At 39.2% G+C, this 57,671-nt stretch carries 53 protein-coding genes and 3 pseudogenes (2 of these 56 cut by a window edge); 21 read left to right on the forward strand and 35 right to left on the reverse strand.

Going from position 1 to position 57,671, the window contains the following annotated elements; all coding sequences use genetic code 11:
• The 7 genes in view from KZC02_RS27625 to KZC02_RS27655 are tightly spaced (at most 37 nt apart) and all read right to left on the reverse strand, a layout consistent with a single transcriptional unit that may run on beyond the window.
• On the reverse strand, positions 1–89 hold the start of the coding sequence (locus KZC02_RS27625; protein WP_221391621.1) for an ATP-binding protein. 1,312 nt of this gene lie to the left of the window's left edge; 89 of the gene's 1,401 nt are visible here — the first part of the coding sequence; it begins with the start codon at positions 87–89; the stop codon falls past the left edge of the window.
• 25 nt (positions 90–114) lie between these two features.
• Positions 115–1,086: an L-histidine N(alpha)-methyltransferase gene (locus KZC02_RS27630; RefSeq protein ID WP_221391622.1), complete on the reverse strand. Its 972-nt coding sequence runs from the start codon at positions 1,084–1,086 to the stop codon at positions 115–117.
• Between the two features lie 13 nt (positions 1,087–1,099).
• Positions 1,100–2,257, reverse strand: coding sequence for an ergothioneine biosynthesis protein EgtB (egtB, locus tag KZC02_RS27635; protein WP_221391623.1), 1,158 nt, complete (start codon positions 2,255–2,257; stop codon positions 1,100–1,102).
• Positions 2,238–3,815: an ABC transporter permease/substrate-binding protein gene (locus tag KZC02_RS27640; protein ID WP_221391624.1), complete on the reverse strand. Its 1,578-nt coding sequence runs from the start codon at positions 3,813–3,815 to the stop codon at positions 2,238–2,240. The genes egtB and KZC02_RS27640 overlap by 20 nt, the downstream gene beginning before the upstream one ends.
• Positions 3,815–4,771 (reverse strand): ABC transporter ATP-binding protein, encoded by a 957-nt coding sequence (locus KZC02_RS27645; RefSeq protein WP_221391625.1) that lies wholly within the window; start codon positions 4,769–4,771, stop codon positions 3,815–3,817. The genes KZC02_RS27640 and KZC02_RS27645 overlap by 1 nt, the downstream gene beginning before the upstream one ends.
• A gap of 10 nt (positions 4,772–4,781) precedes the next feature.
• Complete coding sequence (locus tag KZC02_RS27650; protein ID WP_221391626.1) at positions 4,782–6,164, reverse strand: mercuric reductase; 1,383 nt, start codon at positions 6,162–6,164, stop codon at positions 4,782–4,784.
• A 37-nt stretch (positions 6,165–6,201) separates the two neighbouring features.
• Positions 6,202–6,483 (reverse strand): DUF427 domain-containing protein, encoded by a 282-nt coding sequence (locus KZC02_RS27655; protein ID WP_221391627.1) that lies wholly within the window; start codon positions 6,481–6,483, stop codon positions 6,202–6,204.
• A gap of 170 nt (positions 6,484–6,653) precedes the next feature.
• Here KZC02_RS27655 and KZC02_RS27660 point away from each other — a divergent pair, with 170 nt between their 5' ends.
• Both KZC02_RS27660 and KZC02_RS27665 read left to right on the forward strand, forming a co-directional pair.
• Entirely contained in the window at positions 6,654–6,956 is a 303-nt protein-coding gene (locus KZC02_RS27660) for a helix-turn-helix transcriptional regulator (protein WP_221391628.1), read from the forward strand.
• A gap of 19 nt (positions 6,957–6,975) precedes the next feature.
• Positions 6,976–8,076 (forward strand): NADH:flavin oxidoreductase, encoded by a 1,101-nt coding sequence (locus KZC02_RS27665; protein WP_221391629.1) that lies wholly within the window; start codon positions 6,976–6,978, stop codon positions 8,074–8,076.
• A gap of 168 nt (positions 8,077–8,244) precedes the next feature.
• On the opposite strand, the pseudogene KZC02_RS27670 reads toward KZC02_RS27665, so the two are convergent.
• Positions 8,245–9,103 (reverse strand): annotated as a pseudogene (locus tag KZC02_RS27670) (SDR family oxidoreductase).
• A gap of 461 nt (positions 9,104–9,564) precedes the next feature.
• Positions 9,565–12,963: a DEAD/DEAH box helicase gene (locus KZC02_RS27675; RefSeq protein WP_221391630.1), complete on the reverse strand. Its 3,399-nt coding sequence runs from the start codon at positions 12,961–12,963 to the stop codon at positions 9,565–9,567.
• Positions 12,964–13,579: 616 nt separating this feature from the next.
• Here KZC02_RS27675 and KZC02_RS27680 point away from each other — a divergent pair.
• The 4 genes from KZC02_RS27680 (at position 13,580) to KZC02_RS27690 (ending at position 16,324) form a co-directional block, all read left to right on the forward strand.
• Positions 13,580–14,029: an RpiB/LacA/LacB family sugar-phosphate isomerase gene (locus KZC02_RS27680; protein ID WP_221391631.1), complete on the forward strand. Its 450-nt coding sequence runs from the start codon at positions 13,580–13,582 to the stop codon at positions 14,027–14,029.
• A 167-nt stretch (positions 14,030–14,196) separates the two neighbouring features.
• Positions 14,197–14,679: a hypothetical protein gene (locus KZC02_RS32205; protein WP_229253839.1), complete on the forward strand. Its 483-nt coding sequence runs from the start codon at positions 14,197–14,199 to the stop codon at positions 14,677–14,679.
• On the forward strand, positions 14,607–15,023 hold the full coding sequence (locus KZC02_RS32210; RefSeq protein ID WP_229253840.1) for a DUF481 domain-containing protein: 417 nt from the start codon (positions 14,607–14,609) through the stop codon (positions 15,021–15,023). Before KZC02_RS32205 ends, KZC02_RS32210 begins: the two co-directional genes overlap by 73 nt.
• 140 nt (positions 15,024–15,163) lie before the next feature.
• Positions 15,164–16,324 carry a Gfo/Idh/MocA family protein gene (locus tag KZC02_RS27690; protein WP_221391632.1) on the forward strand — a complete coding sequence of 387 codons (1,161 nt, stop codon included), beginning with the start codon at positions 15,164–15,166 and terminating at the stop codon, positions 16,322–16,324.
• Positions 16,325–16,380: 56 nt separating this feature from the next.
• On the opposite strand, the gene KZC02_RS27695 is transcribed toward KZC02_RS27690, so the two are convergent.
• The 4 genes from KZC02_RS27695 to KZC02_RS27710 all read right to left on the reverse strand — a co-directional run bounded on the left by KZC02_RS27695 (position 16,381) and on the right by KZC02_RS27710 (position 23,714).
• Positions 16,381–18,828 (reverse strand): outer membrane beta-barrel family protein, encoded by a 2,448-nt coding sequence (locus tag KZC02_RS27695; RefSeq protein ID WP_221391633.1) that lies wholly within the window; start codon positions 18,826–18,828, stop codon positions 16,381–16,383.
• Positions 18,829–18,908: 80 nt separating this feature from the next.
• Positions 18,909–20,072, reverse strand: coding sequence for a PepSY domain-containing protein (locus KZC02_RS27700; protein WP_221391634.1), 1,164 nt, complete (start codon positions 20,070–20,072; stop codon positions 18,909–18,911).
• 66 nt (positions 20,073–20,138) lie between these two features.
• A complete protein-coding gene (locus KZC02_RS27705) occupies positions 20,139–21,341 on the reverse strand; it encodes a DUF4374 domain-containing protein (protein WP_221391635.1) in 1,203 nt (400 codons plus the stop codon).
• A gap of 57 nt (positions 21,342–21,398) precedes the next feature.
• Complete coding sequence (locus KZC02_RS27710) at positions 21,399–23,714, reverse strand: TonB-dependent receptor (RefSeq protein WP_229253841.1); 2,316 nt, start codon at positions 23,712–23,714, stop codon at positions 21,399–21,401.
• Between the two features lie 276 nt (positions 23,715–23,990).
• On the opposite strand from KZC02_RS27710, the gene KZC02_RS27715 reads away from it, so the two are divergent.
• Positions 23,991–24,944: an Rpn family recombination-promoting nuclease/putative transposase gene (locus KZC02_RS27715; protein ID WP_221391637.1), complete on the forward strand. Its 954-nt coding sequence runs from the start codon at positions 23,991–23,993 to the stop codon at positions 24,942–24,944.
• Positions 24,945–24,954: 10 nt separating this feature from the next.
• On the opposite strand, the gene KZC02_RS27720 is transcribed toward KZC02_RS27715, so the two are convergent.
• The 4 genes from KZC02_RS27720 to KZC02_RS27735 form a co-directional block, all read right to left on the reverse strand.
• On the reverse strand, positions 24,955–26,178 hold the full coding sequence (locus KZC02_RS27720) for a DUF4374 domain-containing protein (RefSeq protein ID WP_221391638.1): 1,224 nt from the start codon (positions 26,176–26,178) through the stop codon (positions 24,955–24,957).
• A gap of 9 nt (positions 26,179–26,187) precedes the next feature.
• Entirely contained in the window at positions 26,188–26,868 is a 681-nt protein-coding gene (locus KZC02_RS27725; protein WP_221391639.1) for a hypothetical protein, read from the reverse strand.
• Between the two features lie 89 nt (positions 26,869–26,957).
• Positions 26,958–27,497, reverse strand: a complete 540-nt coding sequence (locus KZC02_RS27730; protein WP_221391640.1) for an RNA polymerase sigma-70 factor — start codon at positions 27,495–27,497, stop codon at positions 26,958–26,960.
• A gap of 114 nt (positions 27,498–27,611) precedes the next feature.
• The gene (locus tag KZC02_RS27735) at positions 27,612–28,361 is read right to left on the reverse strand and encodes an SDR family NAD(P)-dependent oxidoreductase (protein WP_221391641.1); all 750 of its coding nucleotides are present in this window, start codon (positions 28,359–28,361) and stop codon (positions 27,612–27,614) included.
• A gap of 297 nt (positions 28,362–28,658) precedes the next feature.
• Between KZC02_RS27735 and KZC02_RS27740 the strand changes: the two genes are divergently transcribed.
• On the forward strand, positions 28,659–28,904 hold the full coding sequence (locus KZC02_RS27740; RefSeq protein WP_221391642.1) for a helix-turn-helix transcriptional regulator: 246 nt from the start codon (positions 28,659–28,661) through the stop codon (positions 28,902–28,904).
• A 12-nt stretch (positions 28,905–28,916) separates the two neighbouring features.
• Here the strand turns inward: KZC02_RS27740 and KZC02_RS33465 are convergent, their stop codons facing one another.
• Complete coding sequence (locus KZC02_RS33465) at positions 28,917–29,342, reverse strand: topoisomerase C-terminal repeat-containing protein (RefSeq protein WP_409014273.1); 426 nt, start codon at positions 29,340–29,342, stop codon at positions 28,917–28,919.
• 48 nt (positions 29,343–29,390) lie between these two features.
• A pseudogene (locus KZC02_RS33470) lies at positions 29,391–31,030 on the reverse strand (DNA topoisomerase 3); the annotation flags it as partial.
• 593 nt (positions 31,031–31,623) lie between these two features.
• Here KZC02_RS33470 and KZC02_RS27750 point away from each other — a divergent pair.
• Positions 31,624–31,908 (forward strand): hypothetical protein, encoded by a 285-nt coding sequence (locus KZC02_RS27750; RefSeq protein ID WP_221391643.1) that lies wholly within the window; start codon positions 31,624–31,626, stop codon positions 31,906–31,908.
• 138 nt (positions 31,909–32,046) lie between these two features.
• Here the strand turns inward: KZC02_RS27750 and KZC02_RS27755 are convergent, their stop codons facing one another.
• The 3 genes from KZC02_RS27755 to KZC02_RS27765 form a co-directional block, all read right to left on the reverse strand.
• Positions 32,047–32,469 carry a hypothetical protein gene (locus KZC02_RS27755; RefSeq protein ID WP_221391644.1) on the reverse strand — a complete coding sequence of 141 codons (423 nt, stop codon included), beginning with the start codon at positions 32,467–32,469 and terminating at the stop codon, positions 32,047–32,049.
• A gap of 157 nt (positions 32,470–32,626) precedes the next feature.
• Positions 32,627–33,496 (reverse strand): hypothetical protein, encoded by an 870-nt coding sequence (locus tag KZC02_RS27760; RefSeq protein ID WP_221391645.1) that lies wholly within the window; start codon positions 33,494–33,496, stop codon positions 32,627–32,629.
• A 170-nt stretch (positions 33,497–33,666) separates the two neighbouring features.
• Entirely contained in the window at positions 33,667–34,263 is a 597-nt protein-coding gene (locus KZC02_RS27765; protein ID WP_221391646.1) for an OmpH family outer membrane protein, read from the reverse strand.
• A gap of 316 nt (positions 34,264–34,579) precedes the next feature.
• Between KZC02_RS27765 and KZC02_RS27770 the strand changes: the two genes are divergently transcribed.
• Positions 34,580–35,704, forward strand: coding sequence for a redoxin domain-containing protein (locus KZC02_RS27770; RefSeq protein WP_221391647.1), 1,125 nt, complete (start codon positions 34,580–34,582; stop codon positions 35,702–35,704).
• A gap of 96 nt (positions 35,705–35,800) precedes the next feature.
• Positions 35,801–36,808 carry a sugar phosphate isomerase/epimerase gene (locus KZC02_RS27775; RefSeq protein ID WP_221391648.1) on the forward strand — a complete coding sequence of 336 codons (1,008 nt, stop codon included), beginning with the start codon at positions 35,801–35,803 and terminating at the stop codon, positions 36,806–36,808.
• Positions 36,809–36,870: 62 nt separating this feature from the next.
• Here KZC02_RS27775 and KZC02_RS27780 read toward each other — a convergent pair whose 3' ends face one another.
• The 3 genes from KZC02_RS27780 to KZC02_RS27790 form a co-directional block, all read right to left on the reverse strand.
• A complete protein-coding gene (locus KZC02_RS27780) occupies positions 36,871–37,185 on the reverse strand; it encodes a protease inhibitor I42 family protein (RefSeq protein ID WP_221391649.1) in 315 nt (104 codons plus the stop codon).
• Positions 37,186–37,320: 135 nt separating this feature from the next.
• Positions 37,321–37,728, reverse strand: a complete 408-nt coding sequence (locus KZC02_RS27785) for a hypothetical protein (protein ID WP_221391650.1) — start codon at positions 37,726–37,728, stop codon at positions 37,321–37,323.
• Positions 37,729–37,747: 19 nt separating this feature from the next.
• The gene (locus KZC02_RS27790) at positions 37,748–38,857 is read right to left on the reverse strand and encodes a C1 family peptidase (RefSeq protein WP_221391651.1); all 1,110 of its coding nucleotides are present in this window, start codon (positions 38,855–38,857) and stop codon (positions 37,748–37,750) included.
• A 433-nt stretch (positions 38,858–39,290) separates the two neighbouring features.
• Here KZC02_RS27790 and KZC02_RS27795 point away from each other — a divergent pair, with 433 nt between their 5' ends.
• On the forward strand, positions 39,291–39,893 hold the full coding sequence (locus KZC02_RS27795; RefSeq protein ID WP_221391652.1) for an HD family hydrolase: 603 nt from the start codon (positions 39,291–39,293) through the stop codon (positions 39,891–39,893).
• Here KZC02_RS27795 and KZC02_RS32225 read toward each other — a convergent pair whose 3' ends face one another.
• The 3 genes from KZC02_RS32225 to KZC02_RS27810 form a co-directional block, all read right to left on the reverse strand.
• On the reverse strand, positions 39,894–40,256 hold the full coding sequence (locus tag KZC02_RS32225; RefSeq protein ID WP_221391653.1) for a TIGR03643 family protein: 363 nt from the start codon (positions 40,254–40,256) through the stop codon (positions 39,894–39,896).
• The gene (locus KZC02_RS27805) at positions 40,238–41,656 is read right to left on the reverse strand and encodes a DASH family cryptochrome (RefSeq protein ID WP_229253844.1); all 1,419 of its coding nucleotides are present in this window, start codon (positions 41,654–41,656) and stop codon (positions 40,238–40,240) included. Before KZC02_RS27805 ends, KZC02_RS32225 begins: the two co-directional genes overlap by 19 nt.
• Before the next feature lie 264 nt (positions 41,657–41,920).
• Positions 41,921–42,058: a DUF2256 domain-containing protein gene (locus tag KZC02_RS27810; protein ID WP_221391654.1), complete on the reverse strand. Its 138-nt coding sequence runs from the start codon at positions 42,056–42,058 to the stop codon at positions 41,921–41,923.
• 260 nt (positions 42,059–42,318) lie between these two features.
• Here KZC02_RS27810 and KZC02_RS27815 point away from each other — a divergent pair, with 260 nt between their 5' ends.
• Together KZC02_RS27815 and KZC02_RS27820 are read left to right on the forward strand one after the other, a co-directional pair.
• Positions 42,319–42,684, forward strand: a complete 366-nt coding sequence (locus tag KZC02_RS27815; RefSeq protein WP_221391655.1) for a BlaI/MecI/CopY family transcriptional regulator — start codon at positions 42,319–42,321, stop codon at positions 42,682–42,684.
• A 26-nt stretch (positions 42,685–42,710) separates the two neighbouring features.
• The gene (locus KZC02_RS27820) at positions 42,711–44,696 is read left to right on the forward strand and encodes a M56 family metallopeptidase (protein ID WP_221391656.1); all 1,986 of its coding nucleotides are present in this window, start codon (positions 42,711–42,713) and stop codon (positions 44,694–44,696) included.
• Between the two features lie 70 nt (positions 44,697–44,766).
• On the opposite strand, the gene KZC02_RS27825 is transcribed toward KZC02_RS27820, so the two are convergent.
• Complete coding sequence (locus KZC02_RS27825; protein ID WP_221391657.1) at positions 44,767–45,168, reverse strand: RidA family protein; 402 nt, start codon at positions 45,166–45,168, stop codon at positions 44,767–44,769.
• A 151-nt stretch (positions 45,169–45,319) separates the two neighbouring features.
• Here KZC02_RS27825 and KZC02_RS27830 point away from each other — a divergent pair, with 151 nt between their 5' ends.
• Together KZC02_RS27830 and KZC02_RS27835 are read left to right on the forward strand one after the other, a co-directional pair.
• On the forward strand, positions 45,320–45,892 hold the full coding sequence (locus tag KZC02_RS27830; protein WP_221391658.1) for a hypothetical protein: 573 nt from the start codon (positions 45,320–45,322) through the stop codon (positions 45,890–45,892).
• Between the two features lie 288 nt (positions 45,893–46,180).
• Positions 46,181–47,319: pseudogene (locus tag KZC02_RS27835) on the forward strand (glycoside hydrolase family 5 protein).
• A gap of 354 nt (positions 47,320–47,673) precedes the next feature.
• On the opposite strand, the gene KZC02_RS27840 reads toward KZC02_RS27835, so the two are convergent.
• The gene (locus KZC02_RS27840) at positions 47,674–47,835 is read right to left on the reverse strand and encodes a hypothetical protein (RefSeq protein WP_221391659.1); all 162 of its coding nucleotides are present in this window, start codon (positions 47,833–47,835) and stop codon (positions 47,674–47,676) included.
• Positions 47,836–48,225: 390 nt separating this feature from the next.
• On the opposite strand from KZC02_RS27840, the gene KZC02_RS27845 reads away from it, so the two are divergent.
• From KZC02_RS27845 to KZC02_RS27855, 3 genes are all read left to right on the forward strand, one after another.
• Complete coding sequence (locus KZC02_RS27845) at positions 48,226–50,181, forward strand: sialate O-acetylesterase (RefSeq protein WP_221391660.1); 1,956 nt, start codon at positions 48,226–48,228, stop codon at positions 50,179–50,181.
• Between the two features lie 75 nt (positions 50,182–50,256).
• Positions 50,257–52,374, forward strand: coding sequence for a PQQ-binding-like beta-propeller repeat protein (locus KZC02_RS27850; protein ID WP_221391661.1), 2,118 nt, complete (start codon positions 50,257–50,259; stop codon positions 52,372–52,374).
• Between the two features lie 145 nt (positions 52,375–52,519).
• Positions 52,520–53,644, forward strand: coding sequence for an AI-2E family transporter (locus KZC02_RS27855; RefSeq protein ID WP_221391662.1), 1,125 nt, complete (start codon positions 52,520–52,522; stop codon positions 53,642–53,644).
• Between the two features lie 60 nt (positions 53,645–53,704).
• Here KZC02_RS27855 and KZC02_RS32230 read toward each other — a convergent pair whose 3' ends face one another.
• On the reverse strand, positions 53,705–54,748 hold the full coding sequence (locus KZC02_RS32230; protein WP_229253845.1) for a murein L,D-transpeptidase: 1,044 nt from the start codon (positions 54,746–54,748) through the stop codon (positions 53,705–53,707).
• The gene (locus tag KZC02_RS32235) at positions 54,727–55,314 is read right to left on the reverse strand and encodes a hypothetical protein (RefSeq protein WP_229253846.1); all 588 of its coding nucleotides are present in this window, start codon (positions 55,312–55,314) and stop codon (positions 54,727–54,729) included. Before KZC02_RS32235 ends, KZC02_RS32230 begins: the two co-directional genes overlap by 22 nt.
• A 141-nt stretch (positions 55,315–55,455) precedes the next feature.
• Between KZC02_RS32235 and KZC02_RS27865 the strand changes: the two genes are divergently transcribed.
• Positions 55,456–55,761: a hypothetical protein gene (locus tag KZC02_RS27865; RefSeq protein ID WP_221391663.1), complete on the forward strand. Its 306-nt coding sequence runs from the start codon at positions 55,456–55,458 to the stop codon at positions 55,759–55,761.
• A 16-nt stretch (positions 55,762–55,777) separates the two neighbouring features.
• Here the strand turns inward: KZC02_RS27865 and KZC02_RS27870 are convergent, their stop codons facing one another.
• The 3 genes from KZC02_RS27870 to KZC02_RS27880 form a co-directional block, all read right to left on the reverse strand.
• The gene (locus KZC02_RS27870) at positions 55,778–56,110 is read right to left on the reverse strand and encodes a hypothetical protein (protein WP_221391664.1); all 333 of its coding nucleotides are present in this window, start codon (positions 56,108–56,110) and stop codon (positions 55,778–55,780) included.
• Positions 56,107–56,646, reverse strand: a complete 540-nt coding sequence (locus tag KZC02_RS27875) for a M48 family metallopeptidase (RefSeq protein ID WP_221391665.1) — start codon at positions 56,644–56,646, stop codon at positions 56,107–56,109. Before KZC02_RS27875 ends, KZC02_RS27870 begins: the two co-directional genes overlap by 4 nt.
• 130 nt (positions 56,647–56,776) lie before the next feature.
• Positions 56,777–57,412, reverse strand: a complete 636-nt coding sequence (locus KZC02_RS27880) for a pyridoxamine 5'-phosphate oxidase family protein (protein WP_221391666.1) — start codon at positions 57,410–57,412, stop codon at positions 56,777–56,779.
• Between the two features lie 80 nt (positions 57,413–57,492).
• Here KZC02_RS27880 and KZC02_RS27885 point away from each other — a divergent pair, with 80 nt between their 5' ends.
• Positions 57,493–57,671, forward strand: the start of a protein-coding gene (locus KZC02_RS27885; protein WP_229253847.1) for a PLP-dependent aminotransferase family protein. 1,285 nt of this gene lie beyond the right edge of the window; only the first 179 of its 1,464 coding nucleotides appear in the window; it begins with the start codon at positions 57,493–57,495; its stop codon lies off the right edge, out of view.

A 57,671-nucleotide genomic window follows, 5' to 3' on the forward strand; every position in this document is an offset into this window, starting at 1 on the left:
CTCTGATCTATAAGCCATTGCAGCTGGTCCTCCGGCACATTGCTTAATACCTCAATTGCATGTAAATCCTGAACAGTAACAGTTTTCATTGTGAAGGGAGCTGGTTATTTTACTTTATTTCATCCATAAACTGTCGGTAAAGTAGTGTTTGCAGTCCATAAAATGTTCAATCACTTCAAAATTATTTCTGATACCTAATTCTTCTATTCCACTAATAGTATATTTTTTAGAAAGCTCTGTCCATATCAGCTCATTTTTACGAAAAGAATAATAGCTATCCATTTTCTCAACAAACACATTCTGTTCAATTAAACTAACCAGATAACTTTTAACTTCACCATTGGCAGGATCATAATGAGAATAAAAATCAAACTGTCCTGGCTTAAAATTGCCTCCGAGTTCGGTATTAATTCTTTGCAATAAATTTAAGTTAAAAGCTTTTGTAATGCCCTGCTTATCGTCATAGGCATTTCTGATCGTTGCCGGATTTTTTTGTAAATCAAATCCGGTTAAAAGTTTATCTCCAATCTTCATATTTTCATGAAACTGTGATAACAGCTGATCAGCTTCTTCCGGCTGGTAATTGCCAATATTACCTCCCAGAAATAAAAATAAACATGGTATATCTAGCGATGATAATTCTTCTACCATTGTAAAGTAATTGCCAATCAATGGTTTAATTTTTATGTCCGGCAACGCGGTGAACATATTCGACTGTAACTCCTCTATCGCTTTTCCTGAAATGTCGATAGGAACATAGGTGAAATCAATACCTTTTTCCACCAGTTTTTTCAAAAGCTGACGTGTCTTAATCCCATCTCCTGCACCAAATTCTACAATATTGAATGGTTCATTAAAATGAAGTTTTTTAATAATATCTTCGCTTTGTAAAGACAAGATTTCGAACTCACAGTTTGTGGGATAATATTCGGGCATTTTCATGATTTCCTGGAAAATACCACTTCCTATATCATCATAGAAATATTTCGAAGAGATGCTTTTAAACGGAGCTGATAATCCCAGATCAACGTCTTTTGCAAATATTTCCAGTTCAGTATCTTGTTCAATGATGTTGAGTTCAGTCATGTTTTGGTTTCAGTTATTTTACCAGCCGTATTCCTGTATACTGCCAGCGTTCGTTTGTATGAAAAAAGTTACGGTATGTAGGCCGGCTGTGGTGCGGTGATGTAGCTACGGATGAGCCTCTTAGCACCATTTGGTTAATCATAAATTTTCCATTGTACTCACCAACGGCACCTTTGGCTTTTGCAAAACCAGGATAGGGCAGATAAGAGCTGTTGGTCCATTCCCATCTTTGTCCCCAGTATAAAAGGCCTGAAGCCACTTCCCATTCAAATTCGGTTGGAAGCCTCATTTCTTTCCATTGGGCAAAAGCAGAAGCTTCATAAAAATTGATATGGCTTAATATTGCTTTGGGATTAACTTTTTCCAGACCTGCTAAAGTATAGTAATGCCATTCGCCTTTTATTTTATGCCAATATAATGGGGATTGTACCGCTTCATTATTGACCCACGACCAGCCTTCATCCAGCCATAAATTAAAGTCCTGGTAACCGCCAGCTTCCATAAATTCCATAAAATCTCCGTTGGTAACCAGCGATTTGCTGATTTTAAAGTTTTGGACATACGTTTTATGGCGGCCAAGTTCATTGTCAAAACAAAAACCGTCCCCATCAAAACCAACTTCGTAAATTCCTTCGGGAATATCTATAAATCCCGTTTCCTGGTTCACCGCATTCACCAGATTATAACCGGACCTATAAACAGGGAATAATGGATTATGGCCAAGAATGTATTTGATATCAGTGATCATCAGTTCCTGGTGCTGCTGTTCGTGCTGTAACCCAAGCTGCACCATTTCAAGTGCTTTTTCATCACTCAGTTCGTTAAGTAATTCCTGCATGTGCCGGTCTACGTAATGACGGTACTCATACACACTTTTGATGGTAGGCCGCGTAACATTTCCCCTGTCGGTGCGTAGCGTACGCTCACCAACATTGTTGTAGTAACTGTTAAATAAATAATTAAAGCTCTCGTCAAAAACGATATAGTCCGGATAATAGGCTTTTAAGAGAAAAGTTTCAAAAAACCATGTAGAATGTGCCAGGTGCCACTTTGGCGGACTTACAAATGGTACAGGCTGGGGAACGTAGTCTTCTGTTTCAAGTGGCTCACATATCTGTTCAGAAAGCTGTCTGACAGTTGTGTAAGTTTCGCTAATGTAGGTGGTTGTCATCAGTTGTAGCGTTTTTTAAATCTGTTATTGATTTAATCTTCAAGGATTGTGCCTGACTTCTTCGCATCATCAGGGCATAGGCGTTGTTAAAACCAATCGGTTTCAGCCAGTGTAACTTATATTGTTCCTGAAATTGTTTCTGCACGAATTGAAACACTTTTTCACGGCTTCCTATAATTTCCTCAAGGTGGTTTTTATTTGGCTTTAAAATAACCAGCAAGCCGGTGCCTGTGTATTCCGGATACATATCAATTTCATTATTGGTCAGTGCATCAAAACAAATTTTTGTTCCGCCCAAACCCGTCCTTGTTGTAACTTTTAAATTCGTGTTTCCTTCAATCAGCATTTTATACATGTTGATAAGAATGTACTGTTCAGCAAAAATTTTTGACCCTAATCTGACGATTCCTGCATTCCCGTTTTTCGGTTGTTTGTAGAGTTTTTTATCCATCAAAAAATCCAGCGCAACTTTTTCGGGCAGTTGTTTGAGATAATCCACCCTATAATTTAGCTCGGTCATGATCGAATCGTTGATCTGTCCGGAAAGAAGGTCCAGTGCGGGTTCCAGTTCAGGATATTTTTCCAGTGTTTCCTGCCTAACTAACGGTGCAGCGTAATAGGGTGGAAAAATAGTCTTGTCATCAACCAATGTAATAAGGTCATAAGCTTTCAGGCGGCCGTCGGTACTATAACCGCTAATCACATCAATTTTCTTTTCGAATGCTGCTTTATACATCACTGCGTCGCTGATCACAACGGTAGGAATGTTGAGTTTGTATTTTGATTTAAGTCCCAGATAACCATCTTCACGCCCCATAAATTCAGGTGTAAATCCACCCAGCATTTTTTGCTGAGTATTCGGAAAAATATAAAATGAAGACATTAAAAGCAGCAGAACCGGCAATACAACTGCTACTTTCCGCATTTTTTTTAAATCGGTTTTTTGGATCAGCGATAGTAAAAAGTCAAGGATTATGGCCAGAAGAGCAGCCGGAATAGCGCCGGAAAGGATCATATTCGTATTATTGAGGGCAATACCTCCGAAAATAAATTCGCCCAATCCGCCAGCCGCTATATACGCGGCCAAAGTTGCAACACCAACGTTGATTACGGTTGCAGTTCGGATTCCTGCCAGAATAACGGGCATGGCCAATGGTAATTCCACGCTCGTCAGGACCTGCCAGGAATTCATTCCCATTCCTCTTGCAGATTCCGTAATAGCAGGATCGACACCTTTAATACCGGTATACGTGTTCCGGATAACAGGAAGCAATGCATATAAGAACAAAGCAGCTACGGCTGGCAATGAGCCGATTCCTAATAACGGGATCATAAATCCTAAAAGTGCGATGCTGGGTATGGTTTGTAAAATACCCGCAATGCCGAGTACAATCCATGCGGCTTTGTTTTTTTGCGCAATCCAGATTCCCAAAGGTAAACCAATCGCAACTGCAATGAATAACGAAACACAGGTAAGGCCAATATGAGTCAGGGTTTGGCCCCAGAGTTTATCTGACTGCTGGGCCATGAATTGCCATAAACTTTGCTCTTGCTCCATTAAATATTTTGTTTAATCCGCAGATAAGCAGTTTGCAGTACAGCCATGGAAACCGTTTTTAGCGTATTATTTTTTACATGAGTTACAGTCATATTTTCCATATTTTTTTCTGATAAAAGCTCCATTGCCTCCCAAAAGCTCGTGGTACTATTCAGTTCAGTGGCTGTTGAAAGGCTGGTATCAGGCAATTGTTCCCATATTTTTTCAAGCTTTAATGAGCTCAGTTCCAGCTGTAATCTCTGATGGCTGAAAAAGTTTCTTGCAAAGTCATTTACCGGCCTGAAAATCAACTCCTCAGAGGTTCCGGTTTGTACTATTTTTCCTTTATCCATTAAACAAATTTCATCACCCAGTTCAAAAGCTTCCTGAACATCATGCGTTACAAGAACAATCGTCTTTCTTTTTAATTCAGGAAGTTCAAGAAATTCTTTTCGTATTCCTGAACGAGTAATAGGATCCAGAGCGCCGAAAGGTTCATCCATTAGCAATACAGGCGCGTCGGAAACAAGGGCTCTTGCCAATGCGACCCGCTGCTTTTGCCCGCCGCTAAGCTCATCAGGATATTTGTTTAAATATGCATGTGCAGGTAATTTAAGCTGATCCATCAGGTCTTCAGTCCTTTTCCCGATTTTGTCCGGTTCCCATTTTAGCAGCTTAGGAACAATGGCTATATTTTCAGCCACAGTAAAATGTGGGAATAAGCCATTGTTTTGAGACACATACCCAATACCACGCCTTAGTATTTCAGGTTTGCCCGCAAAAATATCTTTTCCATTAATCTGGATTTTGCCGGATGAAGCATCGATCAGCCGGTTAAGCATTTTCAGCGTCGTCGTTTTACCGCATCCGCTCGTACCCAGAAAAACCATGGTTTGTCCTTCCTTAACCTTAAAAGAAATATTATCTACGGCATGAACGTCATGAAATGTTTTACTGATATTTTCGGCCAGGATCATGTATGGGTAATTAACTGTCAAGGGTCATAAACAAATTATTCAGTGATTCTGCATAGGTAGGATGGGCAAAAACTGCATCTTTAATCTCCTGATACGGAATTCCGCCCATCATGGCCATTTGCAGAATCGTAACGAATTCTCCGCCTTCTTCGGCCAATACAGCCGCACCAAGGATTTTGCCGGTTTTGGCATCCACAACAGCTTTCATCATACCACGTTCATCACCAGTTTCAATCGCTCTTGCTACACTGCTGTTTTGCATGGTGGCAACAATAATATCCAGTCCCTTTTCAAGTGCTTCCGTTTCTGTCATGCCAATTCGTCCCAGTTGCGGATCGGTAAATACGCAATACGGAACCAGTCGGCCGCTTGTAGTGAACTTCCCTTTTTCCAACAGGTTCTTACGAATGATCCGGTAATCATCAAAAGCGATATTTGTAAATGCAGGGCCGCCTTTTACATCGCCAAGTGCAAATATTCCCTCGGTAGAAGTTTCCAAACGCTCATTGACCTCAATATGGCCTTTTTTATCCGTTTTTATTCCGGCTGCTTCAAGATTGAGTACGTCCGTATTTGGAATTCTTCCGGCAGCAATCAGGATATGGGAGCATGAAATGGTGCTGATTTTTCCGTCTGTATCAATTTCAACCTTAATTCCTTTCGCTGTCTTTTTTATAGAAATTACTTTGCTTTTGATCAGGATGTCAATTTTCTCAAGCGAAAGGATTTTCTCCATTTCGATGGAAATGTCTTTATCCTCTTTTGAAAGTAATCGTTCGGAATGCACTACCATCGTGATATTACTGCCAAATCTGCGATACATTTGCCCGAATTCCAGGCCGATATATCCGCCACCAATAATGAGTAAGTGATCAGGAATTTCCATCAATTCCAGGATGGATGTAGAGGTCAGATATTCAATTTCGGATAACCCTTTTATATCAGGAATGGATGGCTTATCACCGGTATTAATAAAGATTTTATCAGCAGATAGTTCCTGATCAGTCCCGTCATTCAGTAAAACGGTAATTGTATTTTTATCTTTGAAAGAAGCGTTGCCGTAAATCAGATCAAGGTTTTTTGTTTTTAGTATTCCCTTTTCCGAATTGTCACGCATCAGGTGTACAACATCATTTTTACGTTTTAAAATAGCCTTGATATCTACCTTATAATCACCGGTTATTATCCCCAGTTCTCTACTGTTTTCAATAGTCCAGGCAACTTTTGCCGAAGCAATCATGGTTTTGGTTGGAGAACATCCGTCATTAACGCAAGTTCCGCCAACCCAGCGTTTTTCAATTAATGCCGTTTTTAAACCTGATTCGGCTAATTTCTTGGAGAGAGGAGTGCCTGCTTGCCCTGAGCCAATAACAATGGCATCGTATTTTTTCATAATTTCCAAATTAAATACACAAAAACAGAGGTTTTTTTCAGGCTTCTATTTTTACGCCTTTCCAGAAAGCAATATAACCTTTAATATTCGATGCGGCTGATTTTGGATCAGGATAATACCAGGCAGCATCCGTATTTTGTTGTTCGTCTACGAGAATGGAATAATACGACGCTTCACCTTTCCATGAACAGGTCGTGTGCGTATTTGATTCAATAAGTAAATCTGCGGATACTGAATCTGCGGGAAAGTAATGATTGTTTTCAATTATGATCGTATTGTCGCTTTCGGCTATTACCTGATTGTTCCAGATGGCTTTCATTATTTTTTTGTTAAATGTAGAATTGCAGGAAAATGGAATAAAAGTATGCCGGGGGATATATATCCGGTAAATGGTTGATTTTCATTATTTGAGTAATTAATTTCACAGCTCATAATTGTAAAAATATATCATTAATTGGAATATCGGGAAAAGTCGATTAACTTTGTAACATGGATCAGGTAGAGATTTTTAAAGCGCTTTCAAATAGTACCAGACTACAAATTTTATGTTGGCTGAAAAATCCATGCGTGCATTTTACAGAAGAACATGAGGTGGATATGGTGAAAACCGGAGTTTGTGTGGGCCTGATACAGAAAAAATCAGGTTTGTCTCAATCAACAGTTTCCGAGTATTTATCCATTCTGCAAAGAGCAGGTTTTATTCAGTCTACAAGAATTGGGCAATGGACCTATTACAGGCGCAATGAAGAGGCTATTACTCATCTGATCAGAACATTAGAATCAGACATTTAGATTATTTCAATTTACAATTATGAGTGCAAATCAATTATTTCAGCCATTTAAGCTGAAATCACTATCAACGAAAAATCGTATTGTAATGGCGCCTATGACGCGCTCATTCTCTCCTGATGGAATCCCGACAGCTGACGTAGCCGCCTATTACCAAAGAAGGGCCGAAGGAGATGTGGGGCTTATATTATCAGAAGGGACTGTTATTGAAAGAACGGCTTCATCCAATGACCCGAATATTCCTCATTTCTACGGAGATAAGGCGTTGGCAGGATGGAAAGACGTGATCAATGGTGTGCATACTGCTGGTGGCCAGATGGGCCCGCAGATATGGCACATGGGTGTTATGCAAAATCACCAGTCTGGCTGGACTCCTGCAACACCTTTTGAAGGCCCTTCGGAGTTCAATCATCCGGGTTTTGCCAACGGTAAGGCTATGACGGAATCGGACATTGCTGATACAATTGCTGCTTACGGGCGTGCCGCATTGAATGCAAAAAATCTGGGTTTTGATTGTGTTGAACTTCATGGCGCACACGGTTATCTGATCGACCAGTTTTTCTGGGAAGGCACAAATAACCGTTCTGATATTTATGGCGGAAAGACGATTGGCGAACGCAACCGCTTTGGGATAGAAGTTATTAAAGAAGTAAGAAGACAGGTAGGAGAGGATTTTGCGCTAATCATACGTTTGTCCCAATTTAAACCGGCTGATTATAAATTCCAGCTGGCAAAAACGCCGGAAGAAATGGAAGAATGGCTGAATCCCCTTTCAGAAGCTGGTATTGACATTTTTCACTGCTCTCAACGTCGTTTCTGGGAACCGGAATTTGAAGGATCGGACCTGAACTTTGCAGGCTGGGCGAAAAAAATAACGGGAAAAGCAACTATTACAGTTGGTTCTGTTGGCCTGAACGGAGACTTTTTTGCAGCATTTGGCGGTGAAAGTTCTCAGCCAAGTTCGCTGGACGAGCTGTATCGTCGTTACGACAGAGGCGATTTTGATCTGGTAGCAGTAGGACGCCCGATACTTGCAGATTCACATTGGGCACAAAAAATCCGTGACAACCGCCTTTCTGAATTGAAAGGTTTTTCTAAGGAAGCATTTGCAGTGTTGTCTTAATTTTAGTACTTAATTAGTTTCCCAGGGTAATCAATTTCCCCATAATTAGTCCCCGGGATGAATCCCGGCGCTACTAAACTGGTCATGCCTACGGCATTGTTTGCAAAAAATGCCGTAGGCATGACCAATCTTGTAATCATAGGTTTTAAGCTATGGACTCGGAAAAAATCACCCGTTCACAACCTGCCCGCCATTCGGATGCAGAACTTGTCCGCTAAAATAAGAAGAGTCTTCACATGCCAGAAACACATAACTGGGGGCAACTTCACTTGGCTGTCCTGGTCTTTTAAGCGGAGTGTCCTTACCAAATTTTTCCACTTTTTCTGGCGTAAATGTAGAAGGAATCAACGGAGTCCAGATTGGCCCGGGAGCTACAAGCATTTACACGGATTCCTTTTTCAACGAGATTGCCGGATAAAGATCGGGTATAAGCTGTAATTGCACCTTTTGTTGAAGAATAATCCAGTAAGGCCGGACTGCCATGATAAGAAGTCACAGAAGTTGTATTGATAATCACATCGCCTTCTTTTAAATGCTCCAGCGCAGCCTGTGTGAAATAAAAAAATGCAAAAATATTGGTGGAAAAGGTATCACTTAGCTGTTTAGAAGTAATTTCGCGAATATCCTCCTTAGGATGCTGTTCAGCTGCATTATTTACCAGAATATTTAATTTCCCGAATTTTTTTACTGTTTTCTCAACAGCATCCTTACAAAATGCTTCTTCTTTTACATCTCCCGGAATCAAAAAACAGGCTTTTCCTTCCGCTTCAACCAGTTCCTTTGTTTTCCTGGCATCTTGGTTTTCGCTAAGATATACAATTGCCACATCCGCACCTTCCCGTGCAAAATGAACCGCAACCGATCTGCCTATGCCACTATCGCCGCCGGTGATCAATGCCACCTTTCCTTCCAGTTTTGAACTTCCTTTATAATTATCCCGGATTACAATCGGCTCCGGACCCATATCTGCTTCAATTCCTGGCCGTTGACTTTGCGTCTGACCATTGGTTTCAATATCGTAATTCATAACCCTGTCAATTTAAATGTGTATCAAAGAATTTTTGCTGCACCTTTAAAAACAATATGCCACCTGACGATTTTAACCATATATCGCTTCATTAAAGCTTGGTTCTAATTACGTAATTGTAAAAATTGAGTAAAGAATTTCTCAAATTAATGAAGCTTAGAATCTGAAACAATTCATGCGTAACTTCCCCTGCTGAAATTTGTGGCAGAGTTACAGTGAGCCCGGAAACAGTATAATTTGGTTGGAGTCAAACAGTATAGTTTGTCAGGATTAAAAATCAGATAGAATATATGGAGGCAAAAAAGGGTGAAGGTCGGCTAAGATTCGCCTGGCGGGTATTGTAAAGGATTCATGGCCTATTTCCTGAGGTTGGCCCTTCATTTGTTTTCATTAATATGATATAGAAATCAAATCAAAAACGCTGTAATCCTTTAATGCAATCCTATGGGATTAAAACACTTCTAATCAATCAAACCTAACAAATCACTTTTAGACAACGATTTTAAAATCGACACATCTGTTTTCACCAATTCATCTGCCAGATCTTTTTTGGATTCCTGTAACCGAACGATTTTTTCTTCGATTGTATCGGGACAGATTAGCCGCACAGCTATTACATTTTTCTTTTGACCGATCCGGTAACTGCGGTCAATGGCCTGGTTTTCCACGGCCGGATTCCACCATGGGTCTACGATATAAACGTAATCCGCTTCAGTCAGATTCAGGCCAATTCCACCTGCCTTTAAACTGATCAGGAAAACACGTATCTCTGTATTATTCTGAAAATTATCAACTCTGGCCGCTCTGTCCTTTGTTTGTCCGGTCAGGTATTCAAACGGGATATTCTTTGATTTTAATTCCTCCCGGATCAGGTCAAGCATGGTCACGAACTGGGAAAAAACAAGGATTTTATGCATCGGTGCTTTTGTTTCAATCTGCTCCATCAATACTTCGATCTTGGCTGATGCATCGCCATAATAAAGGTTATCGTTCAGCAGGGCAGGAGAGTTGCAGATTTGCCTCAGTTTGGTCAATCCCTGCAGTACATGCAGGCTTTTTCGCGGAATGTCCACTTCCTTTGTCGAATTCAGGAACGTATAAAATTCCAGTTCATATGCATTGTAAACCTTCCGTTGCTCTTCGCCCATTTCACAATACATGATCATCTCCGTTTTGTCCGGAAGTTCAGTTGCGACCTGCTTTTTTGTACGGCGTAAAATAAAAGGATTGATCTTTTTCTGCAATTCCAGTGCTCGTTTGTTATCCTGAAACCGGTCAATCGGTGTGGAATAGTAATTTTTGAACTGGGTTTTATTTCCTAAAAGTCCGGGACAGGCGAAGGACAACTGACCATATAAATCGAATGTATTGTTTTCAACAGGAGTACCTGTAAGTACCATACGGTTACGTGCCTGCAAAAGCCGCGCTGCTTTATAACGCTGTGAATCCGGGTTTTTAATTGCCTGCGATTCGTCCAGAAAAATATAGTTGAACCGGTATCTTTTTAAGAAATTTACATCAGTCAGCAAAGTCCCGTATGATGTGAGTATAATCTCATACTGATCAAAATCTGTAACGTCTTTTACTCTTGTTGACCCATAAATTGTCAGGATTTTAACCGACGGCGCAAATTTTTCTACTTCCGCCTGCCAGTTGAAAATAAGTGAAGTTGGTACCACGATCAGGTTGGTATTAAACGCATACTTATTTCGCTGAGTAAGGATGAAAGCTATAACCTGCAATGTTTTTCCCAGTCCCATATCATCAGCCAGGCATCCGCCAAATCCAAAATCGTCCAGAAAATTGAGCCAGTTCAATCCTTCTTTCTGATATTCACGAAGCGATGCAAGCAGGGTTTCAGGAATTTCTACTTTTTGTATTGCGTCAAAGTCATAAAACCTGGATTTATAAAAAGCGACCTGTTCGCGTACTTCCTGCGACAAAACTTCATCCTCATACATCTCTGCAATACCCGAAAAATTGATTTTTGGCGTTCGGATGGTTTCTCCTGCAATTTCACCGGAATCAAAATACCGGGCAAACTTTTCCATCCATTCTTTTGGCAAAATTCCTGTGGTGCCGTCGTCAAGGGTTACATATTTACTTTTATTTTTAACCGCTTTATGGAGGTGTTTTAAGGTAACTTTCTGTTTTCCGAAAATTATGCTGGCTGTGGTATCAAACCAGTTAATGCCACTGATCACATGAATTGAAATTTTGGCTTTATGCGGATTGAGTTTGTTTTTAGTTAGACTGCTGAAACCCAAAACAATTATCTGCTGATTTGTCCATTCTTCAAATGCATTCAAAAACCAGTCTTCATTCAAAAACTGGTCTTTATGCAGATAAAAAAAATCCCTTTCCGGTTGCTCTTCAAAATCCTTATGCTGCCTGAGCAATGCAGCTGTAAACCGGATTTCTTCGTCATCATCACGTTGTACCGTGAATGGGTTTCCCTGATTATCTGTGGAATATATCTGTTTTTTGGAAAATACCGGAACTTCTACATTTCCATATTTCATCACCGGTGTAACCAGCACATAATTACCAAAATCTTCCAGATAGATCATCTTTTGAACCGTCTGGTCGAAGCTGTTTTCTTTAAGCTGCTCCTTAGTTGCAGATTTTAGATAGGAATAGGTTAGCCTGATTTTGTTTTCAAGACGGGAAAGAATCGTTTTCCTGAACTCTTCGAACTTCGACCGGTGTATAACAATTTTCTGATTATGCTGTCTGAAAAAAACAATGACACGCAGGAAATCAGCATTGGTTATCAGATTAAAAGTATCTTCATGAAACACGAAATGATCATAGCGAATGGTTAGCTTTTCAAGGTCGAGTGACTTTCCATCCAGAACGAGCTGACCCGAGATTTCATAAAACTGATCCTTTTCATCTACGTGCAGATGCAGATCGGTCTCGGGTAACTTTAATGTAACGGAAGTTAATGAACTGGCGTTAACATTCTCTGAAACAGATGTATTATGAAAATAAAATTCAAGGTTAAGCGGATTTTTTGCAATCAGTTTTAAACCGGTAATGTCAGTTTCCGGATTTTTCTCCCGATGGTTATTCTGAAATTTGGCAATAGCTGAATAAAATTTAAGCGTTTCTGTATCTTCAATTTTCCAAAGAATATCCAGTGAATTAATTGCAATCAGCGGATTTTTAATCTTTCCTTCAACAGTACTTTGCGCTTCAAAAAGTGAGATGAAAAAGTTGTCATAATATTTAGGCTGACCTATTACAATGATGATTTTCATTTTGTCACTGCGTTCTGTATTGTCAGGCAGCACAATTGAGCTTACAGGAATCAACTGATTTTCGAGCAGAGCCAAAGATGCAGGGTTTACTAAAAGAAGTTCCTTTTGTTTTGGACTGATAAGCAATGACTTATTTTCGTAACTGAGTTCAAAAAACAAGTCGGAATTACTTTCATTTTCTAATCCATATTCTTTTGCAATAGGTTTTATTCTTTCGTATCGCAGCTTTTCATCAAAAAATGCACGAAGATCTTTGCGGTCCATCAGATTGTACAAGACCCGGATCTCATGTTCACATAACTTCTTTTTAGGTGAATTGCACGAACAATTTAGTCGGAGATCATTCTCGATTTGGTTAACAGTAATATAAACCGGATCATTAAAACCTGCCTGTATGACAAACCGGGCGTAATTAACAGTGATAGATTCAGGTTGCAGATCAAAGAAAAACCGGATTCCCGTTTCCGGTAATGATGTACTATTTTTTAAAATATGATTATTTGATAATGCCGAGACATTAAAATTTTCAAAGACAAATTGATGTAAATCTGAACTGGTCTCATCATTTTGGTTCTCATTGGTCTGTCTGTCCAGCATGCGATTAGTTTCTGTACGATAACTTAATTCTAATAATCCTTTCTGGTATCAATAACTTTTCAGTGCACTTTTAATCACTGAATCCTTCTTTGTCAGAGTCAATCCATAATTGTATTTATATAAGGATACCTCCCAGTCTCCATAAACAGGATTTGGCAAAATAATGGACTCTCTTCTCAAATTTAAATGAATTATTAACAGTGTTAGAGTTTCTTTCCTCAGTAGATTTCTTGTCAAATAATAAGCTGAAATCTGCTGAATTATCGCCTATTGGCAAGGTGATCTGATACTTATCTGCAATAATTAGCCTTCTTTATTCTTTGGATAAAACAGAGTTCTTCAAAATCAGCTGCTCGGTTACAGCATCAGGAAAATCAAACCTAACCAGATTAGCTTGTGTTCCATTTCTTTCTGTTTCCGCGCAATTAGTCAGATAAAATATCCTTACTCCATTTGAAGCTGCATATTTTCATAAAACAAAGTAAGCAATATCTGTTGAAAATCGTCAGAATACGTATTCGCGACAAACCAAAAACTAATTAAAATTACGAAATTGCGATCAATAATGTGAACGCAGAATGTGGCACTGGCCTTTTCTGCATTAAACCGGATCAAGATGAAAATAGGTATTGCTGCTGATCATGGCGGATATGAATTGAAGGAATCCCTTCATACTTTTTTAACTTCTAAAGGCTACGAGGTTCAGGATTTTGGTGCCTTTGAACTAGATTCTGCGGACGATTATCCGGATTTTGTAATTCCTTTATCAAAAGCAATTGTGAGTGGTGAAGTTGAAAGAGGAATAGCAGTTTGTGGAAGCGGTGTCGGTGCGTCGGTAGCCGCCAACAAGATTAAAGGAGTAAGAGCAGCATTAATCAATGACCACTTTTCTGCACATCAGGGTGTGGAAGATGATAACCTGAATATGCTTTGTCTGGGTGGAAGGGTTACGGGTGCGATGGCAGCTCAGGAATTGGTTACTGCTTTTTTAGGTGCAGAATTTACGGGCGAGGAAAGACATATGCGCCGCCTGGGAAAAGTAAAAGACGTGGAAGACCAAAATTAATTATTTAACAGGCCTTTGTTATTACTACCGGAAATGTAGAAAATGGCAAAGGCTTTTTGTATAAATGAATAAATAATTTCTTGTCAACAAACGCTAAATCCTATAATAATTGATCCGATAACAACAGGATTTAGATTTATGGCATTATTATTTTGCGTGAAATTTTAATGAAAAACTCAACTTACTACCGATTTTTTAAGCTTCCGGCTTTTCTTCTTTTTGTAATTGTTCAAACTGTATTCGGCCAGCAAACTAACGTTGATTCTGCTTTCGTCGCTCCAACAGATTCACTAGCATTGCAAAGTCCGGATAGCATTTCAAAGCCAACATTCGTTCTCGTCGACACCGTTCGTTATCGTTTCATCGGAGATGGGAATTTTACAAGAGGTAATGTAAACCGTAGTTTAATTGTACTACGCGCAGAAGCGCTATTTAGCGGGCCATTAATTTCCATCGCCACTAATCCAAGGTTTACTTACGGAAAACAAAATAGCGTATTGGCTGAAAGAGACAGTTATGTTGATCTGTTTATTGACGTATTCAAAAAAAGAAAACCTATGTTTTTGGGCTGGGAATTTTGGAAACCAGTAATTTACGTCGAATTACTCTTCGTCAGATGGCTGGTGCAGGCGTTGGATTCAGATTATTAAAAAGTAAAAAAAACGACCTGACCCTGACCAATGCGATCTTATATGAATCCACAAATTTCAGAGAAATCCCAACTGTTACTACGGCCAGAAATTCTTTCCGTGTTAAAGGAAAACATGCATTGTTACAGGACAAAATCAGATTTAACCATATCACTTTTATACAGCCGGCTTTAAATGATTTTTCAAATCTGCGCTGGAATACTATACTCTCGGTTGAACTACCGATAAGTAAATGGGTCACAATCAGGACCAGCTTTGAGAATTCTTATGAAAGTGTAGTGGAGGCCACCCGCAAGCATAATGATTCACGCGTAACCTTTGGAATTTCGGTAGGTAATAAATAATGGTTTTCTATTCATTTTTTAAGAATTATTTATCCATATGGATGTAAGGGAAAGATCAGGTATATTATGTCTTACTTTTTAAATACATGGTTTCATCTCAATTGCTACATTATTCATAACCCGTTTACCTGATTAAAAACATGGAAGATTCACGCGACAATCGCCGGCAGTTTATAAAAAACACTGTTAACACTGCAGCAGGTTTGCTGGTTTTGCCCGCTATTTCATCGGAGGTTCTGGCAAAAGTATTACCTGAAACGTCCCCCAAACCTGAAATTAAAGTGGCTGCAAGAATTAAATTTGCTGTAATTAATATCAACCATAATCACATTTACGGGCAGGTTGAAGCCGTAACCAGGGGTGGCGGTGAGCTGGTATCTTTTTATGCAAAAGAGGCGGATCTGGTTGCTGCTTTTAAGAAACGTTATCCGGATGTTAAACTTGCCGGCAGTGAAAAGGAAATCCTGGATGATAAGTCAATTCAGCTTGTACTGAGTTCCGGAATTCCTGACGAACGTGCGCCGTTGGGAATTCGTGTGATGAAAAGTGGCAAGGATTATATGTCGGATAAGCCGGGAGCAACCACGCTGGAGCAACTGGCTGAGGTGAGAAAAGTTCAGAAAGAAACGAAGCGGATTTATTCTATCATGTATAGTGAACGCCTTGAAAACCGAGCAACGGTTAAAGCGGGTGAGCTGGTAAAAGCAGGCGCAATCGGAAAAGTTGTACAAACGATCGGATTAGGGCCACATAAAATATCCACGAGTTCACGTCCTGAGTGGTTTTTTGACAAGAAGAAATTTGGTGGAATTATCTGTGACATTGCATCGCATCAGTTTGATCAGTTTTTGTTCTTTACCGGTTCAACCAAGGCGGAAATTGTTTCTTCACAGATTGGCAATGTCGGGCATCCGCAATATCCGAAATTTGAAGATTTTGGTGATGCTTTATTGAGAGGAAATGGTGGTGCCGGTTATATCCGTGTAGACTGGTTTACTCCCGATGGACTGAAATCGTGGGGAGATGGAAGGTTAACTATTTTAGGGACAGAAGGTTATATAGAAATTCGTAAAAATATTGATATTGCCGGACGTGAAGGTGGAAACCATTTGTTCCTGGTAAATAATAAAGAAACGCAATACATTGATTGCAACAAGGTAGAACTTACCTACGGAACGCAATTGGTCGATGATGTGATTAACAGAACCGAAACAGCTATGCCGCAGGAACATTGTTTCCTGGCTACCGAACTCGCTTTGATCGCTCAGAAAAATGCTCAGACTTTGACGATTACAACATAACGGATTGTGTTTAGACTTTCCAAGTTTTTGAAACTTGGAAAGTCTGGTCTATCAAATCAACCGCCTGTTTTCGCGTTCTTCAAATCATCATTTGTAATTTTTCTTCCGCTGTTACCTTTTATCAGACTGCCAAATTCCCAATTTAATGAAAGACGAATGGAGCGGTTTAAATATTGGTTGCGCAAGGTAGAAGTAAAACCGGCCGACCTAACCACTTCATTTTGAGAAATGTAACTGTTAAACGGGCTCACAGTAGTAAGGCTTATAGTAAGTTTTTTTAGAGGCAGCTCTTTTTTTGCAGAAAAGCTGTAATAAAATCGTTCGGTTGTGTAACCTTGTAATGTAATGCTTTTTGCCTCATAATCTCCATATACCTGAACACTGAAATTGTCAGGCAATTTCCAGCTGCTGTTCACATTAAATCCCCATGCTATTCCGTCGTTCAGGATATTTAACGCACCACTTTTAAATTTTGCATAACGCACATTCGCATTACTATTAATTTTCCAGCCAGGTAGTACAGTGAAAGATGCAGACAGATTAATTCCATATTGGCTGTTGGAAGCCAGATTTTGTTTGGTTGTAGTAGCGATTCCAGATGTATCTACGGTTACAATGCTCTCAATAGAATTATTGGTTTTCCTGGCAAACAATGACATATTGATAAACAGATCATTGTTCGTCTGAAGTGCGTAGGTAAATTCGGTCTGGTTGACTTCCTCTGGCCTTAAATCCGGATTTCCAATCACAATATTCTTCGGATCCTGACTGTCTTTATTTGGGTTCAGATCCCAAATAGAAGGCCGGGAAATACGTTTGGTATAACTTAAAGTCAGGTTGTTATTGGCATTCAGTTTCTTGAACAATGTAGCACTCGGAACGAAATTCCAAAAGTTGTTTTTGAAATTGACAGAAATATTACGTTGATTTCCTTCCAGAAAAGTACCTTCCATCCTGCCACCGGCGTGTAAAGCCCAGCCACTGTTCCATTTGAATTTCAACTGACTGTAAACAGCCATTACGTTCTGCTGGTAATCAAATTGATCCGATCTTGCAGCAATTGGCAGCAACAAATCAGACTGGTTGTCCTGGCTTGCCGAAACATCATAAACACTGCTGACGTTTCGTAAAATTGTCTTCACACCGCTTTCCAATGCATGCCTGCCGGTAGGGGATAAAGGCAGAATATAGTCACTCTGGAAAGTCCATTCACGGTTTGTTGTCCTGTTATTATTTATTTCCTGATACATCAGGATCTCCTCATTGTCACGTTGCAAAGCGTTGTAATTATAAACATCCGCTGACAGGTTATGCTGAGCCATGAAATACAGTTCCTCACCTGGTTTTTTAAATTTTCGCGTATAGCCCAGATTGAAATCGACGCCTTTATTTGGTGCTTTGGTTTTGACAGATTGCCGGTATTCTTCAACCAACGTACCATCAGGTAAAAATCTGCGGTTATGCTGTTCGCTGTTTTGAGGCCAGTTTCCAAGCCAGCCATTTAACGAGAAATTGAAAAGATTGGCCGAATCCGGTGCAAATTCTACCTGTAAATCGCCCGAACTATGCGGTTTGGCATTATCCCTTATAATATCCTGATATATCCTTCCGGTCTCTACACCGTTTTCTTTTGTAATCCTTTCCAGACTGGTAAGTTCCTTGTTCCGGAACCTGTGAAGGTGAAGGTTAGAACTGATATTCCATTTGTCACGATTTAAAGATATACGGGGATTAATAGCCTGTTCCAAATTCCCGGTTACCAGTTCAATGGTTCCGCTAACGCTTTCATTTCCTTTTTTAGTAATTATATTTATTACGCCCGCAGCTCCTTCGGCATCGTAACGTGCAGATGGACTGGTTATTACTTCAATTGATTTGATAGAATTGGCTGGCATCATATTCAAGGCATCGCCCGGGCTTCTCGCCATTTGTCCGGAATATTTTCCATTAATAAGAATTCTCAGATTTGCATTTCCGCGCATGGTTACATTTCCGGCAGCATCAACGTTCAGAATTGGGGCTTTTCGCAAAACATCCGCAGCGGTTCCGCCCTGATTACTGATATCATTTTCTGCGTTATAGATCAGCATTCCCGGCTGTTGTTCGATCAGCTGTTTGGTTCCGGTAATGGTAACGGCTTTTAATTGGGTAACGTCCGCAATGAGGTAAATTCTGCCAAATTCAAAAACAGGATTTTGTGATTGAATACGAAATGGAATTGTTTTTTGCCGATAACCTACGAATGACAAGTTCAGGGAAAATAATCCGTTTGAAATATCAGCGGATTTAAATAAACCATTTTCATCTGAATAGGTGAGGGCCACTACATTTTTGGCACTATCAAGAATACTGATGGTAGCAAACTCAACCGGCTTCTTTGAAACAGAATCTATGATATAACCCCTGATCCGATAACCAGTTAGGTTTTGAGCATTTAAATCTTTATGTAAGCCACTGATAAAGAATAATATAAGGAAGATAATAAATTTAAAGTCACTTTTCATAGGCAATAGTCTTTTGGCTGAATGCAATACTTTGCATCAGAATGTTAATAAAAAAGTAGAATAATCAAATTTGAATTTTATTAGACAGAGGCAATATTTGAAGTGGCTTTAATCCTTTTTTGAGGTTTTTTGGCTTTACCATAACCCCGATGCCACCAAACATAAAAACCGGTTACGGGTAATGTGGCGCAAATCAAACTGGCAAGAAAAAACAGGATTTTGGTAGTCAGGCCACCAACTCCCCCCACGTGAAGTGCATAATTGGTACGCCTCAGCCAATCTGCAAGTTTCAAATCGTCAATATGAACTTGTGTTGAAGGTAGCTCTTTAAGCGAATATTGATCCAGGTAAACATATCGCCAGGAAGCGTTATACATATCTGTACACAGTTCAATCGGTTCAGATGGTTCGTCGGGAAAAGAAACAATAATGGCGTCTTTATTGTAAGTACCTATTTCTGTGATTCCTTTGATGAATGCCAGATCGACGTTTTTCATCACCACATCCGGTATTATTCTGGTTGTGTCAGATGATGAATCAACGTACGGTGCAGGAGAATTCCCTCCTGAACTTAACCAGTACACACTCTTTGAAAACCAGGCAAAACCCATGCTCAGGCCTGTCATTGTAATCACAAGTGCTACAAGTAAAGAGTAAAAACCAAGCACATTGTGCAGGTCATAATTTATCCGTTTAAACTTTGCTCCCCATTTAATTTTAAAACTTTTATCACGATTAGTTCTATTCCATTTTTTTGGCCACCATAAAATCAGGCCTGAAATAAGTAATACAAAGAATATGAGTGTGGCATAAGCCACAATAATTTGTCCAACGTGGATTTTGCCGATTTTGGCTTCAATCCAGAGCTCAGTATGGCCTTCAAGAATGAAATGAAAGAAATCTTCCTCGTTGATTATAGCTACTACCTTGGCAGTATATGGATTTACATAAATAGCTGAATCCGATCTTATATTCAGTTTAGCAGTTTTCCCGTGTCCGTAGTACCAGATACCACTGATCTCTTTATTTGGAAACAGCGGGGCAACTTTTTCTTTGATGGCTGATGGAAGCAGATATTCAGCGTTTTGGGGTCTTTCTGCATGCAGCCAGGGCTGCGTCATAGATTTAAATTCCTGCTCGAAAACCAGTATACAACCGGTTAGCGCAACGATAAAAACAATAATTCCGGAAGCCAGACCCAACCACAAATGGAGCCAGGCATTTATTTTTTTGAAAATTGTCATTGGAGCAGGATATGGTTAACCTGTCCGAAATTTCGGACAGGTTAAATATGTATTTTTATTTGAGGCTTATCTCATTTTGTCAAGACGAAGAACCCAATCGTAACCGCCAATCAGTTCCATACCGGTTTTTACAGTTTGTGCGGCTATGTCGTAGATGTACACATAGTCTTTACCTGTTTCAGCATTGGTGATCATAAAAACTTTTCCATCTTCAACAATGATATTCTGGATATAAGCATCTCCGTCATAAGGGATTTCCGGGAGTTTTCGCGTAATTTTTCCGGTTTCAAGATCCATTACCGCAAAAGCATAAAGGTGAGTCGAACCGGTAACGGCAGTATCAATATATTTCAAAATAGCCTGGGTTCCTCCGATATACCAAAGCCCAACACCTTCATAACCCAAAGTTGTCTGGTTCACAACATAATTTGCATCAAGTTCGGTTGTTCCTTTTTTGATACGGTATATTGCAGATTTCCTGTTAGTTATGCTGCTCCACTCTACGTTGGTTGCAAAATATGTGTTACCGTTCACATCAACAAAAGAAGAAGATAACCAAAGTTTGTTTGTCCCCGGACCGGCCGATGTTGTGCTTTCCAATGTTTTTTCATATTTCAGCGTCGCATAATCGACAACACCAATATTGGATTGTGACTGCCATGGTTTTGGCCAGTCGCCAATATAACCAAACTGGATAAAAACTTTTCCATTGGTATATTCTACATTGCCCAGATTGAAATAGCTGAATCCGGTTGGTATGGCCGGTGCTTCCAATACGCCGTTCGTTATCTTTAAGGTTTCTGTATCTACTACTGAATAGTGAATTTTGTTCTTGTCCCCGTTTGTTCCGACAAGAAAAAGTGTTGTTTCATTGATCCACGTAAATCCTGAAATATCAGCCAGATGCGTGTATGGAACTTCCAGGATTGTGCTGTAAAGTTCTTTTTCGTATTTGAATTTAGAGAATCTGCCGGTTGTCGTATTATAATAATAGTAGAATCCCCCATTTGTGATTATTCCATAAGCTGATTTTCCTGTTACTTCAGCACCATGCCCGGTCAGGTCAATAGAGCCTTCAGTCAGAGAATTTGTTCCCAGAACGTATTGGGTAGTATTAGGCCAGCTGCCGATTTGCAGCCATACGGCATATTTTTCCTGCGTTTCTTCTACAGGTGTCGGAGTAGTATCGTCATCACTGCTGCATGAATTCAGAAACGGAACCAGTGCCAGTGTTATAAGAAGTGAATAGAGTTTAACTTTTTTAAACATGATTATTTAAGAGATATATAATTAAATGATTAATAGATTCAAATGAAATTCAGGAAGTTACCTAAGGAAATAGCGGACTTTAACCGAGAAGGCGCGGCCGGGTTTCTGTAAGCGGAAATTGTCGAAAGCCAGGTTGTTAGTGAAATTGCGGCATTCCAGTGAAAGGTTGTAGCGTCCGTTGTCCCATGAATTAGAGATGGAAGCATTGTGGATGTACTGATCCGGAATGGTACTTTTGCTGGCTTTACTTCCATAAGCTTCCCAGGTCAGATAAAACCAATGCACATATTGAGTACTCAGATTAAACTGCATTCTTGATGCTTTTCCGAGTATATTGTTCCTGCCAATACTCAAATCGGCATTACCGAAAAGCCATGGCTGGTTTGGGATTTTATTGAGATAGGTTGCTTCCGGAGTGCCACTTGTTGTACCTACTGAATATTTTGTGTTGTTGATCGCATTCTGGTAGCTGATATTGGTGTTAAAATAAAGCAGGTCTCCGTAGTTGTATTTAATATCGCCCTCAAGTCCGTTTACTTTTACTTTTGAAGTATTTTCATAGCGGCTCACACTTGAATTGGATTTGTAAACCACGGCGTAGATAAAGTCATTGGCATTACGGTAAAACCATGAACCTTCAATAAACAATTTGTGCTTGTTTACTGTAAATCCGTAATAGGCGCCAAGGTTTACATTCTGGCTTGATTCAGGTTTAAGATCCAGATTAGCAATAACCGTGTAGCCGTTACCGAACATTTCTCCCACTTCCTGCAAACGATAGGCCTTCTCGAAAGAGGCTTTAACACCCAGATCAGCCAGGATTTTGAAGCGTGAAGCAATTCCGTAACCTTTATAAGTTTGGGAATCATTGGCTTTTAAATATTCACCGGTAGCAGATACGTACCTGGACTGCTGAACGCTCAATCCGTAAAATTTGCCGAAAAGTGTATTTGTTAACCGGTCATTTAATAAGTTCTGCTGATAAGCTGCACCCAGAATGTTCTTGGAAAGTATTCCCGGTATATCTGCATGGTCAGTGATAAGCTCATCATAACTTTCGTTTTTTATATGATCGTAAGTATAATTGACATTGAAAGAATGCGAGCCTGATAACTGATAACCCAGGTTTGCCCTTGCGAATGTGCGGGGACGATTGATATTTGTAATTGTTTTCGAGCCTGATATTTCAGCAAGACTGGTTTTTATCCTTGATCCATCCCAGTAATATTTGTAGCTGGAAGTATCTTTAACGACATAATTATCAACCGATCTTGAAGCGAAAACGTTGGCATTTAGTCCTTTAACAAAAAGGTTGTCTTTTTTATACCGAAGTGAGCCATTGTAAGCATGCCCGTTTTTGGTTACTGCTCCATATACAACATCTTGTCTTGTGCCGGTCTGGATATCCTGATCTGTACCAGAGTAAGAAAACCCTACGAAAAGAACATCAGCCCATTTTTTATTTATAACACCCAGTTCAACCTGTCCCATGGCTGATTTATATTGGTCATGGAACCGTTTGAAATTTTTGTTTACATATTTGTACTGCTGTTCATCCCATATCTCCATACCACGCATCAGATAGTTGTTATCCGAATAATTGGCAAATGCACTCGCCTTAATGATCAGGCCATTCGCCGTGCTGTACTGTCCGTTTAGTGCTAATCTGTGCGTGTTAAAAGAGCCGATACTGTAACTGGCATCCAGGTAGTTATTGATATTCTGATTGGTGACAATGTTGACTGCTCCACCCAGTGCATCCGAACCAAGGCTTACCGGAACAACGCCTTTATAGACTTCCATTCTTTCGGCCAGATTAACAGGGATATTATTAAGCGACATGGTGCTGCCCATTAATTCGAGCGGAACGCCGTCAAGGAAAAATTTCACTGCTTTACCGGAAAGCCCATTAATGGAAAAATTGAAGTCTGAGCCCATTCCTCCTTCTTCACGTACTCTGACGCCCGCAGTTCTGTTTAAAACCTGATTTAAGTCGGCAGTTGTATTGGCAAAGCGTTTGGTTTCGATTGCATTGACGGTAAAAGCCTGTTCTTTAATTTCCTGCGTTTCATTTTTACCAAAAATCTGTACTTCCTTCAGATCCTGCTGGCTTTCTTTCAGTTCAAAATTTAGTGTTTGTGATTTATCGGTTTTAACCGTAATGATCTGAGAGATTTTAAAGTATCCCACAGCCGATATTTCAATCGTATAACTGGCTGGTTTTAAGTTTTGGATAGTATAAAAACCTTCTGAGTCAGTCGTGGTGCCGATTGACAAACCCTTCACAGTGATGGTAACGCTGGGAATAATTTCTCCCTTGGCCGATTTAATATGCCCGGAAATTGCTGCTTTATTTTGTGCCTGAGATTGCATGGACAGTAGGCACAAATGAATGATTAGCCCTGTAAGTAAAGTTTTACTGAATCGCATTGTGGTAAATGGTATAAATAAGTTTTTCTCAGGATTTTGCTAAAAGCTGAAAAAATGGAGAGCCTTTTAGTCCTGTTTACAGTCTAAGTAGCATAGGAAGAATTTTCCCGAAGGTTTGAGTGGGAAAAAAATAAAATAATTTTCAGGAGATTATTTAAGAAAGCAATAACCGACAAAGAAATTATCGCATTTCTGGCATTTACACATACTTATTGAAATATGGAAGATTTAAATATTGGGCCTTATATTGATCCATTTACGGATTTCGGATTCAAGAGGATTTTTGGTTCTGAACCTAATAAAGATTTACTGATTGATTTTCTCAATGAGTTGTTTTTAGGGGAACGAAGGATTGTGGATCTGGTTTATAACAAAAATGAACACGTCGGTCCTCTTGCTGAACATCGCAAAGTAATATTTGACTTGTTATGTACTGGTTCAAATGGAGAACAGTTTATTATTGAAGTGCAGCGTGTAAAGCAGGAATTCTTTAAAGACCGTTGTTTGTATTATACTTCATCACTTATAAAAGATCAGGCCCCCACTGGAATTGCGCGATGGGATTATTATTTAAAGCCGGTTTATTTGATTGGTTTAATGGATTTTACATTTGAAGATGCGCAAGATGACCATTGTCTGCATAAGATTCATTTGATTGATTCAAATTCAGGAAAACTATTCTATGAAAAACTGGGTTTTATATTTATAGAAATGCCTAAATTCAATAAAAAGGAGACAGAGCTCACTTCGGAACTTGACAACTGGTTCTTTTTGTTAAAGAATTTAAGTAAATTGAATAAAATTCCTGCATTTTTAAGAAAACCCGTTTTTAGTAAATTATTCAATATTGCAGCAGTCAGTAATCTTAATATGGAAGAAAAAATGGCATACGACACAAGTTTAAAGGAAAAATGGGATTTGGATAATTCAATGGATTACGTACTTAAAGAAGGGTACGAACGTGGAATTCGCCAGGGTATTGAGAAAGGAATCGAACAGGGTATTGAACTAGGAATTGAACAGGGAAAAGAACTAGGAATTGAACAAGGAATTGAACAAGGCAGACATCAGGAAAAGTTAAACAATGCTCATACTATGAAAAAAAGAGGTATGGATAATAATTTGATTGCAGAGTTATTAAATCTTTCCTTAGAGCAGGTTGAAAATTTGTAATTTATTAAATCTAATTCAAACGGTCCAGCCTTAGAATATAATCAATGTCACCTTCAAATTTCAATCCTTTTTGAAGGTGATTTGTTTTAGGATTATAGTTCCAGACGTAACTTCCTTCCGAATCAGAGTTGATCGTAATAAACACCAGTCCGTTTTCCACAAGTACACATTGTCTGGCTGTGCCTTTGTCTAATGGCAGATTTAACCTGGTTGTAGATTTAGTATTTAGATCCAATACATAGAAATCAAAATGCGGCACTTTGTAGTGATCCTTCATTCCGGTAAACAAGCCTTTTCTTTCTGTTCTTACAATTGCTTTTCCATTACCAATGTACCAAAAGCCGTAACCATGATTTTGAATGGCAGAAGCTGATATATTGAAAAAATAACCCGGATCAATTTTCTCATCTGAATTTTTAATCCGGTATATACCGGTTGGTTTATCAGGATTATTTCCCAAAGCAATACCAGGACAAGCTATAAAATAAAAATCACCCTTCTCATCAGTAAAAAAATGGGATTGTCTGGTATTAATACCTCCCGGACTTGTAGAACGTGTATCTTTAAGTCTGTCGAGAGTTCGCATCCCAGGATAACTCAAGACCTCCACATAGGATGTATCGCTTGTAGTGTAACTATTTAAATTGTTGGTGGTATGATATGTATAACCCACCATTAATTTGCCATTAGAGAATTTGGAAAAGCCAACTGACATCCAGTTAAACTGACCAAAAGGGGAAGGGATTTCCATGAGGCCCTGTTGAGCGGTCATTTTTTTTACCTGAATTTTGGCATACCTGATCTTGGGTATTTTTCCTGCATAACCTATGATCAGCAAAGAATCACGGCTTATCCAGTTGTAATTTTCAACAGTGGAAAAATCTGTTAAAGGTAGCGATGCTATTTTTGTAAAAACGCTGTTTATGATGCGGTATTTATTAAAAATACTCGTTTTCCAATCCAGGCTGTAATAATTTCCATCAAGTACGATCAGTTCATAATACTGCCGTTCCGGTATGACCTTTGTTCCTTGCTTTTCAGGATTTATAGTACCACTCAGGAGAGAATCCGTTTGAATAATGTATTCGTTACCAGTTTTTGTCATGGTATAAACACTGTATTTTTTTTCTTTGGAGCTCCCCTTTTCTGTACTGTCCCGGTTGCAGCTTATCAATAAATTAAAAACAAAAACACCGATTATAATCCGGAACATATTCCTCATTAAAGTATTCATTGGAATATATCAGATATTGAATTGATGTATAAGCTGTCTCATAAGCAGAGGTGGCAAACCCATCATTGATCCTTCCTGCAAAATGATCACTTCATTTGTATTAGGATTACTGCTGTAATTTAATGCTATATAATTTTGCCCTTTTTTGAACACCATTTTTTCGGTACCCGAATTATTTTTAGAACATGTACCGTTGATAGTAAGCTCAATATCTTTTTTAGGATTGATCATCATGGCTCCGCAAAAATCTATTATTCCGGTTTGGTTATCAATTTCGATATTACTTTTCGGGCCAATGGAAATGGAATATTTGCTTTCAGAATAATTTTTATTGATTGTATCCGATAAGTTGTTAACCACAATTGTACCGTTTTTAGTAGTTGGGTTTTTTAAATAAAATAATGTAAGTCCGAACATACCAACGAGCACGGCCGCAGCAGCAGCTTGCTTCCAGGCAGGTTGAAAGAAAACAGTGCTCAAGAAAGAATCCGACTGTTTTCTATGATCAGGAAGGACAGAAGTTATTTCTTCCCACATATCGGTTTTAAGCTGAAATTTATCTTCTCCTGCAGGTAATGTTAATTCCTCATCGTCATCATCAGCAAATAACCAGTTTTCAACTATTACCTTTTCTTCCTGAGTGCAGGTTCCACTGTGGTATTTTTCAATAAGTTCTTTACTGATGTGCATGAAAGTGCTGCGTTATTATAAATAGTTTGACGTCCTTTTAGTAAAAGTAGCATAAATAAGCATTTACCGTAAGTAAGGTATAGAAAAAGCTACTGAATGTATTCAGTAAGGTTTGATCTCAGTGTAGTAAGTGCCCGAGTAATATGATATTCTACTGCTCTTTCTGAGATGAGCAGATTCGAGGAAATTTCTTTATTTGTCAGGCCTTGTTCCCGGCTCATTTTAAAAACCTTACGGCACTGGCAGGGAAGTGTGTCCACCAAATTATCGACCTTCGTTTTTAAGCTGTTGAACATGACCTCATTTTCAGTACAATTTGCAGAATTACAATAATTGGCGAAAGCTACTTCATTGTGTTCTTTTCTTGACCGGGTATTTCTCAGATATTCAAAAACTTTAAATTTTGCGGCACGAAGCAGATAGCGTTCTACCGAAGTTGTTATTTCCAACTCATCTTTTCTTTCCCAAAGTGATTTAAAAATATCCTGTACCATTCCTTTGGCGGGTTCGGTTTCCCTGATATTATTGTAGCATACAGCAAAAACCTTCTCCCAATGCAGTTCATATATCTGCTTAAAAGAATTTTCATCAATTTTGATTGGACTGCTATTCAGGATGTAATCAGGCATACATCTTTGTACTGTATCTGGGTTGAAAAGAGCACAAAGATAGTATCTTATTTAAAATAAGTCCAGATAAAATCAAAAATTAAAATAATCAGAATGGTATTATTTGTGGTTGGATCAATCCGAATAAATCATCTTTCGCGTCATTCCGCCATCAATGACCAGGTTGGTTCCGGTAATAAAATCATTTTCCGGATGTGTAAGATATAAACAGGCCCTTGCAATATCTTCCGGCTTGCCAACCCGTCCTGAGGGGTGTTGCCGATGGTCACTAACTTTCAAATGACTGTAATCATATGTTTCTATCCAGCCGGGACTAATAGCATTAACTGTAATATGGTCGGCAGCGAGGGAAATTGCCATTGCATGGGTCAGTGCCAGAATGCCCCCTTTTGAGGCAGCATATGCTTCTGTGTGTGACTCGGACATCAATGCTCGTGTTGATGAAATATTTACTATACAGCCACCATTGTTATACCGCATCATTTTTGCCGCTTCTCTCGAACAAAGGAAAGTTCCACGGAGATTAGTATTCAGCACATAATCCCATTCCTCAACTGGCAGGTCATATACTGATTTGTCGATGCTTAAACCGGCATTATTTATGAGCACATCAATATGGCCCCATTTCTCCAGTATAGCTTCCATCCCTATCACAATATCCTGCGGAGCGGTTATATCAATAAGATCTGAGCTAATGTATTCGCGTGACTTGCAAAAAAACCTTCGTGTATTTTCTGGTGGATTGGGTTCTTTATCCCAAATCACTACCCTGGCGCCTTCATTTGCGTAAAACTGAGCTATCGTCTGGCCGATGCCGCTACCACCTCCAGTAACTATCACGACCTGTTTTTCGTATAAAAACATTGTTTCTATGGTTTATCAGCATAAAAAAAGCCCTGGAGAACCAAAATACTTTTTCTGTTATCCGGGCGGGCTGATATCATAACTCAAGTTTACAGTCTTGTATCAAGACTTATAAACGTTTCTATCAATCGTGGCAGGTAAGGATAAATATTTTTGTAACTCCTTGTAGTTAAAAAGCGACTTAGTACAAAAGTCAAGCCAGGCCGAAATTCATTTTCCTTATACTGAAATTTTAACAGATCAATTCGCCTGGCATAATTTTGTACTTGATCCGACAGTACTTAAATCAAAAATAACATGGAAATTTCAATTTATGAAGCTCGTGCAAAACAAATTATTATTGAAATAAAACAATTAATAGAGGCCAAAGGAATGAGCCTGGATTCGTCTGACACACAAGGTGCCATCATATCACGACAAATGGCTGATGAGATATTTTCTGGAAAAACAATGCCAAGTCTTGAACAGTTTTTGGCGTTATGTGAAATTTCCGGGATTACAATCAGCATGCCAGCTGTGGAAACTCCCGACAATCCCATGTGAGGAAATGTGGTATCACTCTACTTCAAAATTAAACTCGCCGGTCATAACCAGTTTGGCATTAACCGGTTCGGGATTTCCCGGTATAGCCAGGCCTTTTATTTTAGCTGTCCGCCCCTTGCTCAACAGATCAAAAACATTTTTATCATTTAATTGTTTGCCCAGAAATTCGAATGGAATTTTAAAACCACAAACCTGAAAATTCCCGCAGCCATAAGCTGTTTTCCCTTTCTTTAACAAGTAAGATTTACATTTCGGGCAAGTCAGGGATTCGATGGAAATTTCTTCTTTGGGTTCTTTTGGCTTAGCTTCCTTTTTGGGTTTTTCTTCTTTTATTTCAATCGTGTCTTCTTTTATAAAAATCATCCTGCCAGTATTCATTTTCACTTCCGTAGTGATGTCCACTACCATCTGAATAAGTTCCTGCTTAAAGGTTTCCATTGAATACTCGCCCTTTTCGATCAAACGCAATTTCCGTTCCCAGTTGCCGGTAAGTTCCGCACTTTTAAGCAGCTCATTCTGGATGGTATCGATCAGATCCATACCCGTTTGTGTTGCAATCAGGTTTTTTTTATTCTTTTCAATATACCTTCTCTTAAAAAGTGTTTCTATGATATTGGCCCGGGTGGAGGGGCGGCCTATGCCATTATCTTTCAACAGTTCACGCATTTCTTCATCTTCAACCTGCTTGCCGGCTGTTTCCATGGCACGCAGCAAAGTGGCTTCACTATAGTATTTGGGCGGCGAAGTTTTTCCCTGATGTACCCAGGGCTCGTGAGGGCCAGTCTCACCGGCTACAAAATTCGGCATTACCTTTTCTTCCTCTTCTTTCTTTGTATTTGTTTCGGTAATATATACTGCACGCCAGCCCGGATCCAGGATCTGCTTTCCGGTAGCTTTAAATTCAACTTGTCCCACTTTTCCCATAACCGTCGTGTTGGAAACCCGGCATTCAGGATAAAATGCTGCCAGATAACGACGTACGATCAGGTCATATATTTGCCTTTCTTCCTGACTGATATGCACCGGCTGTACGCCAGTTGGAATAATTGCATGGTGATCAGTTACCTTTTTATCATCAAAGATCGTTTTTAGTTTAGGAATTGGCTTTTCCAGGATTAAAGCTGTATACTGACTGTATTGTGTCAGATCTTTCATAATTCCTTCCATTTTGGGATGCAAGTCTTCGGAAAGATAAGTGGTGTCAACGCGGGGATAGGTCACGAATTTTTTTCGTACAAATTCTGAATATGTTTCAACGTGTCTTCCGCCGAGAAACCAAATTTTCTGTTTGCCTCTACCTGTAATGAAGTAAGGTCGAAAAGGCGTGGATTACCTTCTTTTCCTTCCTTTTTTTCAAATGAGGTGACTTCAAAAAGATGTTCTTTAAGATAAGCCAATCCCTTATTCGCTTTTTCTGCATTTCTGATACGGTCAATTGTAGCCGTGAATTCAGTTTCCCTGTAAAGCGTTTTAAGTTCCCAGTAATCTTCTGATACGAATGCATTAATTTCCTTTTGTCGCTGTACGATCAGCGCAAGGGTAGGGGTTTGTACCCTTCCGATAGATAAAACCACTTTTCCCTGCCCGAATTTTTTAGTAAACAGCCTTGTGGCGTTCATGCCAAGAAGCCAGTCGCCAATAGCGCGGGCACTTCCAGCTGCGTACAAATTGTCGTATTGACTGCTATCACGAAGTTTTTCAAAACCTTCACGAATTGCCTGTTCAGTTAGTGACGATATCCATAAACGTTTTACCGGAACCGCACATTTGGCTTTTAGAAGAACCCAGCGTTGTATCAATTCACCTTCCTGTCCTGCATCACCACAATTGATCACCTCTTCACATCGCTTTACCAGGTATTCAATCGTACCGAATTGTTTAAGCGCACCCGGATTATCTATAAGTTTGATCCCAAAGCTGGATGGGATCATCGGAAGATCTTCCAGTCGCCATGATTTCCAGCGATCGGTGTAATCGTGCGGTTCTTTGAGCGTACAAAAATGGCCGAATGTCCACGTTACCTGATAGCCGTTTCCCTCATAATATCCGTCTTTGCGCTGATTGGCACCCAAAACGGCTGCTATATCCTTCGCTACACTAGGTTTCTCGGCGATGCAAACTTTCATATTTTTAATTTTGAACCAATTATTACAAGCTGGTTCGGGTAATTGATAACAAAATACAGAACGGACAAAGTTTACCAATTTTAACGAAACTGTTATTATCAGCCTCTTCTTTGCTTCAACTTTAGCCTAACAACATAAGCCTCAGCATACCTTGCGACCGAAAAACCACCGAATAATTCGTGACTGCAAAAATATTTTCAATTTTTTTAAAAATATTTTCATTCATCAGTTGATTTTCAGGCGATTTTGGGCGTATAAGTCCTATTGATATAATACATTCAGAATAAAATTTCCTGAAATGTCTAAAATGTAATAGAATTATTCTGTCAACCAGTGAAGTGGAACATTTGCAAATTGATACTGTATTACGGACAAAATTTTTTTAGATCAAAAAGGACATAAAATAGTAGTTTTTAATTTCATAATATTTGAATAATACCATTTTTGTTTTTCCAAAAAGTGCTTGTTTTGATAAAAAATTCAAAATATTATTTTGTTATTTAATAGTCTGAACGTTTGTATTCAGAATATTGTAGTATATTTGTACAAGAATTAAGAACAATAACAAGAAAGACAAATAAACACAAGCAGCAATGAAAAATGCAAAAAATGTTATAGTAGGTGCAATGATGGCAATGACTATCGCAACTTACGCCAACGCAAATACTTTGAACAAAACTTCCGTACATATATTAGCATCCGTTGAAGAGAAAACCAAAGTATCAAGCGTAATAAATAAAGTATTACCTGTAACACTTCCGGTTCTGGAAACTTCTGCACCTAACGCAGTAAAGATCTCTACTGACACCAACAAACAAAACGCAAATCAAAAAGCAGCTATCGTAGGCCTTCAATTGAAAAGCAATACTACGAAGTAAGTATAAGCAGCCTTGAATTAAGAAGGTTTTATTGATAATGAAATAGTAAAAGGGACGGAATTTTTTCCGTCCCTTTTTTTGTAACAACAAAAACGGGATCGTACGAGCTTATTATTTTAAGAATTTATATTGAATAAGTTACTCCCTCACATATTTGATTCTGCCACCCATAATGCAATAAGTGATGATCATTTCATTGTCAATCTGCTCAATATCCCAGGATTCACAAATTATACAATCTATGAGATCGCACTGAGGATTGTGATCCAGCGGGGTTTTTGGTACTATCTGAAATGGTTTTCCATTGATATTATACGATTCTGGCGTGCAGCAGGCTGGTAACCCGTTATTTTCCAACAGGACACCGTCAAACCTAAAAATTATGTAGTTCGCTGTTACTTTTTCCCAGACTTTCTTTCCGTTTATTGTCCTTTCATACGAGTCTGAACGCCACTTTCCTGCAATATTTTTAATTTCAGGAAGCGTCTCCGGATCTACTGCACTTTTCTTACAGTCAGAAAGAAGAAGGATCAAAAGCAGATATGCTATAAATTGCTTCATATAGAAATGGTTTTTCTGTCAATGAGTCAATTTAGGATTTAATGGTTGGAAAAGGATGAAAATATAGTATGAAGAATCATTAGCCAAATGAAGGAGACAAGTGATTGAAAACACTACTATTAAATAAATGGTATTGGTAACAACCTGTTACATACATTCAAACTCTTCTTTTTAAACCTTCCAGAATACTGATCAAAATATTGTAATCATCTCTGACCCAATTGCCTGTCGCATCGCCTTTATACGATGTCGTACGTAGATAATCGTCTAACATATCGTACGCTTTTAAGGCATCCTCCGGCGAATGAAAACTGTTGATCCAAACCTCAGGCATTTGATCCTTTGGTATCATTCCTATGCCGGCATTATATATTTTGATAATGCCCTTTGAAAATTCCCATGATATTATTTGCTGTTTACGCGTATCTGCCGCTTTTAAGAGATACGCACTATGTGAAAGATAGCGGATGAGCCTGCTTCGAATTTGTTTGTCACTTTCGACAGCTGACGGCTTCACTCTCCATGCATTATTGGATGGATAAAACGGATCCTCCTGGTACTTTTCCATTCTTTTTCCAAAGCCTGCCAGCAAAATACTTTTCCCGGTCAATGATTCGAGCTTTACTTCACGCAAACCACGTTTACCGCGACTAAATAACAATTTATATTTTTCAGTTTTATTTGGGTAAACGATTGAAACAGAGCTATCAGCTTGTGCCCATTTTCCAAAGGTATATTCCCCATTTTCTTTAACTTCCGTAAAGCTGTTGTCCGGAAAAAAGGACAGGAGAAAATCTTCATCTTTTTCCATTTTTACAGCTTCATTTGTGAGTGAATCAGGTTGGCGGGTTACAGTGATTTGCCTGATTTCTGCATCAGCTAGCCGCCAGCTTCCATTCAGACTATTATTTGCCGGTTCCGATTTTTCAATATCTGATGTTTGACCAGGCATTCTGTTATGCCTGATTATACCGCACCGGTCAAGCATCATCAGGATAATCAGGAATATCAGTTTAATATAGGTCATTATAAAAGTGCTGTTTGGAAATCATTGCTGGTCATGATATCAGTTGACTGACTTTCATGATGGCGTTTAAAGTATAGAAAAATAATAAATTATAAAAATTCAGCCCGATTTTCAATCGTATTGATTAAAAAACCGGGCTAATTTATGAAACTGGATTTTTCTTAATTTTTCTATTTCTTTTTAAGCATCTGAGGAATTCCAATCTTTCTGATCGATGCAGATGTGCTGTCAATGCCCAGGTTTTTAAGGATATCAGCTGAAAGGTTTGCGGTTGAATCCCGGGCATACAATACGACCGGCCAAATGTCTCCACCGTCAGGATTTAAATCCATTCTTAAAACGAATGCATAATTCTTTTGCCTTCCAGCAAATATGATCGCATCATTTACCTTTTGTCTGATCGGAGTGAATTTTTTAATGTAATACTCTCTGAGCTCATTCACCGAATTGGCCTGAAAATCCTCATACGATTTTTTCAGGTTTTCAAGTTCCAGTGCTTTATCGCGTAAAATCGTTTGTTCTGATTTTCCTGCAACCAGTTTTTCAAATGCCACAGATTTCGCTTCAAATTCATCATATTTTTCTTTGAGGATCTTATCATACTGCTGACTTTTTGTAATAATTTCCAGGTTGAGCTTCTTGAATTCAGGCAGATTTTCAAAGATATATTGCTGATCAACAAAGCCGATTTTATCATGCTGATCCTGCCCATAACTTACACTCAGTTTCAAGCAAAAGAAGATCAAAAGTACAGATAAGTATCTCATAATGATTTAATTGGAAAAAAGGTGAAACATGATGTGCTAACGGAAAATATGATTTTCTATTATCTTAAAAAATGTTAAAAGTGTGGACTCGACTTTCAATGGCGGAAAAAGGAAACTTCTGAACTTTCACAACAGAAAAGTTTACGTAAAAGCGTGAAGTCGAGCGGAAAAACCACTTAAAAACCTTTGCTCAAAGTAATTGGTTTTCCAGACACCATTATTAAACTTCATAACTTAAATTAGCATAATAACAGTATTTTATAGTAATACAGGTGCTTTTTGTTAAATTGGCATTAATTACTAATTCATGGATCTTATGTACTCCCGTTATAATTTGTTGATTACATTATTACTGTTATTTGTCTTTGGTAATCAGGCAATTGCCCAGCATCCTGAAACATTAAAAACCGGTTCAGCGGCACCTGATTTTAATTTGAAAGGAATTGACGGGAAAAATTATACTTTAAAAAGCTTTGCCGCCAATCCGATTCTGGCCATTGTATTTTCGTGTAACCATTGCCCGACTGCACAGGCTTATGAGGAACGTATAAAAAAACTTGCCTCAGATTTCAAAACGCAAAAAGTGGGGCTGGTTGTTATTTCTTCCAATGATCCTAACGCGATCAGGCTGGATGAACTCGGATATACGGATCTGAGTGATACTTACGAAGAAATGAAAATCAGGGCAAAAGACCTGAATTTCAATTTCCCATATTTGTATGATGGTGATACACAAAAAACCGCATTGGCATATGGGCCAGTAGCCACCCCGCATATATTTATTTTTGACAAAGAGAGAAAACTTCAATACAACGGCAGGATCGACGATGTAGAAAAACCTACAAAAACACCTAACAATAGCGACGCGCGTAAGGCAATTGAAGAACTGCTTGCCGGTAAGCCTGTTACCAATCCAACGACCAAAACCTTTGGTTGTTCCATGAAATGGATGGATAAAGAGCAGGGAGTGGAAAAGGAAAAAGCCGCCTGGGCAAAAGAACTTGTAACATTGGAAACAATTGATGATGCCGGATTAAAGGAACTTATTGCTAATAAATCCGACAAATTAAGGCTCATCAATGTCTGGGCAACGTGGTGTGGACCTTGTGTGACTGAGTTTCCGGATTTTATGCAAATGCAGCACATGTACCGTGGCCGTGACTTCGAGTTCGTTTCAATCAGCGCCGACAGTCCGGATAAAAAGGATAAAGCTTTGAAATTTTTGCGGGGAAAATTCGCCTCCAATAAAAATTATATTTTTAATGTAGATGATAAGTATAAACTAATTGAAGCCGTGGATCCAAAATGGCAGGGTGCTTTGCCTTATACTTTGCTTGTAGAGCCAGGCGGAAAAATCGTATATGCCGGTCAGGGGCCAATTAATCCTCATAAGATCAAAAAACTGATTGTGGAGAATAAATATGTTGGAAGATATTATTGAGGTGTAGCAATATCCTTGCCTTAAACACAAACAATCAAAATCATTTCAAACGGAGCAATAAACTAAAAAGTATTTCAAAAAAATAACCAATTCATTATGCAAAATCAAGACATTACAAGACGACAATTCCTAAGCGCCTCTTCTATGGCTGCGGCAGGAGTGGTACTATTTTCGGGATCGACTTTCGGTATGCCTGCCTATATCAAAAATCTGGGGAAACCCAATTCACTTTTTAATGGCGTTCAGATCGGTGCAATTACTTATTCGTGGCGCAGTATGCCAGGTAGTGCAGAGCAGATATTACAATATTGTATTGATTGTAATATCAGCGCTATTGAACTGATGGGGCCAACAGGTGAATCCTTTGCAGGTGCGCCAACAGCTCCTCCGCGTCCATCGGGTCCGCCACCTGCTGGCGGGCAGCGGCCGGAACAAACACCTGAACAAAAAGCAGCACAGGCGGAATACAATACCAAAATGGCCGAATGGCGCGCAAAAGTTCCCATGGATAAATTTGTTCAGCTTGGGAAAATGTATAAAGATGCCGGAGTAAGTATTTATGCGTTCAAACCTTCTGCTTTGGGTGAAAATAATACAGATGCAGAGGTTGATTATGCTTTCCGGGCAGCAAAAGCGATGGGAGCAAACCAGGCTAATATAGAATTACCCAACGATCCTGCACAAACAAAACGCCTTGGTGATATTGCGGCAAAAAACAAGGTCTATGTAGGTTATCATGGGCACACGCAGCAAACACCAACATGGTGGGATGTGGCTTTGAGCCAGTCGAAGTACAATGCAATGAATTTTGACATGGGCCATTATGTGGCAGCTGGTTTTAATCCGCTTGAACTCATTCAGGCAAAACATGACCACATTGTAAGTATGCATGTGAAGGACAGAAAATCAAAAGAAAATGGTGGTGCCAATGTGCCCTGGGGAACAGGTGACACGCCAATTATAGCGGCGTTGGAACTGATGCGCAAAAACAAATACAAATTTCCTGCAACTATAGAACTGGAATACGATATTCCGGCAGGATCAGACGCTGTGAAGGAAACGGCAAAATGTGTCGAATATGCACGGAAGGCATTGATGGCTTAGATTTTTGTTTCGCCGTTGTTGGCTGCAATATCAATAACGGCGATTCTTTTATCCCATTTTCTTCACTCACTTTTATACTTCAATGAAAAAGTTTCCAAAGTATCCTTCTCCCATTTTTGCCGGTTTTCCAGCTTAATACTTCCCGCTCCGGGAGCCAGAACTTTAAATTTGAAAATATGTTTTCCACCGCCGCCAGCTGCTGATGAGGCTGTTTTGAAGCTGTCGCTGGCTAATTCTATCTGACTTGAATTGTGTTCTGTGGTTTCCCACATATAACCAGTAGTTGGGTTTTCACTTAATGTAATGTGAATAACATCTCCCGGCGATACCTCAATCGTTCCATAGGAATCGCTATTGCTCACGTTGATTGTAGCCATAATGATAATTTGGTTTTTAGACACAAAAGGATGTATTTCCGCCTGATTAATGATGAAGTAAGATCCTGAAATGGAGCAAACTTAATTTAACCAGGCAAAAAATACATCCGGTATGATTTACTGTTTGATTCTCATCTAGAAAATGTACATCTCGTTTACATTGCCGGCATCGACGGAGTAATCAATCTGGCAATTTTTTGTTCTGGCCTGAGCAGCGAGTATTGACATGGCTGCGCTGGCCGAATCGTAAGTAACTGCCAGTTTTACCCATCCTACGCCTGCAATGCTCATCCAGGAATTACGTGCATGCTTTGTGTTATAAAGTCCGTTTACCCGTTTGTCTCTATTCCATACGGCAGCTCCAAAAGAATCCTCCATGCTTAATATTTCACCACTGGCACTTGGTGGTGACAGGGCAGGTGCGTTTTCCTGACGTGAAGAGAGTGAGGTACCATCCATTTCTACTTTAACACTAGGTTCAGTGCCATTGGATACAGAAGCAGATGATTCTTGTGCGGGCATTGTTTTTACTGGTGATTTCATGATTTATTGATTTAAAAAATTAGAATACATACAAGACACTAATCATCTCTGTTTCGTCAATCGTCAGATTAACAGTGGATCCAACAGTTTTGGCAGTAGCCAGATCAGTTACCAGATTGGTAAAGCCAATATCATTGTTGTTGGATATTTTTTTCCAGCCAATGTCTGAAATATATGCCCACGCGTTGCGGTTTTCATTATTAGCCCACAATCCGGTCACTTTCTTAGCATTGATGTCGTAGCTTCCTACCACACTGTTAGCACCATAAACCTGAGCTTCGATACCACATTGGCCGTAGCCAATCCTGAAAAATCCTGATTCTCCAAATCCTGTTCCCCAGCTGTTTTTGCAAATCCAGCATTCCAGCGCGTCGCTGTACCCTACGATACATACACAATGACCGCCTCGCAGATCGTTACTTGTTTTTTTGTATACGCCCGATGTATAACTATAAAAATCTGCATATACAGAAAAACAGGCTTCTATCGGGCCTTTGGAAGCGATCCATTCTTTGATTGCACTGATTCCATTTACTTTGGCATATCCGGAAATTTTAGTAACCCGGTTTGCCCAGTCAGCACATCTGTTGGTACAATTCTGGTCGGCGGGCGTATAAGGGTAACAGGCTTCATCAGCCACACCAATATCCCGGAAACCGATCATGGCATTTTCCGGCCACCATCCGTTGCTGCAGTTCCGTCCTTGCGAGCGTGCTATGCAGTGAAACAGATGTGCTTCGGATAAATCAACGTTAAATGCGGCACCTCTCTGAATTTTAATTCTGCTTTCAACTGAGGCTATTGTTCCAAATGCTACGCAGGAACCGCAGCTTGACTGATTTTTAACAGGGGTAACATAGTTCAACCCGCCATTATTCCGCCAGTCGAATTGTGCCGGGGCTGTAAATTCCTGGTTGCCAGCTAATAATGACGCTTTAAATGCGTTGTAATTTTCGGCGCTTATACGTTCCTGTACTTCTAATGGTTCGTCGTTTGGACCTGGTGTATAACCAAGAAAATTGTCTTTTTCCTGGTCGCTCATACGGAAGAACTGATTTTCACTGGCTTGCCAGGAATGTCCGGCATTTGCGATTGCTTCCTGAATCTCCTTAATATTTTGCTTTGCCATTTTCTGATTTTTGAAATATTTTAAAATAATTTGACACGCATTCCGACAGCAACATACAACACCGGTATTTTTGTATTTTGAAATCGTATTATTGGAATACTATAAAAATTTCAGTAAATATTTACACTGCAAAGTTTGGCTTAAATCAAAATAGTTTTTAGCGTATTATTACCTGTTTTGATTGAGTAAGGTTACCCGAAATACCAATAGACCGAACCGTTATTAAGTAAACGTTTGGTTGCTTTTGGATAAAATATATAAAAAACTTTATTGATAAACAGTCGGTTACCTAATTTCAACACTTCTATTTTAATGGAATTATCGCTTGCTGTAACTTTCTTGTGTTAGCAGGGAAAGCAGAAGATTTAAAAATAAAGTTGCTGATATACTAAATTCGCATTAGCTTTTGGCCTTAATCTAACATTTGAAAAAAATGCAAAACGAAAACCTGTTGAAACAAATTGAATTTATAAAAGAGATAGACAAACTCAAATATATTCAGCGCCGGACTAAACTACTGGGAAGTGACAGAAATGAAAATGATGCAGAACATAGCTGGCATTTAGCCATGATGGCTATCATTTTATCCGGGCATTCTAATGTTAACGTCGATGTTCTTAAAGTTTTGAAAATGGTACTAATTCATGATATCGTCGAAATTGATGCTGGCGACACTTTTATTTACGATACATCGAAAAACCATACAAACACAGACGAAGAATTACTGGCCGCCAAACGGATTTTTGGAATACTTCCTCAGGAACAGGCGGAAGAAATGATAGCGATTTGGGAAGAATTTGAAGAAGGAAAAACGGATGAAGCAAAGTTTGCCAGATCTATGGACAGGCTGGAACCTTTGCTTCAGAATGTGTCTAATAATGGCGGAACCTGGCAGGAATTCGGTGTGGATTACAAAAAGGTATACAATAAAAAACAAATCATTGCAGAAGGATCTACCGAAATCTGGGCTTATGCAGAAAACTTAATCAACGAAAGTGTAGAAAAGGGAATTCTTAAAAAGGACGATACACTTTAATTACCTTTTTGATATTTTGTTCAAAGTAATGCTTCGTTGCAGATTACTTTTAAACCTGTTTATGTCTTCCGAACGCTTTTTGGCATGTTTGGTACTTACATTAGTCGCCCTTGTGCGCCAAAGTTTATAACTGGTGAACTTCAATTGCTGTTTCATCAGAGATTTTACATCCGGCTCTTTTAAACCGAACTGAAATTCGATGGCTTCAAACGGGGTTCTGTCTTCCCAGACCATTTCAATAATCCGGTTTATATCTGATTCAGAAAGTGTCTTAAAATCAACCGGCTTTACTTCCGGCAAATGATCAGCTTCCAATGCCGGCAGCTGATCATTTGCTTCCAATATTATACTTTCTCCAGCCATAAATTTCTGTATGATTTGTCTAAATCGTAATCTGTTGCCTGTTTTTCTATATTAAAGTACCGGTTGCCCCTTGGATCATTACCAACCCCGGCTACATAGGCCCAGTTTCCCCAGTTGCTGCAGGGGTCATAATCAATCAGTTGCTGTTCAAAATAAGCCGCACCATAACGCCAGTCAAGTTTCAGGTCGTTTACCAGATAACTTGCTACATTCTGGCGGCCTCTGTTACTCATAAAACCGGTCAGCTTTAATTCAAGCATATTGGCGTCTATAAAATCCACACCCGTTTCACTGTTGATCCATTTGTTTAGCAAATCTTCATTAACTCCCTTAGGCACGATATCTTTGTCCTTAATTCCCATTTCCAGAAAAAATTTATGATTATATTTTTTCATCATAAATCTGAAATAGTCCCGCCAGAGCAATTCAAATATTAACCAGTAGGTAGAGGCATTAGCAGAATACCGGGCCTCATATTTTTTAACCTCATAATAAATTTCTCTTGGAGACAAACAACCCATCGCAAGCCAGGCTGAAAACTTGGTTGAATAGTTCTCACCGATCATACCATTGCGGGTTTCTTTGTAGGTGGATATCGCCCTGGTTTCATAAAAATAAAACTGTAAACGCTTATACGCTTCTGTTTCCCCGCCTTTCGAATGAATGGCAGATCGCTCGTCTGTGGCCATTGGAATAAGTCCGAGATCCTGCAATGTTGGTAGTTGTAAAGGAGGAATTTCAGGGGACTTTATTGAGGCAGGTTTAGCGAAAATATCCCTTATTTCAGACTCTTTTTCGATCCTTTTTCTAAAATTGGTAAAAATGTCCGGAATGTCCTTCTTGGTAAATGGCAGATCCTGTGCGTGGTAAAGTGTACTGGTACTGAACGTTTCTAGTGTACAATGCAACTTCCACAATTCTTTTTCTACAATTTCTTCCGTTTGTCTTTCTTCGTAGGCAACTTCTTTTTTTGCAAATACTTTCTGAGCTCCGTATTGTTTGGCTATTTTAAAAAGCTCCTCTTCCGGATTGCCTCTTAAAACGATCAGCCCGGATCTCATTTCTCTGAGGCGGGCATCCAGATCGGCTAGTGAATCTAATAAAAACTGAGCCCTGAAACTGCCGGTTTTCTGAAAACCAAATTCGGTGATTTTATAATGTGCATCGTCAAAACAATAAACCGGAATAATTTCGTCACTCTGTTCAATAGCGCGAACGAGCGTTTCGTTATCATGTAATCTTAAATCAGTTTTAAACCATACAATCGATCTTCGCATCATATTTTGTTTATGTATTTCAAATAATACGCTAACCTGCTCTGTTAATCCGGTTCTCGCGCCTATTCCTGTTCTGATCCGTTTTTTACCAAATAATATTACAGCAACTTTTTTTCTTGCCAAAATAGAAAATTGCTGAACGATTTATCGGAAAATATGAATAGACTCCGTCTTTATGAACACTTGCCGGCGGTGCAAAATTCCCATTATTGTAACTCTTTGTATATGACGATTAAAAATCGTATTAAAATGCTGTAATACAACAAGTTATATAGAATTTATTTTCGATTTCCAATTGTGGTTTTCTAGCTTTGGATTACACGTACTGGTAACATACGTTTAACTGCACATTCACCACAGTACCTACTTAAAAAGAAGCATGAAATTTCATTTATTATTCCTGCATTTTTCACTGCAATACTTTACTTCATCCCAATTCTTTTCCCATTTCTTCCGCCAGGAAAATGGTTTTTTACAAACTATGCAAATTTTCTCCGGCAGATTTTCTTTTTTTACTCCTTTCACTTTTTAAATGGTATTAGTTGAAATTAATTGAATTCATTTTCAGTCAGTTATAGTGCAACTATTGCAAGTCGTGGTAGGAATGATACAAATATCAATCCAGCCTCATTGTGTGGATTTGGTAAAAAGAGATGGTTACTACTTATGCGCAGAAATTAAATGAACAACTCGGAATTTGTAAATTTTAACATAAATTAAGAACATAGGTATTTGTTCGTACGAAATATTTCCTACCTTTGAAATGTTGATTAAAAAATGAAATAATGGAACCGACAAAATCAGAATTAGAGATATTACAGGTACTCTGGCAGCACGGGCCTTCAACGGTACGGTTTGTGAATGACAAGCTGAATGAAGAAAAAAGATCAGTTCAGTATTCATCAACACTGAAATTGATGCAGATCATGGCAGAGAAAGGAATTGTTAAGCGGGATGAAAGCAATATGAAGCACGTATATAGTCCGGCGGAAGAGGAAAACAAAACTAAAAATAAGCTATTGGGCCGGTTTGTGGATTCCATGTATAACGGTTCGGCGTCGAGCCTGGTAATGCAGCTTTTTGGAAATAAGAATACATCGAAAGAAGAACTGGATGAAATAAAAGACTTCTTGAAAAAACTGGACAACTAAGCGAAAAATCATAAAATCTGTTAGCCATGAATTTTAACTTTTTCAACTTACCATTTTCCCGAAATATCATTCAGGCTTTCAGCTGGACATTACTTCATTCAGTCTGGCAGGGCTTGATTGTGGCTGTTCTGGCCGGAATAGTTCTTCTGTTGACCAAAAAAGTTAAGCCTGTTTTACGTTACAATTTGCTTTCAGGATTATTACTGATGCTGATTTCAGTAAGTTGTTTTACTTTCTGGTATGAATTAGACAAACCTGCAAATACACATGATGATTTAGTTCTCCGGGATTTTTCAGGAAGTAGTAAACTGATTGAAGGAATAGGTGAGGTTCGGTTTGAAGTAGTAAACCAGGTTGATAAAGAGCATTTTACTCAATTGATCATCCATTATTGCAGTGAAAATGCGGCCGTTATTGTTGGGATTTGGTTACTGGTTTTTTTAATGAAATCGGCAAGAACTGCTGCGGGGATTTATTATGTGCAGAGAATTCGTCATCACGGTATTTATCATGTAGATGAACAATGGAAACAGCAGGTACACCAACTTGCAGAAAGGTTGAAAATAAGAAAAAGCATTTTATTATTCGAGTCAGAAATAGTGAAAATTCCGATAGTTACAGGATTTCTCAAACCTATGATCCTCGTTCCTGCGGGCTTTCTTGCCAACTTACCTTACAGCCAGGTTGAAGCCATTTTGCTGCACGAACTGGCACATATAAGAAGGCAGGATTATCTGGTCAATCTGTTTCAGAATTTTGCGGAAAATGTATTCTTTTTTAATCCTGCCGTGTTATGGCTCTCCAAATTGATCAAAGAAGAAAGAGAACATTGCTGTGATGATCTGGCGATCGGGGTTATGCAAAACAAAAACTCCTTGGTGAATGCGCTGGTATTGTTTCAGGAGTATAAAAGTGCAGGTACAAAGCATGCTGTGGCTTTTGCAGGAAAACGAAACCACTTGCTCGATCGTATCAAAAGAATCATTTACAACAATAATAAACAATTAGATGCCATGGAAAAATTATTTGTAACAGCCAGTTTATTCACCGTTGCCGCATTATCGCTGGCTTTTTCTAACGAACCAATTAAAGTTTTGCCCACGTCTTTATCATCAGCCGGTAAAAAAGTGGAATTATTCAATCCGGTAAAAACCGTTGATGTACAGGAAGTTTTAAAAGATACTATTCCGGCAAATAGCGAGGTGGAAAGTTCCGGTAATTCTGTGACAACAATACAGGTTACAAAAAATGAAAAACGGTATGAAATTATACAGAAAAACGGAGAAATTACCGAGCTGAAAATTGATGGAAAACTGATCCCGAAAGATAAAATAGAATCTTATGAATCAGAAATTGAGCCAATTCTGGAAGAAATAGAAGAGCAACACGAGCAGGCCGAAGCTGATAGGGAAGAAGCTGATGACGCAAAGGAAAGTGCGAATGACGAAATGGATGACGCAAAAGAAGCTGAAATGGATGCGGAAGAGGCAAAAATAGACGCCAGGAACTTTCGGTATGAAGCGGAGGAAATTCGGAAACAGGCAGAGCTGATTAAGAAAAATGCCGAAAAGTTTAAATTTGAGGCTGAAAACTTCCAGGTCACAATGAACGAGAACAGAAATAACGCAAACAACATTCGTAAACAAGCGGAAGTAATCAGGAAAAATGCTGATGTTACCCATTTAAATGCCGAAAAATTCAGAGAACAAGCGGTCGAAATAAAAAAGCAGGCTGAAGTTATAAGAAAACAAGCGGAGAAAACGAGAGCAGAATACGAGAAAATGCAGGAAAATTTAATTGCTGATCTGATTAAAGAGGATGTAATTAAGGATAAAAACAATCTTTCGTATAAGTTGAGTGACAACGAATTGATCGTAAACGGAGTAAAACAGCCGGATGCCGTTCATAAAAAAATAAAAGCAAAGTATTTGAAAGAGGCCAATGTTGAAATGGTTTATAACTGGAAAGGAAAGAATGGTTCGACAACGTATGGTATAATCCAGGCAAAATAGTTCAGTTTATTTATTGAGAAATAAGGACTTTTTAAAACCTACGGAGATATATTTCCGTAGGTTTTTGCATTTACAAAGTACTTTTCGATACAACTGCAACTGCTTCAATTTCAATCAGATAGCCAAAATGTAACTCTGGTACAGGGACAATAGCACGTGCCGGTTTGGCATTACCCAAGGCTTCTGCATAAAGACGATTAAAAGTTGGCCAGTGCTCTACACCAACGATGTAAACAGTAACTTTAAGCAAATCTTCAAAGTTACTGCCGGCTGCATTCAAGATGGCCAGAAGATTGCTTAATGCCTGCTTAACCTGAACTTCAAAAGATTCAGTGAAGGTATGGCTGCCATCGGCATTGACAGGTAATTGTCCTGATACATATACCGTTCCGTTGTATTCCGTTGCCTGTGCATAATGCCCGCCGGGTAATGCGGCTTCTTTGGTTTGTATAATCCTGATTGATTTGTTCATGGCTGATTAAGGTTAATGAGGAATTTAATGCTTGAAGTAAAACATAAAATAAGGAATAATACGGATCACAACAGGGGAAATTCCGTATTGCGGAAATATTGCTATTTAATGAATTTTGTATCTTCTATTTATCCATTAAATACTTAACATTATGAAAATCGCAATTGATATTACCAAGATTCATTGTACTCGTACAACTTTTGAATTAGGTGCTGATGAAATTTATGCGGCCATTTTTGTTACAGCGTTAAAAAAGGACGGTAGCGGTGTGGTTACTACATTAAAGGATTCAAAACCACTTTTTGGTATTGTTACCGATGTGCAAAGCGATGTGAAAAAAGGCAAGATTTGGCTGCCGTCGCCCAATCATTTCGAAGTAGATGTTGCCGATGATACGGAATCAGTTGGATTTTCTTTTGCGCTTTATGAAAAGGATAATGGTGAAATATTTGATAAAATGAAGCAGGAACTTACCGGAATTATAGAGCCGGAAGGTTTTGATTTTAGTCAGATACCACTTACTATAGATTTTTCCCAGATCACAAAAATTCTATTCGGTTTACTCAAAAAAGCGGTTATCCATTTCAAACAGGATGATTTACTTGGAGTGGAAGAATTTGTGGCCGAGAAAGGGAAACTGATAGGGGATGAATTCCCGAGAGAATTTGACTATAAGAGAAAGAAAGGGCAATACGAACTGGGTGTTACCATTAAGGCTGCTTAAAAAGTACGATTTTACTTTTATCCGGAATTTCAAGTTTATAACAGTCTGCTGAGAGTTGATTTAGCAGACTGTTCCATAATCTACCAATATCAATTGTCAGTGCCAGATTTGCAATCCTTCTCAGCAATGTGGCTAATTTGGAAGAATTTATTTTTCAACCGTTTATAAATGTTTTCTTTCCTGAAAGAAACAATAGTCCTGATACAATTTTTAGCCATTTCTTCCATCCAGCATAAGTAAAACTACGGTTTGCCGGTTTTTATTAACTGAACTACTCAACCGGAAACCATGAATCGCAGGATTTTCATCAAAAGCACCAGTACAATTGCTGCTGCAACGGCTTTGACGCCCGAGGCTTTTTCCTTGCCGGTAAAAGAAGTGAAAAATAAACTTCCGAAATGGAAAGGGTTTAATCTGCTTGACTTTTTTCTCCGGATCCTGCTAATGGAAGAAAAGCCACTACCGACGAACAACTGAAATGGATGAGCGACTGGGGTTTTGATTTCGTGAGGATTCCGATCGCTTATCCATCATATGTGAAATTTGACAGAAGCCGGAATATTACACCGGATGAAGTATATCAGATTGACGAAGCTGCCGTTGATCGTATTGATAAATTGGTGGAAGCCGCCCATAAATACAATATTCATGTAAGCCTTAATCTGCATCGTGCGCCGGGTTATTGTATAAATGCCGGTTTTCATGAGCCTTATAATCTCTGGACTGATCAAAAAGCGCTGGATGCATTTTGTTTCCACTGGAATATGTGGGCCAAACGGTACAAAAATGTTTCGAGGAAAAAGATCAGTTTTGATCTGTTGAATGAACCAAGTATGCGTGCAGATATGAATGACCAGCTCTCGGAAAGGACTTCAGTGCCGGGAGATATATATCGTAAATTGGTGATGGAAGCTTCGGAATCAATACGACGGGAGAATCAGGAGCACCTGATAATAGCAGATGGAAATGATGTAGGAAATACTGTAATCCCCGAAATTGCTGATCTTGATATTGCTCAAAGCTGCCGGGGTTATCATCCGGGTATTATTTCCCATTATAAAGCACCCTGGGCAATGAAGGATACTGAAAATGTTCCTGAGCCAAAGTGGCCCGGACAAGTTGGTGAACAATATCTGAGCCGTGCTATGTTGGAAAACTATTATAAACCCTGGATCGATCTGGTAAACAAAGGCGTTGGTGTGCATTGCGGTGAATGCGGAAGCTGGAACAAAACCCCACATGCGGTATTTCTGGCCTGGTTTGCCGATGTGCTTGATATACTTACTACGAACGGAATTGGTTTTTCGCTTTGGGAATTCAGTGGTGATTTTGGTGTTTTAAATTCAAAGAGGGCTGATGTTGCCTACGAAGACTGGCACGGGCAAAAACTGGATAGGAAGCTATTGAGTCTGATGATGAAATACTGAAATAAGTCTTTCATATATCAATATTATTCTAATATGTGAACATTTAGACTGGTATAAGGCTTGATACGAATAAAATCAACTCTGTTATATGTGTAAAAATCGGTGCAATATTGTTCCGCAACCGCAATATGCAAACAATTATTAAAATCTGTAAAACCGATTTGATTAGCTTGTTCAATTCCCTTTGAAATTCGATCGACCCGTAAGTGGCTGGAATAGAAATAATAATTCATTAAGTCTGGAACTAATATATTAATTATGCTGCTTCAGTTTGCCCATTACAAAATCAACTTCTTGAATACTCAGCCAAGAAATGAGGAAAGAATTATCTGTAATACCAGACTCAATCAGATGTTACGAAAATGAATGCTTAGTTACATTTTGATTGATATAAGAATTAATCAAAACATCGGTATCAAAGTATTTCATTTCCTTATCGTACATCTGATCAATAATGGTACGAAAATCTACGGAAGGGTTAATCTTTGGAGCATTTAACCGACTTTCTTCAACCATTTTTCTTAAAGCGTTATTTCTCTTGATTTGATCAGAATCCAATTGATTTATAGACTTTACAGTAATTTCAACATCTTGTTTAGAAAATAGCGTCTTTAATGACTAAAGGAAATTCATTGTTATTTCCTTCTGTATTCAGTCTATAAGTTGTTTCCAAGATTTCTATTACTTACAACAAAATTAGAACATATAGTATTGGAGTCATAAATTACCTTTTAACAAATTCTTTGTAGTACAACACACCCATATTGTTTTCGATGATTTGGATTTTAGATGAATTGCGGGACTGCTAATCAGGAGCTTCATAAATCTTTACTGTTACACAACATTTTAAGTAGAAAACATACCCATTCCGCATTTTATTAAAAACCAAAATCCATTCAATTCCTCATGAAACGTATTCTCGTTTTTTTGTTTCTGATTTTTAGTACGTCTGCTTTTTCACAAATTAAGCTTGCCCGCTTATTTTCGGATCATGCGGTATTACAGCGGCAGAAGCCGGTTCCGGTTTGGGGCTGGGCAAAATCCGGTGAAAAAGTAACTGTCACCCTCGCAGGCCAGACTCAGAGTGCTAAGGCAGATCTTGATGGAAAATGGATGGTGAAGTTTACTCCGCTGGAAGCAGGCGGGCCACACACTTTAACTGTTAGCGCAAAATCAGGTAAGGCTGCGGTAAATGATATTTTGATCGGGGAAGTATGGTTGTGTTCCGGTCAGTCTAATATGGAATGGTCTGTTTCCCAGGCTAATAATTTTATTGAAGAAAAAAAGAATGCTGATTTTCCTCAGATCCGGCATTTCAAGGTGGAGCACATGGTTACACTTGCTCCTGAAAAGGATCTTGAAAAAGGAGAATGGAAAGTGGCATCGGCAGAAAATGTTGGAAATTTTACTGCAATCGGCTTTTTCTTTGCAAGGGAATTATACCAGAAATTAAATATTCCAATTGGCATTTTACATTCGTCCTGGGGAGGTTCGCAGATAGAGGGCTGGATCAGTAAAGAAGCTATGCAGAGCAATGATGAATTGAAAGGTTATGCCCAAAATCTGCCCAAAACATGGGAAGAGGCGGATCTGATCATGGATAAAAAACTTAGAAAACAGCTTTTTAAATCTGTTTCTTATAATCCGGCAATAGCAGATGAGCAAAAATACATTACCGGAACTGCTGATTTTTCTACCTGGCAAAATACGGCAGATCCCGTTGGGCAATGGGATTGGAAAGGCCTGATGGGTTTTAGGGGACAAGGATTCATGGCAAAAAATATAGAGATTCCTGCTGATATGGCCGCAAAACCAACGACACTTTCTTTACCGGAAAATGATAGTAAAAATGACATTTACATCAATGGGAAACTGGTTTCTTCTGAAATTCTGAAAGGAACAAGGAAAATTAGTATTCCTGCCGATACCTGGAAAAGCGGCGAAAATCAACTGGTTATAAAGCTGGGAAATTTGGTGGCAACACCTTGGTTTGGACCTGGCCTGATGGGAAAAGCAAGTGATTTATATATTGAAGACGGGTTTCAGAAAGTTAGTCTGGCTGCCGACTGGAAACTAATGCCAGCTTTTGCAGAAAAGCACGAGTATGCACATTTGATGAATAATGTGGGCACAAGTATTTATAATGCGATGATCGTTCCATTGATCCCGTTTGCAATTCGCGGCTCACTCTGGTATCAGGGTGAGAGTAATGCAGGCCGTGCTTACCAGTATCGCCAGGCTTTTCCTCTAATGATCAATGACTGGCGAAAATTGTGGAATGATCCGTTTTCATTTTATTGGGTCCAGCTTTCCAGTTTTGGCGCTTATAACGATAGTAATAAAGGCAGCGGATGGGCAGAACTCCGTGAAGCACAAAATATGACATTAAGTTTGCCTAAAACTGGCATGGCTGTAACCACAGACATTGGAAATCCAAAAGATATTCATCCGACGAATAAACAGGATGTGGCTCACAGACTGGCTGTTAACGCATTGAAATTTGATTATGGACAAAATATAGTTTATAGCTCACCATTATATGACCAGGTCAAATTCGACAATGATAAAGCAATCGTTTCATTCAAACACACGGAAGGCGGATTGATCGTTAAGGATAAATTTGGTTATCTGAAAGGATTTGAAATTGCAGGGGATGACAAAGTTTTTTATTATGCCAAAGCAGAAATTGTAAACAACCAGGTTGTAGTCTGGAATCCAAAAGTGCCTAAACCAGTTGCCGTCAGATATGCATGGGCGGATTCTCCGGAAGATGCCAATCTGTTTAATGCGGAAGGATTTCCAGCCAGCGGATTCCGTACGGATGACTGGCCTGGTATTACAGCTAAGAGCCAGTTCGAATGATCCTAGCGTCGTCAGGGCGACCCTCTAGGTCGCCCAAAACCAAATAATATTAATATTGAAATAAAGCATCTTTAAATGATCAAAAAAGTACTGTTAATTACAGCAGTTTCTGTCTTTTTACTGGCAGCACAAAACATAACGCAGGATGATAAAATCACTTCCTACACCGAATGGACTGAATATCTTGGTGGCCCGGACCGAAACCATTACTCAGATTTAACCCAGATTAATCCTGAAAATGTAAAAGATCTTAAAGTTGCCTGGACTTATTCTACGCCTGATTCAGGACAAATGCAGGTGAACCCCATTATTGTAAAAGGGATAATGTATGGTGTGACTTCAACGGTTCAGGCATTTGCAGTAGATGCAGCTACTGGTAAAGAAATCTGGCATTTCGGAGACAAATCCAAAATCGGTTCCAATACAAGTCGTGGGCTTACTTACTGGAGTGATGGTGAGGATCAGCGGATATTGCACGCAATGGGGCCGTATTTATATGCTTTGGATGCCCGTACCGGTAAATTGATCGAAAGTTTTGGTGATGGCGGAAAGCTGGACCTGCACACAGGGTTGCCCGAAATTGCAAAGGATAAATACATGGTTTCCAATACACCAGGTACAATTTATGAAGATCTGATCATTATGCCGCTACGCCTTTCGGAAGACTCTGATGCAGCTCCGGGAGATTTAAGGGCATTTAATGTACGCACCGGAAAATTAGTGTGGACTTTTCATACCATACCGTATCCGGGTGAATTGGGCTACGAAACTTTTCCTCCTGATGCCTATAAAAATACCTATACCGGCGGAGCAAACAATTGGGCGGGGACCGCAATTGACAGGAAACGAGGTATTTTGTATGTGCCAACCGGATCTGCCGGTTATGATTTTTATGGTGGAAAAAGAAAAGGTCAAAACCTGTTTGCCAACTGTTTACTTGCCATAGATGCACGCACCGGGAAACGGCTCTGGCATTACCAGACCATGCATCACGATATGTGGGACCGGGACCTTCCTGCACCTCCCAACCTGATCACTATTACAAAGAATGGCAGGCGAATTGATGCCGTTGCCCAGGTAAGTAAGCAGGGATACGTATTTATTTTTGACAGGGTTACAGGAAAACCATTATTTCCTATTAAAGAAGTAGTCGCTCCAAAGTCTGAACTTCCGGGTGAATTTTCCTGGCCTTCGCAACCAGTACCTTCGTTACCCGCTCCATTTGCAAGACAGGCTTATACGCTTACGGAAAAAGATATCAGTTCGTTTGCTCAGGATCGCGATTCGCTGGTGATGAAATTTAAAACCTATAAAAAGAATATGTTTGCAGCGCCCGGCAAGGAAGGCACTGTCATTCTGCCGGGTTTTGATGGCGGAGCAGAGTGGGGTGGGGCAGCGGCAGATCCGCAGGAAGGTATTTTATATGTAAACAGCAATGAAATGGCCTGGATTTTAACAATGAAAGACACACCGAAAGCGAGCGAAATGACATCATTAAGTCCGGGTGAAAAAGTGTACACAACCTATTGCCCAACCTGCCATGGTGCACAGCGAAAAGGTAATGCAAAAAGTGGTTATCCTTCATTAATTGATGTTGGTTTGCGCCGTGACCGTAGTTTTGTGAGCAATATTATCACTAGCGGAAAGGGCATGATGCCAGGTTTTACAATGCTTACAGCCGATGAAAAAAATGCATTGATTTCTTTTCTGTTCAATGATGAAAAGGTGGAGGCCGTTTCGACAACATCAGAAACCAGGAAAATTTATGTGCCTTATCAAAGCACTGGTTACAATAAATTTCTGGATAGTAAAGGGCTACCGGCTATTTCACCTCCCTGGGGTACACTGAATGCCATTGATCTGAATACAGGAAAATACCTCTGGAAAATACCGTTTGGTGAAGTTGCCGAACTTAAAGCGAAGGGTTATCCCAATACCGGAACAGAAAATTACGGAGGCCCCGTTGTTACCAAAAGCGGTCTTCTTTTTATTGCCGCAACCAAGGACGGCAAGTTCAGGGTTTTTAATAAAAAAACAGGTAAATTATTATGGGAAACTGTGCTGCCGGCTGCCGGATTTGCTACTCCTTCTACCTACCAGGTCAATGGAAAACAATATGTGGTTATAGCCTGCGGCGGGACAAAACTGGGTACTAAAAAAGGGAATCAGTATGTGGCTTTTGCCTTACCCTAAACAAGTGACATTTTACGGGAATTTTCCATTGCCGTTTTGGGGTTACAATATTACCCTATTTGAAAATTAAAAGCGTGATATATTGTGTTGGCACGAATATAATTAGGTTAATGATGTAAATTTTAACGAAATAAGAAAGGCTCCCATGATCCGTATTACTCCTTTTTATACCAGGCTGGCTCATATTTTAATCAGTCTGATCTGTCTTTCTTACATTGCCATTGTAGGCAGGACTTTACTGGCCCCCTTGATTTTCGCATTTCTGTTCTCTCTGCTTTTATTACCATTTGCAGGGTTTCTGGAAAGGAAGTTTAAGATGCCCCGTTCGCTGTCATCTCTTGTTGCGTTGCTTTCCTTGATTTTGGGTATTACCGGAATTGTTTTTATTCTGGGAACCCAGCTTACCGCTCTGGCTCAGGACTGGCCGGCTTTTAAGCAACAAGTGCTGGACGGAACAGCCGATCTTCAAAAATGGATTTCAGTCACTTTTCATGTCGATTCAGACGATCAGATCAATTATATCAGCGACTCGGCCACAAAAGCAGTTGATACTGGCACCAGTATTATTGGCCATACATTATTATCCGTTTCGTCAATTTTACTATTTCTTCTTTTTATCTTTCTGTACACATTTTTTATATTACTTCACAGAAGATTATTACTGCGGTTTATCGTGTCATTATTTAGCGAGGAGCACAGTGTGATTGTCTATGATATTGTGAGTCAGATACAGTACATCGTAAAGAAATATATTGTCGGGCTTTTCCTTCAGATGTTAATCGTTACAGGATTATCTTGCCTGGCTTTTTATGTGATTGGCGTAAAATACGCGTTTTTACTTGGCCTCATAATGGGCATTTTTAATCTCATCCCCTACATTGGTATTGTTACAGCACTCATTTTAGCTATACTGATCACTTTTGCAACCGCTACTACCAGTCATATTTTATTCGTACTGATTGCTGTGGTGCTGATCCATTTGGTGGACAGTAATTATATTATGCCAAAAATTGTTGGTTCAAAAGTTAAAATCAATACACTTATTGCACTTTTGGGATTGGTTGTCGGTGAGATGATCTGGGGAATTACGGGTATGTTCTTGTCAATTCCTGTAATAGCCATCATAAAAGTAATTTTCGACCGCGTAGATGGATTGAAACCGTGGGGTATGGTGCTTGGAGAAGACGACAGCCATCCCGAATCCAAAGCTGCATTACACGAAATAGCTGAGGATGAGCAGAAATTGGGTAACGAAGTAAACACAGTTTAGGCACCAATTATATACAGGAAAATTCAGATAGGCTGCTTTCACAAAAAGCAGCCTATCTGTTTATTTGGCCGTTAGCGCAATAGTATTATTACTGAATAACCGCTCGGCCATTTTTTTATCATGTCCATACACATCATTACGGAAATTGATATGTCCGTTCTGATCAACCCAGGAAGTAAAATAGCCTATAAAAACAGGAATTTCGTTTTTGCCACATAAGCGGACATACTTTTCTTTGCCCAGGTTCATTGCCTGTGTAATCTTTTCTTCCGTCCATGTACTGTCTTTCCGGAGAAGGAATTCTGCGAGTTTTTTCGGTTCGGCAAGTCTTATACAACCATGACTGAAAGCACGTTGGGATTCGCCAAACAAACTTTTGGATGGTGTATCATGTAAGTAAATATTGTGACTGTTTGGAAATAAGAACTTAACCAGGCCAAGTGAATTGGATTTGCCTGGCTTTTGCCTCACAGATCCGCCATTCCATTCCATATTGTGCTTTGCCAGATAATTTGCATTTTTATGGATACCGGGTAAAATTTCCTTTTTCAAAATACTTGGAGGAATATTCCAGTATGGACTAAAAACAATTTGATTTAATGTTCCGGAAAAAATAACAGTGCTGTTCGCTTCCGAACCGACGACGACATTCATGTTGAAATTTAACTTTCCATTTTCATACACATGCATTTTGAATTCAGGAATGTTGACCAGAATATAATCGGTGGAAGGAGTTGCGGGCGTCCATCGGATACGTTCCATATTGATCAGCACCTGTTGGATACGTTCGTGAACCGGTACATTCAATTCCCTGAAAAAAGCAGGGCCCGTTTCTCCATCCGGTTTGAGCCCCATTCTTCCCTGAAACTGTTTGACAGCAGCAGTTAGTGTTGAGTCAAAAATATTGGTACTGTCTGTTTCATTCAAATCTCCTAAATGCATCAGCCTGTTTTTTATTTCAGATACCAGCGCATTGGAATTTCCTTCTTTCAGCTTTTTGGTTTCAAGCGGAGCCCATTCCTGGTTTTTATCAATCTGGTAATATTGAAGCAGTTTTTCTTTTAATAAATTATACTGGCGGTTTACCGGCTCATAAGCCGACAAATTTTTCCCCTTATTTTTAAGTAAAGAATCAAGGAAAACTTCAGGGTTGATTTTTTTCTGGGAATATACCAATTGAGCTCCTGAACATTGATTTTATGATCTCCTGAATAGGCCAGGCTTGTATATTTAAAAAATTGCTGTGTGAGCATTAGCTCAGTGCTTACAACAAGTGTATCTTTTGGATTGATCTTTTTGAGTTGTGCAAGAGAGTCTATTCTGGTTTGTAGTGCAGGATTGTACAATGAACTGTCACCGGAATAATGAATGTAATCGTTCTGTAAACTCAAAAAAGAAGAAATAAAATCAGCCGTTCCTTCCGGAAAAAACCACGCAAACTGATAATTCCGATGGTTGTAAAAACTGTGCATTTTGTTGGACAGGCTGTCCTCCATGGGGTGGGCCAGAATAAACCGGTCCAGTGCAGCACTATCAATAAATAATTCAGTAAATGAATTTTCAACAGTAATAGTTGTGTCTCTTACTGCTACCGTAGGTAATTGTTTGGTTTTTTTATTGCAGCCAATAGCAGTAATACACAGAAAAATGAATATGATAAGTTTTTTCATTGATGAAATAAAAGATCTGTTACTTATCAGCAATATTACATTATTTTCTCTATTCCAGGCCGGTAAATAAAATTGCATTTGAACGTATATCAAGTGGTATGATATTTTTTAATTGCTATGATAATCAATTAGATTTCAATTATGAAAAAGCACATTATATGCCACTATAAAAACGGATCACTTTTGTTTTGCACCACAGAAGGTTTCCAGCCAAAAACGGCTCACCAGATTCTGGACATATTTAATCATCAGGGATTAACCTCCTTATTAGAACCAAAAGCGAAGAACCTTTTTCAGGTTGTGGGACGTATGTTTGTCGATTATGATCCTTTTGCAGACGGAACCAGCAAGTGGAGAAAAGTTATATCCCAAATGACCTGTACAAAAGATGCCCTGGAAAATAAACTTAAGCCGTTTCTTGGTGAAGTATTAAGTACAACAAGGTGATTAGTGGTTAACTTCCTTACACACCGCTAATTGCTCTTTTGAGAAATGCACCTAAAAAACTACCTGCAAAAGTAAGAACCGCAGACCCGTATAAGCTAAAATTTTCAACTTCTGCCTGACCGCCATTTTCAGGCATTTTGGTAAACAAAAAATATCCTGTAAGTAAGAAAATACATTGCATTATGGCAAGTATCCACCCCTTACGTGGTTCTGCAAAGCCAATGGCCACGGCGGACAATGCTGCAATAAGGTAAGGAATATGTATACCCTCGGCCCGTTTTATAACTGTCAATATCAGAGCGCTAGTGCAAATTACCAACATAGCATTGGCAAACAGCTTACGGTTCAAAAAGGTTTTTTAACAGACAGGTCTCTAATTAAAATATGCTTACCGGCCTCTGTTATTTCGGCTTCTTTCTTATAATCTTTTTGTGCTTCCTCTTCCTGATTTAATTGTTGCCGGGTCATTGCACGCCAGTAGTAGGGTTCGGGATCCTGATCGCCCGCGTTAAAAATAGCCTTATTCAGAGCTTTTAGCGCAGAATCGTACATGTTGTTGCGGAAGAGTAGTTTACCTTTTTCCAGATGAAGCCCATAGACACTTTCGTCATAACTCAGTCCTGCATTTAAGTCATTCATTGCTGCCTGAAAATCATTTTGTTCTTTAAAGCAGCGTGCACGATAAAGATAAGCAACAGATGAATTTGGGCGGGTTTTTATTCTTTGGTCAAAAAAATCGAATGCTGCGTGTATTTGATTGGTTTGAAATAAACGGATGCCTTCCTTTAAATTTTCCTCTTCTTTCTCAGATTTTGTTCGCAGATCTGCATAGTTTCTTAAATAATAGATATAACCAAAAAAGGCAACGACTATTAATAATTCCATTCCTAAATCGATGATTTGCTATTTTCCTAAAAGTATATAAGGTGATAACATTTTTTTTGACGGAAATTGTTGCAGGATTTTTAAAATTTTAACAGATATGTCTCGAACGGGGACGTTCGAGACATATCTGTTAAAGATGCGACAAATGTGCAGGTAGTGGTATTTCCTTGCTCAGGTCATCCGAAATTGGAGTCAATCTATTTGTTTGCAGTGGAATAAGGCCGGACCAGATCGGAAGCGGCTTGTCCTCCTCCTCATCGTTAGGCATTCCAGTTCTGATTTTTGCAGAAGCCTCGTCCAATGAAAAGGCGAGGGAAGTCGTTTTACGTACTTCATTATCTTTTATCGGCCGAAGATATTCCCAGCTACCCGGAACAATTTTATTGGTCAGCCATTCAAAACTTTCTGTTTTTCTGGTGATATCTTCTATTTTTTCGGCTTGGGCAAATATGACTACTGACCGGTAATTGACAGAATGGCTAAAAGCAGATTTAGCCACTACTAGCGCATCGGTAAGCATTACCGTAATACATACAGGTATGCCCTTTTCAATTTCTCTTATAAAGTGACTGCCAACGGAGCCGTGAATGTAAATTTTGTCTTCATAACGGACAAAAGAAGTTGGGATTGAAAACGGGCGGTTATCGACTGAATAACTGATCGTACAAAAAAGTGCTTCGTCCAGAATAGAATAAATACTTTCCTGATCATAATGAGCGCGTTTTGCAGAACGGCTGGGAACGAGATGTGAATGTGGTTTTGGCATGGTTTTGTTTTTTACAAAATTGTAGCGTAATTGGATTATATTAATCGTCCAATTATTATAAATCTGATAGTCCAATCCTGATGCAATTACTTTCCTCAGTTGTCATTGATAAATTAAGCAGGCAGGCAGTATATCTTCAAATTGCCAATCAGCTCATGTCATTAATCAGAAAAGGAACATTGCCATCGGGATACAGATTGATGAGTACGAGGCAATTAGCTTCCATGCTAAACGTTCACCGGCGTACTGTGGTCCTGGC

The sequence above is a fragment of the Dyadobacter sp. NIV53 genome (assembly GCF_019711195.1).
GTDB lineage: Bacteria > Bacteroidota > Bacteroidia > Cytophagales > Spirosomataceae > Dyadobacter.

Bases quoted from the DNA above. Each gene is read 5' to 3' on its own strand.
- KZC02_RS27655 (WP_221391627.1), bottom strand. From the start codon at position 6,483: ATGAAAGCCATCTGGAACAATCAGGTAATAGCCGAAAGCGACAATACG.
- KZC02_RS27760 (WP_221391645.1), bottom strand. From the start codon at position 33,496: ATGACCTATATTAAACTGATATTCCTGATTATCCTGATGATGCTTGAC.
- KZC02_RS27855 (WP_221391662.1), top strand. From the start codon at position 52,520: ATGATCCGTATTACTCCTTTTTATACCAGGCTGGCTCATATTTTAATC.
- KZC02_RS32205 (WP_229253839.1), top strand. From the start codon at position 14,197: ATGAAAAACTCAACTTACTACCGATTTTTTAAGCTTCCGGCTTTTCTT.
- KZC02_RS27765 (WP_221391646.1), bottom strand. From the start codon at position 34,263: ATGAGATACTTATCTGTACTTTTGATCTTCTTTTGCTTGAAACTGAGT.
- KZC02_RS32225 (WP_221391653.1), bottom strand. From the start codon at position 40,256: ATGGCTGGAGAAAGTATAATATTGGAAGCAAATGATCAGCTGCCGGCA.
- KZC02_RS27880 (WP_221391666.1), bottom strand. From the start codon at position 57,412: ATGCCAAAACCACATTCACATCTCGTTCCCAGCCGTTCTGCAAAACGC.
- KZC02_RS27700 (WP_221391634.1), bottom strand. From the start codon at position 20,072: ATGACAATTTTCAAAAAAATAAATGCCTGGCTCCATTTGTGGTTGGGT.
- KZC02_RS27680 (WP_221391631.1), top strand. From the start codon at position 13,580: ATGAAAATAGGTATTGCTGCTGATCATGGCGGATATGAATTGAAGGAA.
- KZC02_RS27660 (WP_221391628.1), top strand. From the start codon at position 6,654: ATGGATCAGGTAGAGATTTTTAAAGCGCTTTCAAATAGTACCAGACTA.
- KZC02_RS27845 (WP_221391660.1), top strand. From the start codon at position 48,226: ATGAAACGTATTCTCGTTTTTTTGTTTCTGATTTTTAGTACGTCTGCT.
- KZC02_RS27705 (WP_221391635.1), bottom strand. From the start codon at position 21,341: ATGTTTAAAAAAGTTAAACTCTATTCACTTCTTATAACACTGGCACTG.
- KZC02_RS27675 (WP_221391630.1), bottom strand. From the start codon at position 12,963: ATGCTGGACAGACAGACCAATGAGAACCAAAATGATGAGACCAGTTCA.
- KZC02_RS27795 (WP_221391652.1), top strand. From the start codon at position 39,291: ATGCAAAACGAAAACCTGTTGAAACAAATTGAATTTATAAAAGAGATA.
- egtB (WP_221391623.1), bottom strand. From the start codon at position 2,257: ATGACAACCACCTACATTAGCGAAACTTACACAACTGTCAGACAGCTT.
- KZC02_RS27715 (WP_221391637.1), top strand. From the start codon at position 23,991: ATGGAAGATTTAAATATTGGGCCTTATATTGATCCATTTACGGATTTC.
- KZC02_RS27730 (WP_221391640.1), bottom strand. From the start codon at position 27,497: ATGCCTGATTACATCCTGAATAGCAGTCCAATCAAAATTGATGAAAAT.
- KZC02_RS27840 (WP_221391659.1), bottom strand. From the start codon at position 47,835: ATGGTTGAAGAAAGTCGGTTAAATGCTCCAAAGATTAACCCTTCCGTA.
- KZC02_RS27645 (WP_221391625.1), bottom strand. From the start codon at position 4,771: ATGATCCTGGCCGAAAATATCAGTAAAACATTTCATGACGTTCATGCC.
- KZC02_RS27785 (WP_221391650.1), bottom strand. From the start codon at position 37,728: ATGAAATCACCAGTAAAAACAATGCCCGCACAAGAATCATCTGCTTCT.
- KZC02_RS27720 (WP_221391638.1), bottom strand. From the start codon at position 26,178: ATGAATACTTTAATGAGGAATATGTTCCGGATTATAATCGGTGTTTTT.
- KZC02_RS32235 (WP_229253846.1), bottom strand. From the start codon at position 55,314: ATGAAAAAACTTATCATATTCATTTTTCTGTGTATTACTGCTATTGGC.
- KZC02_RS27825 (WP_221391657.1), bottom strand. From the start codon at position 45,168: ATGAACAAATCAATCAGGATTATACAAACCAAAGAAGCCGCATTACCC.
- KZC02_RS27775 (WP_221391648.1), top strand. From the start codon at position 35,801: ATGCAAAATCAAGACATTACAAGACGACAATTCCTAAGCGCCTCTTCT.
- KZC02_RS27755 (WP_221391644.1), bottom strand. From the start codon at position 32,469: ATGAAGCAATTTATAGCATATCTGCTTTTGATCCTTCTTCTTTCTGAC.
- KZC02_RS27770 (WP_221391647.1), top strand. From the start codon at position 34,580: ATGTACTCCCGTTATAATTTGTTGATTACATTATTACTGTTATTTGTC.
- KZC02_RS27780 (WP_221391649.1), bottom strand. From the start codon at position 37,185: ATGGCTACAATCAACGTGAGCAATAGCGATTCCTATGGAACGATTGAG.
- KZC02_RS27665 (WP_221391629.1), top strand. From the start codon at position 6,976: ATGAGTGCAAATCAATTATTTCAGCCATTTAAGCTGAAATCACTATCA.
- KZC02_RS27740 (WP_221391642.1), top strand. From the start codon at position 28,659: ATGGAAATTTCAATTTATGAAGCTCGTGCAAAACAAATTATTATTGAA.
- KZC02_RS27790 (WP_221391651.1), bottom strand. From the start codon at position 38,857: ATGGCAAAGCAAAATATTAAGGAGATTCAGGAAGCAATCGCAAATGCC.
- KZC02_RS27650 (WP_221391626.1), bottom strand. From the start codon at position 6,164: ATGAAAAAATACGATGCCATTGTTATTGGCTCAGGGCAAGCAGGCACT.
- KZC02_RS33465 (WP_409014273.1), bottom strand. From the start codon at position 29,342: ATGGAAACCTTTAAGCAGGAACTTATTCAGATGGTAGTGGACATCACT.
- KZC02_RS27690 (WP_221391632.1), top strand. From the start codon at position 15,164: ATGGAAGATTCACGCGACAATCGCCGGCAGTTTATAAAAAACACTGTT.
- KZC02_RS27850 (WP_221391661.1), top strand. From the start codon at position 50,257: ATGATCAAAAAAGTACTGTTAATTACAGCAGTTTCTGTCTTTTTACTG.
- KZC02_RS27815 (WP_221391655.1), top strand. From the start codon at position 42,319: ATGGAACCGACAAAATCAGAATTAGAGATATTACAGGTACTCTGGCAG.
- KZC02_RS27830 (WP_221391658.1), top strand. From the start codon at position 45,320: ATGAAAATCGCAATTGATATTACCAAGATTCATTGTACTCGTACAACT.
- KZC02_RS27725 (WP_221391639.1), bottom strand. From the start codon at position 26,868: ATGCACATCAGTAAAGAACTTATTGAAAAATACCACAGTGGAACCTGC.
- KZC02_RS27710 (WP_229253841.1), bottom strand. From the start codon at position 23,714: ATGCAATCTCAGGCACAAAATAAAGCAGCAATTTCCGGGCATATTAAA.
- KZC02_RS27865 (WP_221391663.1), top strand. From the start codon at position 55,456: ATGAAAAAGCACATTATATGCCACTATAAAAACGGATCACTTTTGTTT.
- KZC02_RS27735 (WP_221391641.1), bottom strand. From the start codon at position 28,361: ATGTTTTTATACGAAAAACAGGTCGTGATAGTTACTGGAGGTGGTAGC.
- KZC02_RS27750 (WP_221391643.1), top strand. From the start codon at position 31,624: ATGAAAAATGCAAAAAATGTTATAGTAGGTGCAATGATGGCAATGACT.
- KZC02_RS27695 (WP_221391633.1), bottom strand. From the start codon at position 18,828: ATGAAAAGTGACTTTAAATTTATTATCTTCCTTATATTATTCTTTATC.
- KZC02_RS27640 (WP_221391624.1), bottom strand. From the start codon at position 3,815: ATGGAGCAAGAGCAAAGTTTATGGCAATTCATGGCCCAGCAGTCAGAT.
- KZC02_RS27875 (WP_221391665.1), bottom strand. From the start codon at position 56,646: ATGGAATTATTAATAGTCGTTGCCTTTTTTGGTTATATCTATTATTTA.
- KZC02_RS27820 (WP_221391656.1), top strand. From the start codon at position 42,711: ATGAATTTTAACTTTTTCAACTTACCATTTTCCCGAAATATCATTCAG.
- KZC02_RS27630 (WP_221391622.1), bottom strand. From the start codon at position 1,086: ATGACTGAACTCAACATCATTGAACAAGATACTGAACTGGAAATATTT.